Annotated in this window: 52 protein-coding genes and 1 pseudogene (1 of these 53 only partly in view); 28 read left to right on the top strand and 25 right to left on the bottom strand. The window is 65.1% G+C overall.

The window, feature by feature from the left end; all coding sequences use genetic code 11:
* On the top strand, positions 1-150 hold the 3' end of the coding sequence (locus HNP98_RS15290) for a tetratricopeptide repeat-containing sensor histidine kinase (protein WP_173811034.1). It extends 2,076 nt beyond the left edge of the window; the window shows 150 of its 2,226 coding nt (coding positions 2,077-2,226); the start codon falls outside the window, past its left edge; the stop codon is at positions 148-150.
* Positions 151-308: 158 nt separating this feature from the next.
* On the opposite strand, the gene HNP98_RS15285 is transcribed toward HNP98_RS15290, so the two are convergent.
* The gene (locus HNP98_RS15285) at positions 309-1,064 is read right to left on the bottom strand and encodes a LytR/AlgR family response regulator transcription factor (protein WP_173811033.1); all 756 of its coding nucleotides are present in this window, start codon (positions 1,062-1,064) and stop codon (positions 309-311) included.
* Between the two features lie 284 nt (positions 1,065-1,348).
* Here HNP98_RS15285 and HNP98_RS15280 point away from each other — a divergent pair, with 284 nt between their 5' ends.
* From HNP98_RS15280 to HNP98_RS15255, 6 genes are all read left to right on the top strand, one after another.
* A complete protein-coding gene (locus HNP98_RS15280; RefSeq protein ID WP_173811032.1) occupies positions 1,349-1,894 on the top strand; it encodes a hypothetical protein in 546 nt (181 codons plus the stop codon).
* A 265-nt stretch (positions 1,895-2,159) separates the two neighbouring features.
* Positions 2,160-3,152, top strand: a complete 993-nt coding sequence (locus HNP98_RS15275; protein WP_173811031.1) for a hypothetical protein — start codon at positions 2,160-2,162, stop codon at positions 3,150-3,152.
* 765 nt (positions 3,153-3,917) lie between these two features.
* Positions 3,918-4,700 (top strand): hypothetical protein, encoded by a 783-nt coding sequence (locus HNP98_RS15270; RefSeq protein WP_173811030.1) that lies wholly within the window; start codon positions 3,918-3,920, stop codon positions 4,698-4,700.
* A gap of 61 nt (positions 4,701-4,761) precedes the next feature.
* On the top strand, positions 4,762-5,793 hold the full coding sequence (locus tag HNP98_RS15265; protein ID WP_173811029.1) for a hypothetical protein: 1,032 nt from the start codon (positions 4,762-4,764) through the stop codon (positions 5,791-5,793).
* Between the two features lie 136 nt (positions 5,794-5,929).
* Positions 5,930-6,265, top strand: a complete 336-nt coding sequence (locus tag HNP98_RS15260) for a hypothetical protein (protein ID WP_173811028.1) — start codon at positions 5,930-5,932, stop codon at positions 6,263-6,265.
* A gap of 87 nt (positions 6,266-6,352) precedes the next feature.
* Positions 6,353-7,201 (top strand): hypothetical protein, encoded by an 849-nt coding sequence (locus tag HNP98_RS15255; RefSeq protein WP_173811027.1) that lies wholly within the window; start codon positions 6,353-6,355, stop codon positions 7,199-7,201.
* A 22-nt stretch (positions 7,202-7,223) separates the two neighbouring features.
* Here HNP98_RS15255 and HNP98_RS15250 read toward each other — a convergent pair whose 3' ends face one another.
* The 3 genes from HNP98_RS15250 to HNP98_RS15240 form a co-directional block, all read right to left on the bottom strand.
* Entirely contained in the window at positions 7,224-7,673 is a 450-nt protein-coding gene (locus HNP98_RS15250) for a hypothetical protein (RefSeq protein WP_173811026.1), read from the bottom strand.
* A gap of 73 nt (positions 7,674-7,746) precedes the next feature.
* A complete protein-coding gene (locus HNP98_RS15245) occupies positions 7,747-8,685 on the bottom strand; it encodes an MBL fold metallo-hydrolase (RefSeq protein ID WP_173811025.1) in 939 nt (312 codons plus the stop codon).
* 324 nt (positions 8,686-9,009) lie between these two features.
* On the bottom strand, positions 9,010-9,558 hold the full coding sequence (locus HNP98_RS15240; RefSeq protein ID WP_317171120.1) for a GNAT family N-acetyltransferase: 549 nt from the start codon (positions 9,556-9,558) through the stop codon (positions 9,010-9,012).
* Positions 9,559-9,634: 76 nt separating this feature from the next.
* Between HNP98_RS15240 and HNP98_RS15235 the strand changes: the two genes are divergently transcribed.
* Entirely contained in the window at positions 9,635-10,279 is a 645-nt protein-coding gene (locus HNP98_RS15235; protein WP_173811024.1) for a class I SAM-dependent methyltransferase, read from the top strand.
* A gap of 5 nt (positions 10,280-10,284) precedes the next feature.
* Here HNP98_RS15235 and pncA read toward each other — a convergent pair whose 3' ends face one another.
* The gene (gene pncA / locus HNP98_RS15230) at positions 10,285-10,902 is read right to left on the bottom strand and encodes a bifunctional nicotinamidase/pyrazinamidase (protein ID WP_173811023.1); all 618 of its coding nucleotides are present in this window, start codon (positions 10,900-10,902) and stop codon (positions 10,285-10,287) included.
* A gap of 119 nt (positions 10,903-11,021) precedes the next feature.
* On the opposite strand from pncA, the gene HNP98_RS15225 reads away from it, so the two are divergent.
* A complete protein-coding gene (locus tag HNP98_RS15225; protein ID WP_173811022.1) occupies positions 11,022-11,759 on the top strand; it encodes an SDR family oxidoreductase in 738 nt (245 codons plus the stop codon).
* Between the two features lie 182 nt (positions 11,760-11,941).
* On the opposite strand, the gene HNP98_RS15220 is transcribed toward HNP98_RS15225, so the two are convergent.
* The gene (locus HNP98_RS15220; RefSeq protein WP_246275155.1) at positions 11,942-12,844 is read right to left on the bottom strand and encodes a dienelactone hydrolase family protein; all 903 of its coding nucleotides are present in this window, start codon (positions 12,842-12,844) and stop codon (positions 11,942-11,944) included.
* 467 nt (positions 12,845-13,311) lie between these two features.
* On the opposite strand from HNP98_RS15220, the gene HNP98_RS15215 reads away from it, so the two are divergent.
* From HNP98_RS15215 to HNP98_RS15170, 10 genes are all read left to right on the top strand, one after another.
* On the top strand, positions 13,312-14,745 hold the full coding sequence (locus HNP98_RS15215) for an anthranilate synthase component I family protein (protein WP_173811021.1): 1,434 nt from the start codon (positions 13,312-13,314) through the stop codon (positions 14,743-14,745).
* A gap of 195 nt (positions 14,746-14,940) precedes the next feature.
* Positions 14,941-15,510: an anthranilate synthase component II gene (locus HNP98_RS15210; RefSeq protein ID WP_173811020.1), complete on the top strand. Its 570-nt coding sequence runs from the start codon at positions 14,941-14,943 to the stop codon at positions 15,508-15,510.
* Positions 15,511-15,631: 121 nt separating this feature from the next.
* A complete protein-coding gene (gene trpD / locus HNP98_RS15205; RefSeq protein ID WP_173811019.1) occupies positions 15,632-16,627 on the top strand; it encodes an anthranilate phosphoribosyltransferase in 996 nt (331 codons plus the stop codon).
* Between the two features lie 129 nt (positions 16,628-16,756).
* Entirely contained in the window at positions 16,757-17,593 is an 837-nt protein-coding gene (gene trpC / locus HNP98_RS15200; protein WP_173811018.1) for an indole-3-glycerol phosphate synthase TrpC, read from the top strand.
* 18 nt (positions 17,594-17,611) lie between these two features.
* The gene (locus HNP98_RS15195) at positions 17,612-18,304 is read left to right on the top strand and encodes a phosphoribosylanthranilate isomerase (protein WP_173811017.1); all 693 of its coding nucleotides are present in this window, start codon (positions 17,612-17,614) and stop codon (positions 18,302-18,304) included.
* 48 nt (positions 18,305-18,352) lie between these two features.
* Positions 18,353-19,561 (top strand): tryptophan synthase subunit beta, encoded by a 1,209-nt coding sequence (trpB, locus tag HNP98_RS15190; protein WP_173811016.1) that lies wholly within the window; start codon positions 18,353-18,355, stop codon positions 19,559-19,561.
* Between the two features lie 159 nt (positions 19,562-19,720).
* Positions 19,721-20,497: a tryptophan synthase subunit alpha gene (gene trpA / locus HNP98_RS15185; RefSeq protein WP_173811015.1), complete on the top strand. Its 777-nt coding sequence runs from the start codon at positions 19,721-19,723 to the stop codon at positions 20,495-20,497.
* 17 nt (positions 20,498-20,514) lie between these two features.
* A complete protein-coding gene (aroF, locus tag HNP98_RS15180; RefSeq protein WP_173811014.1) occupies positions 20,515-21,519 on the top strand; it encodes a 3-deoxy-7-phosphoheptulonate synthase in 1,005 nt (334 codons plus the stop codon).
* A gap of 285 nt (positions 21,520-21,804) precedes the next feature.
* On the top strand, positions 21,805-22,542 hold the full coding sequence (locus HNP98_RS15175; RefSeq protein ID WP_173811013.1) for a phenylalanine-4-hydroxylase: 738 nt from the start codon (positions 21,805-21,807) through the stop codon (positions 22,540-22,542).
* A gap of 142 nt (positions 22,543-22,684) precedes the next feature.
* Entirely contained in the window at positions 22,685-23,095 is a 411-nt protein-coding gene (locus tag HNP98_RS15170; protein WP_173811012.1) for a hypothetical protein, read from the top strand.
* Between the two features lie 170 nt (positions 23,096-23,265).
* Here HNP98_RS15170 and HNP98_RS15165 read toward each other — a convergent pair whose 3' ends face one another.
* The 8 genes from HNP98_RS15165 to HNP98_RS15130 all read right to left on the bottom strand — a co-directional run bounded on the left by HNP98_RS15165 (position 23,266) and on the right by HNP98_RS15130 (position 30,945).
* Complete coding sequence (locus HNP98_RS15165) at positions 23,266-24,594, bottom strand: ABC1 kinase family protein (protein ID WP_173811011.1); 1,329 nt, start codon at positions 24,592-24,594, stop codon at positions 23,266-23,268.
* Positions 24,595-24,766: 172 nt separating this feature from the next.
* Positions 24,767-25,396: a TetR/AcrR family transcriptional regulator gene (locus tag HNP98_RS15160; RefSeq protein ID WP_173811010.1), complete on the bottom strand. Its 630-nt coding sequence runs from the start codon at positions 25,394-25,396 to the stop codon at positions 24,767-24,769.
* Positions 25,397-25,566: 170 nt separating this feature from the next.
* A complete protein-coding gene (locus HNP98_RS15155) occupies positions 25,567-26,583 on the bottom strand; it encodes an acyltransferase family protein (protein ID WP_173811009.1) in 1,017 nt (338 codons plus the stop codon).
* A gap of 462 nt (positions 26,584-27,045) precedes the next feature.
* Positions 27,046-27,216 (bottom strand): hypothetical protein, encoded by a 171-nt coding sequence (locus HNP98_RS15150; protein WP_173811008.1) that lies wholly within the window; start codon positions 27,214-27,216, stop codon positions 27,046-27,048.
* A gap of 86 nt (positions 27,217-27,302) precedes the next feature.
* Positions 27,303-28,652: a cryptochrome/photolyase family protein gene (locus tag HNP98_RS15145; protein WP_173811007.1), complete on the bottom strand. Its 1,350-nt coding sequence runs from the start codon at positions 28,650-28,652 to the stop codon at positions 27,303-27,305.
* A 246-nt stretch (positions 28,653-28,898) separates the two neighbouring features.
* Complete coding sequence (locus HNP98_RS15140) at positions 28,899-29,615, bottom strand: SDR family NAD(P)-dependent oxidoreductase (RefSeq protein WP_173811006.1); 717 nt, start codon at positions 29,613-29,615, stop codon at positions 28,899-28,901.
* Between the two features lie 87 nt (positions 29,616-29,702).
* The gene (locus HNP98_RS15135; protein ID WP_173811005.1) at positions 29,703-30,299 is read right to left on the bottom strand and encodes a hypothetical protein; all 597 of its coding nucleotides are present in this window, start codon (positions 30,297-30,299) and stop codon (positions 29,703-29,705) included.
* Between the two features lie 40 nt (positions 30,300-30,339).
* Positions 30,340-30,945 carry a hypothetical protein gene (locus HNP98_RS15130; RefSeq protein ID WP_173811004.1) on the bottom strand — a complete coding sequence of 202 codons (606 nt, stop codon included), beginning with the start codon at positions 30,943-30,945 and terminating at the stop codon, positions 30,340-30,342.
* Positions 30,946-31,247: 302 nt separating this feature from the next.
* On the opposite strand from HNP98_RS15130, the gene HNP98_RS15125 reads away from it, so the two are divergent.
* The 4 genes from HNP98_RS15125 (at position 31,248) to HNP98_RS15110 (ending at position 38,050) form a co-directional block, all read left to right on the top strand.
* The gene (locus tag HNP98_RS15125; RefSeq protein WP_173811003.1) at positions 31,248-34,694 is read left to right on the top strand and encodes a pyruvate carboxylase; all 3,447 of its coding nucleotides are present in this window, start codon (positions 31,248-31,250) and stop codon (positions 34,692-34,694) included.
* An 8-nt stretch (positions 34,695-34,702) separates the two neighbouring features.
* Entirely contained in the window at positions 34,703-36,043 is a 1,341-nt protein-coding gene (locus tag HNP98_RS22370) for a M20/M25/M40 family metallo-hydrolase (RefSeq protein ID WP_173811002.1), read from the top strand.
* A 99-nt stretch (positions 36,044-36,142) separates the two neighbouring features.
* Entirely contained in the window at positions 36,143-36,835 is a 693-nt protein-coding gene (locus tag HNP98_RS15115; RefSeq protein ID WP_173811001.1) for a hypothetical protein, read from the top strand.
* Between the two features lie 144 nt (positions 36,836-36,979).
* Positions 36,980-38,050 carry an alpha/beta hydrolase family protein gene (locus HNP98_RS15110; protein ID WP_173811000.1) on the top strand — a complete coding sequence of 357 codons (1,071 nt, stop codon included), beginning with the start codon at positions 36,980-36,982 and terminating at the stop codon, positions 38,048-38,050.
* Between the two features lie 317 nt (positions 38,051-38,367).
* Here the strand turns inward: HNP98_RS15110 and HNP98_RS15105 are convergent, their stop codons facing one another.
* Entirely contained in the window at positions 38,368-39,204 is an 837-nt protein-coding gene (locus tag HNP98_RS15105) for a transporter (RefSeq protein ID WP_173810999.1), read from the bottom strand.
* 100 nt (positions 39,205-39,304) lie between these two features.
* Between HNP98_RS15105 and HNP98_RS15100 the strand changes: the two genes are divergently transcribed.
* Both HNP98_RS15100 and HNP98_RS15095 read left to right on the top strand, forming a co-directional pair.
* Positions 39,305-40,228, top strand: a complete 924-nt coding sequence (locus HNP98_RS15100; RefSeq protein WP_246275154.1) for an alpha/beta hydrolase — start codon at positions 39,305-39,307, stop codon at positions 40,226-40,228.
* A gap of 50 nt (positions 40,229-40,278) precedes the next feature.
* Complete coding sequence (locus HNP98_RS15095; RefSeq protein ID WP_173810998.1) at positions 40,279-41,481, top strand: hypothetical protein; 1,203 nt, start codon at positions 40,279-40,281, stop codon at positions 41,479-41,481.
* A 150-nt stretch (positions 41,482-41,631) separates the two neighbouring features.
* On the opposite strand, the gene HNP98_RS15090 is transcribed toward HNP98_RS15095, so the two are convergent.
* Genes HNP98_RS15090 through HNP98_RS15080 form a run of 3 tightly spaced genes read right to left on the bottom strand, consistent with a single transcriptional unit; the run spans position 41,632 to position 46,090 of the window.
* Entirely contained in the window at positions 41,632-45,009 is a 3,378-nt protein-coding gene (locus HNP98_RS15090; protein ID WP_173810997.1) for a UvrD-helicase domain-containing protein, read from the bottom strand.
* A 21-nt stretch (positions 45,010-45,030) separates the two neighbouring features.
* Entirely contained in the window at positions 45,031-45,648 is a 618-nt protein-coding gene (locus HNP98_RS15085; RefSeq protein WP_173810996.1) for a porin family protein, read from the bottom strand.
* A gap of 10 nt (positions 45,649-45,658) precedes the next feature.
* The gene (locus tag HNP98_RS15080; RefSeq protein ID WP_173810995.1) at positions 45,659-46,090 is read right to left on the bottom strand and encodes an acyl-CoA thioesterase; all 432 of its coding nucleotides are present in this window, start codon (positions 46,088-46,090) and stop codon (positions 45,659-45,661) included.
* A 150-nt stretch (positions 46,091-46,240) separates the two neighbouring features.
* Between HNP98_RS15080 and HNP98_RS15075 the strand changes: the two genes are divergently transcribed.
* On the top strand, positions 46,241-46,435 hold the full coding sequence (locus HNP98_RS15075; RefSeq protein ID WP_068239330.1) for a cold-shock protein: 195 nt from the start codon (positions 46,241-46,243) through the stop codon (positions 46,433-46,435).
* Between the two features lie 349 nt (positions 46,436-46,784).
* Positions 46,785-48,824 carry a DEAD/DEAH box helicase gene (locus HNP98_RS15070; RefSeq protein WP_217425793.1) on the top strand — a complete coding sequence of 680 codons (2,040 nt, stop codon included), beginning with the start codon at positions 46,785-46,787 and terminating at the stop codon, positions 48,822-48,824.
* A 174-nt stretch (positions 48,825-48,998) separates the two neighbouring features.
* Here HNP98_RS15070 and HNP98_RS15065 read toward each other — a convergent pair whose 3' ends face one another.
* The 3 genes from HNP98_RS15065 to HNP98_RS15055 all read right to left on the bottom strand — a co-directional run bounded on the left by HNP98_RS15065 (position 48,999) and on the right by HNP98_RS15055 (position 51,907).
* On the bottom strand, positions 48,999-49,451 hold the full coding sequence (locus HNP98_RS15065; protein WP_173810994.1) for a PA2169 family four-helix-bundle protein: 453 nt from the start codon (positions 49,449-49,451) through the stop codon (positions 48,999-49,001).
* A gap of 184 nt (positions 49,452-49,635) precedes the next feature.
* A complete protein-coding gene (locus tag HNP98_RS15060; protein ID WP_317171119.1) occupies positions 49,636-50,910 on the bottom strand; it encodes a BaiN/RdsA family NAD(P)/FAD-dependent oxidoreductase in 1,275 nt (424 codons plus the stop codon).
* Between the two features lie 136 nt (positions 50,911-51,046).
* Positions 51,047-51,907, bottom strand: a complete 861-nt coding sequence (locus HNP98_RS15055; protein ID WP_173810993.1) for an NAD(P)-binding domain-containing protein — start codon at positions 51,905-51,907, stop codon at positions 51,047-51,049.
* Between the two features lie 167 nt (positions 51,908-52,074).
* Here HNP98_RS15055 and HNP98_RS15050 point away from each other — a divergent pair, with 167 nt between their 5' ends.
* Positions 52,075-52,941 carry an SDR family oxidoreductase gene (locus HNP98_RS15050; RefSeq protein ID WP_173810992.1) on the top strand — a complete coding sequence of 289 codons (867 nt, stop codon included), beginning with the start codon at positions 52,075-52,077 and terminating at the stop codon, positions 52,939-52,941.
* A 161-nt stretch (positions 52,942-53,102) separates the two neighbouring features.
* Here HNP98_RS15050 and HNP98_RS15045 read toward each other — a convergent pair whose 3' ends face one another.
* From HNP98_RS15045 to HNP98_RS15030, 4 genes and pseudogenes are all read right to left on the bottom strand, one after another.
* On the bottom strand, positions 53,103-53,918 hold the full coding sequence (locus HNP98_RS15045) for a LysM peptidoglycan-binding domain-containing protein (protein WP_173810991.1): 816 nt from the start codon (positions 53,916-53,918) through the stop codon (positions 53,103-53,105).
* 105 nt (positions 53,919-54,023) lie between these two features.
* A complete protein-coding gene (locus HNP98_RS15040) occupies positions 54,024-54,323 on the bottom strand; it encodes a hypothetical protein (RefSeq protein ID WP_173810990.1) in 300 nt (99 codons plus the stop codon).
* 222 nt (positions 54,324-54,545) lie between these two features.
* A pseudogene (locus HNP98_RS22265) lies at positions 54,546-54,899 on the bottom strand (YkvA family protein); the annotation flags it as partial.
* 71 nt (positions 54,900-54,970) lie between these two features.
* Positions 54,971-56,170 carry a hypothetical protein gene (locus tag HNP98_RS15030; RefSeq protein WP_173810989.1) on the bottom strand — a complete coding sequence of 400 codons (1,200 nt, stop codon included), beginning with the start codon at positions 56,168-56,170 and terminating at the stop codon, positions 54,971-54,973.
* Positions 56,171-56,334: the final 164 nt, after the last annotated feature.

The raw sequence follows: 56,334 nt of genomic DNA, 5'->3' as shown, positions 1-56,334 counted from the left end.
CGCGACTACGCCCGCCGCAGCGGCGGCGAGCTGGAAGTGGCCAGCGCCGGCCCCGGCCAGGGCACCACGTTTTACCTGTCGCTGCCCGCCGCCGAGGCAGAGCTGATTGAAGCCAACGAGCCGAAAACGAACAAGGCCCTGGTGAAATAAAGAGCGAGCCATTCATTAGCTGTTAGCTTTTGGCTGTTAGCTGTTAGCTTTCCTTTTGACCGAGCCCCGCCGATTGACCGAGCCCCGCTGGGCTGATAACCTGCTGCTTGCAAGAACGAAAGCTAACAGCTAACAGCCAGCAGCTAACAGCCAGATACTTACTGGCCCGTTGGGTGGCGGCTCACCAGGCGCTGCTGCACCACCTGGGCCAGCACGGCGTCGCGGAAGGTGTGGCCCAGGGGCACGGCCCCGGCCGGGCCGAGGCACACCTCGTCGGCGGTGACGGCCGTGATGCGCGCGGCGTTGGCCAGGAACGAGCGGTGGGTGCGCACGAACTGGTCGGCGGGCAGCTGCGCTTCGAGGTGCTTGAGGCTGACGAGGGTGACGTGGACGGTTCCGCTCGCGAGGTGCACCTTCACGAAGTCGCCCATGGCCTCGGCGTAAGCCACGTCGGCGTAGCCCAGGCGCAGGAACTGCTGCGCGGTGCGGATAAAAAACGTGCCGTCGGGCCCCGGGGCGGGCGGGGCGCTGGGCGCGTCGGCGGGGCGCAGGCGCAGGGCCTTGTCGATGGCCCGCAGGAAGCGCGGAAACGCCAGCGGCTTCACCAGAAAATCCACCGCGTCCAGCTCGTAGGTGGGCAGGGCGTACTCGGGGTGGGAGGTGAGGAACACCACCAGCGGCGGCTGGCGCAGGCCGCGCACCAGCTCCAGGCCGCTGAGGCCGGGCAGCTCGATGTCGGTGAGCAGCAGGTCGGTGGGGTGGCGGCCCAGGTGCTCGAAGGCCGCCACCGGCTCGCCGAAAGTGCCGGCCAGGGCCAGGGCCGGCACCCGGCGCACGAAGCTGGCCACGAGGTCGCAGCACAGGGGGTCGTCGTCGAGCACGACGCAGCGCAGGGGGGGAGGGGCAGCGGGCATGGCAGTGAAAAAAGGCCCCGCAAGCCGCTTGCCGGGCCGGCACCGGCGGCAAGCAAGTAGACCCGGGGGCAGGTTGCCCGGGCAAGGTAAAGCCGGCCGGCCCGGTTTGGTACCCCCGCGCCGCGGCCCCGTCGACCCAGCCGGGGGTTGGTCGACTTTTGGGCGGGTCTGCTCGACTTTTTGCCCCGGCCCGGGCGGGGCGGGGCTACATTTCGACATCCCGCCGGCCTGCTTGGATCGGCGTAAATAAATCCCTTATCCCACCCATTTTCAGTTCATTGCCCATGCCTACGCTTAAGCCCGCCCTTCTCGTGCTCGCGCTGCTCCTTACCGGGGCCCTCCACGCCGCCGCCCAGTGCCGCGACCCCTGGGTAAGCCAGGCCATTCAGCAGGTGTACGGCCGCAAGCCCGTGGGCCAGGGCGAAGCCTGCGACTGCAACATTCGCCTCTACAACAGCGGCGCCTGGGGCAGCTACAACGAGCTGGTGGGCTACGTGCAGCAGCTGCGCCAAAGCGGCCTGCAATTCGGCTACGCCCCGCTTGGCAGCAACTCGGTGCTGGCCGTGGCGCAGGGCAAGCAGGTGCTCGCCGTGGCCGTGTTCGACGCCAGCGGCAACCTGGTGGCCTCGGGCGGGGGCAACCTGGTGGCTTCGGGCGGCGGCAACCTGGTGGCTTCGGGCGGGGGCAACCTGATTTCGCAGGACGGCGGGGGCTTCACGGGCCTGACCAAAAACACGGCGGGCTTCGCCTTCGGCAGCAACTACGGCACGCTGGGCGCGGGCCAGCGCCGCCTGCCCACCAGCGGCAAGGGGGCCCTGGTAATACACTAAACGCCGGGCACAGATGCTGCTGCGTGCGGCCTTCGGAAAATTGATTGTTGGCACGGTGGCCGGCGGCACGTGGCTGCTGTGGGTGGGCCTGGTGCTGGCGCTGGCCGCTGGTTTTTGAGGCAAGGTTCAGCACCCGTGCCTCGCCCAAAGCTGCGCCAAGCACTTGGTTATCATTTGTTCATTGATTAGCACCAGCTGGTCAGGCGCCTGCTTTTGGCTGCGTGCTCAACCGGCTTTTCCCAACCCGTTTTACTGCGTTCCGCACATGGCTGTTCCGACTACTTTTCGTAAATGGTGGGGCCTCGGCCTGGCTGTGCTCCTGGGCGGCCCGGCCCACGCCCAGCCGGCCTACAGCGGCCCGCCCGCCACGGCCTGGATGCAAAAAGCCCAAAAGCTGCAAGCCAGCGGCGACCGGGCCGGGGCCGCGGCCGCCTACGCGCAAGCCTACGCCGCCTACACGAGCGTGGACGACTCGGACGGCATGAAGGCGGCGCTGGCGGGCAAAGCAGCGGCCGGCGCCGGTGCACCAGCGGCGCCGGCGCCGGGGCCGGGGCGGGGCGCGGGGTCGGTGGCGGCCCCGCGCCCCGCCCCGGCCCCGGCGGCCGGCCCCGCGCCGGTGGCGGGCCACCTGGAAGGCAACAAGCCGGTAGGCCTGTTCTTCGTTACAAAGTCGGTGCTGGGCAATTTCCGCACCCTGTCGTACTACTTCAGCCCCGAGGGCGTGGCCTACGAAAACCCGGTGGGCCTGAGCCCCGCCGAGCTGGCCGCCACCCCCGAAAAAAGCAAGGGCCGCTACACCGTGGCCGGCAAAGCCCTGAGCATCGCCTGGACCGGCTACCCCCAGCCCGAAACGGCCGCCATGAACAGGCTCGGCGGCGGCTTTAGCTGGAGCGGGGGCAGCATCTTTTCGGCGGTGGGGCCCTTCAAAGGCCCCGGCCAGCTGCTGGGCACCTTCGAGGGCGGCACCAGCACCTACGCCTCGGCCGTGGGGCAGTCCGTGGTGTCGAGCACCCTCACCTTTCGGGCCGACGGCACCTACACCAGCAGCGGCGTGGCCACCGTGACCACGGCCACGGCGCGCGGCGTGGCCGAAACCGGGGGCTCGTCGCAGCAAGCGGGCCATTGGAAGCTCGACGGCTGGTACCTCACCCTCACCGACGCCCAGGGCCACACGGCCCGCGACGTCGCCTACCCCGTGGGCACCGACGCCAAAGTGACCCTTTTCCAGTTCAACGGAATGGCTTATGAGCGAAAATAGCCCCTCCCCCCGGCCGGCCCCACCGCCCATAAAAACCGCCCCTAAGCCGCTCAGCTACTGGCTGTTTATGCTGCTGAAACTGGCCGTGCTGGGGGCGGGCGCTTACGTCCTGTTCATGCTGGCCCTCATGGTCCTCTTCAGTTTGGGCTCTCCCCCTCCGCGCAACGGGCCTCTCCGGGAAATGGAAACTGAGCGGCAGCAGCGGAGCCACGCGTCCCCTGGCGAGCCGGGCCCCGCCACCCGCCCTTACCGACCATAAAAAGCCAGCGTTTCGGCGGGCCGGCGCCCGGCTGCGGGCCGCCGCTGGCCCGCAGCCGCGCTTCCAGTTCAACGGCCTCGCCTACGCGCGGCAGTAGACCGGCTAACCCGGCCGCGGTCGGTGCGCTTTGCGAAGTAGTAAACAACTGATTTTTAACCACTGAGATGAAAAGAGTGCTGGTGTGGCTCGTGGCCTTCGCGGGCCCGGTGGTCGTGGGGTTTTTTGCCCTGTTCGTGGTTCTCAGCCCCGGCTTCACCCAAAATTCCCGGAAAAAGCGGAAACGCGCGGAAGACCGGGCGCAGTCGTCCCAGGATTCGGCCTGGTTTGCAGCCCAATCCCGCCAGCAAAAAGACAGCGCGCGGAAAGCCGCCGGGCTCGCTCCAAACCCCGGGCCCTCTCCAAGCGGCGAGCAGCCCCGGCCGGGCGGCGGGCTCCGGTGGGGCCCGGGACCTGCCCGGCCAACCCCGGTTCCTTTTTAATCCACCCAACCTTCTCAACCTAAAGCCATGAAAACTGACGATTTACCCGAATATTCGGCCATGCGCTACGACTGGCTGGTGCCGGTGTGCCTGGTGCTGGCGCTGCTGGCCAGCTGCGGGGGCAGCAGCGCGGGCGGCGGCCCCGGGGGGCCGCCCGCCGGCAGCACGGCCGGCGGCAAGCCCGTGGGGGTGTTTTTCTTTATGGACGTCTTCAACAACCAGCACGTGTACTGCTTCACGCCGGCCGGGCAGGTGTACGTGGACCCGGCCGACTTCTCGGCGGCGGCCCTGGCGGCCCTGCCCCCCGGCCAGCGGGGCACCTGCGCGGTGAGCGGCCCGACGATGACCATCAAGTGGGCCGACGGCAGCACCAAAACGGGCAATTACCGCGCCGACCCCACCGGCTTTGGCTGCGAGGGCTCGTTCATGTGCGTGGCCCCGCTGGCCGGGGCCCGGCAGCTGGCCGGCGCCTTCGAGGGCCGCAACGCGGCCGTGCGCGTCGATGCCAATTCGCTGGCGGTGTACCGCACGCTCCACTTCCTCCCCGACGGCACCTTCACCCGCGACAGCTACGCCGCCGCGCACCTCAACACCGACCCCACCGACCGAGCCGACCTGGCCACCGACGCCGCCTCGGCGGCCCCCCGGCAGGCCGGCCGCTGGAAGCTCGACGGCTGGTACCTGACCCTGACCGACGCCCAGGGCACGGTGCGCGCCCCGGCTTTCCGCACGGACTGGGACGAAAAAACGGACCAGACGAAGGGCTTCTGCTTCAACGGCACCTCCTACAAAAGCACCGGCGCGCAGTAAGGCCCGCGCGGCTGGCCCACGTTCATTTCTTTGCGCCACCCCTTCTAACGTTTCCTTCGCCATGCCCCATCTTCGACGCGCCTGTTCTTGCACCGCTCTGCTGGTGAGTATGTTGGGCGCGGGCCGGGCCCCCGGCCAGCCGGGGCCCACCGGGGCGGCCCTCTTCCGGCAGGGCCAGCAGCTGGAGGCCGCCGGCAACAAGGCCGCCGCGGCCACGGCCTACCAGCAGGCCTACGCCGCCTACACGAGCGTGGACGACTCGGACGGCGTGATCAAAGCCCTGGCGCGGAAGAAGGCCCTGGCGGGCGCGGGGCCCGCCGCCGCCGGGGCCCCGCCGGCCCCCGCGCTTCGGCCGACGCCCGCGCCGGCGCTGCCGCTGGCGGGCAGCATGGCCGGGGGCCGGCCGGTGGGCCTGTTTTTCATGTCGCGCTACCTGATGGCGCTGCACTCGCTGGAAAAAGCGACCCACTACTTCACGCCGGCCGGCCGGGTGTTCGTGGACCCCACCGGGTTTTCGGCGGGCGAGCTGGCGGCGCTGCTGCCCGGCGCGCGGGGCACCCACAGCTTCGCCGGCAACAAGATGGCCGTGCGCTGGGCCAGTAACCAGACCGGGGACGGCCCCGTGGAGCCGCAGGCCACCACCTTCGCCCGGGACATGGGCCTGTTTTTGGCCGTGCGGCCATTCGCCGGCGGGCAGGCGCTGCTGGGCTCTTTCGAAGGCGGCAGCTCGGCGAGCCTGGGCAGCGGCACCACGGCCGTGGCCAGCGACCTGGCCTTCCGCCCCGGCGGCACCTACAGCCGCAGCAGCGCCCTCGGCAGCACCGGCGACGGGAGCACGGCCCGCGCCGGGGCCAGCAGCGCGGGCACGGGCCGCTGGCAGCTCAGCGGCCGGCTGCTCACCCCCACCGATGGCCAGGGCGCGGCGACGCGCGGCGTGGCCTACCCCATCGAAACCGACGACAAAACCGGCCAGCTGGTGCGCTTCTACTTCGGGGGGATTGGCCTACAAGCGGCGGTAGCCCGGCGGGCCGGCCGTACCGGTTGCCCTTGGGCCACCACGGCGCGGCCGGGCTACGGGCCATCGTTCCGGTAGGCAACGGCTTCTTCACCAACAAATTAATTTGTTTAGGAAGTCTGAAGATTCAAAGTTGCACGTCGTGCTGAGCCCGTCGAAGCATCTCTCCTGCGGTAGTACTCAAACAATTCTCCAACCTTCTTCCCCCATTTTTATGGAAACGCCCTGCCCATCTTCCGCTGCCCACACGCCGCCCGCGGCTGGCCCGGCCGCTGCTCCGGCCACCCGCCCGGCCCCCACCGCCCCGGGGCCGCCCGCCGGTGGGTTTGCCCGCGGCGCGGGGGGCCTCCTGCTGGCCGTGCTGGCGGGCCTGGGCCTGCTGGCCGGCGCGCTGCTGCTGGCCGCCGCCAGTCCGGGGGGCCGGCCGCTGCTGCTGGGGTCGGCGCTCTACCTGGGCTATTTCTTTTGGGCCCGCGGAACGCTGAAAGTGGAAACCAAAGTGCTCACGGGCATCGAAGCCGACCGCGACAACGCCCGCAACGGCGACTAACCGGCCCGGCCGCTGAAGAACTGGTTTTCGTGGCCTGCCGGTGAACGACCCCGCCCGTATTTTCCCACCCCTTTAATTCCGAGCTTCATGGACACCGTTCCGACTGCCGCCCCCGGGTTCCCGCCGGCGGGGGCCGCCGCTGCGCCCCCCGCCCCGCCGGCCGGGCCCACCTGCGAAGCCTTCGCCGTCAAGGTGGGCTACATCTGGCTGATGGTGCTGGCCCCGGTGGCCGGCCTCGTCCTGGCGCTGCTGAACCTGACCGCGGCCCCCAGCGCCCAGGGGCTGGTGCCGGCGGCGGCCCTGCTGGCGCTGGGCTACTGGGCCTGGCAGCGCGGCTACCGGGCCGTGCAGCTGGAGCTGCGGCCCGACGCCCTGCGCGTCCGGCCGGCGGCCCCCGGCCGCCCGGCCCAGGACGTGCCCCTGCCGCGCATCGCCAACTACCTGCGGCCCCAAGAATCGTACTACCAGATACTGGAGCTGACGCTGCACGGCGGCCGGCTCCGCTTCAGCAAGCGCCTGCGCACCCCCGCCGCCGGCCTCCTCACCCTCGACGACTGGGCGGAGGCGCTGGCCGCCCGGCTCGAGGAGGCCCGGCCCGCGGCCGCCGGGGCCCTGGCGGCCGCGGACGGCCCGGCCCGCGGGCTGGCCGCCGCCCGGCCCCGCGTCCTGGCGCGCACGGCGTTTGGGAAGGTGCTGGCCGGGGTGGCCACCGTCTGGGCACTGCTGGCGGCGGTGGCGCTGCTGGGCCCCGGCCCGCGCGTGCCGGGCTGGGTGTTCATGGTGCCCGCCCTCTACCTGGGCTACTTCGTCCGGGCCCGCGGCGGCGCGAAACCTGGCGTGCCGCCGCCCCAGGTCCTGGCCGGCAGCAAAGCCGACCGGGCGATTGGCAGCGAAGACCGCAACAACGACAACACCGCGTGGATGAGCAACGGTTGACGCCGCTGGGGGCACCGCGCGTTCATTTGCGGCGGGCCGGCGGGGCCCCGGCCACCAGCTCATACACGCCCCGGTTGCCGGGCGGGTAGCCGGCAATGGCAATGGTGAGGCGGCGCGTGCGGGCGTCGTAGCGGTAGGTGCCGCGCTGCACGTCGGGGCCCTTGGCGTCGGTAAAAAGGAAGCGGATGCTGTCGCCCTGCGTCGCGAAGCGCCCGTGCTGGGCAAACAGGCGCGGGCCGCTGTCGCCCATGAGCAGGCTCAGGCGCTTGTCGTAGGTGCCGTCGGGGCGCAGGGCCAGGGTGCCGCCCACGCCCGGCACCCGGGTGGGCGGGGCGTCGGTGGTGTGGTCGTACACGGTGTAGGCCGTGTAGCGGTACGTGGCAAAAAAAGCGGCGGGCGGGCCCGGGGCCGGGCCCGGCAGCAGCAGCGCGGCCAGCAAGCAGCGGGGGTAGGGCAGGGGGCAGAGGAACATAAAATGTCGGGCCGCGCACAATGGTTCGGGCGCCGCCCATTGGCAAAAATAGCGCCGGGCCCTACGCCCGGGGCTATTTGCGCTTTTTAGACGGTCGGCGCGGGCCGCGCCCGCGGCGGGCCAGCAGCCACGCCGCGCCGGCCAGCAGCAGGCCCGCGCCGAAGGCCGCGGCCTGGCGGGGCAGTTTATCGACGGGCTTGGGCGGCAGGTGCTCTACGCCGCTGGCATCGGTGCGGGCCGGCTCGTGCAGATAGCGGCCCTGGGCGGGCAGTTGGTAATGGGCGGCCAAGTGGTGCAAGCCTGCCGCGGCGGCGGGCCCCTGGATGACCGGGCCGTGGCCGCAGCCAATGGCGGCGGGCTCCAGAGCGGCCAGCGTTTGCACCGAGCGGTGGCACTGCGGCCAGTCGTAGTTGAAGGGCGGGCCGGCCACGCTGATTTTGGGCACGCCCACCAGCACGGCAAAAACCGATTTGTGGTCGGTGGTGGCGAAGGCGTCGCCGCCAAGCAGGGTGCGGTCGGCTTCGCGGAACAAGGCAACCTGGCCCGGGGCGTGGCCCGGCACGTGCAGCCAGCGCCAGGCGGGCAGGAAGGGCACCGCGTCGTCGGCCAGCGGCAGCTCCTGCACCACGTCGCCCAAGTCGGGCAGCTGGGTGGGGAAGAACCGGCTGGCAAAGGCCAGCGAGCCGCCCACGGTGGGGTCGCGCGGCGGGTACAGGGCCCGGGCCGTCACGTAGGGCAATTCCAGCGGGTGCACCAGCACGGGCACGTGCCAGCCCGTGGCCAGCGCCCGGGCCGAGCCCAGGTGGTCGAGGTGGCCGTGGGTGAGGACAATGGCCTGGGGCGTTGCCCCTGGCCCGTACAGCTCCTCGGCAGCGGCGCGGATGGTTTTTTCGCTGCCGGGCAGGCCGGTGTCCACCAACACCCACTCGCCGGGCGTGCCGGCATCAATAAAATACACGTTCACAAAGCGCTGAATGCGCAGCTGGGTGACGCCGGGGGCTACCGTATCCATAAAGTAATTTGCAGCAGTGGGTGAAGGAACGAATGGGCATACGGTGGCCCCGGCGGGCGGGGTACAACAGCGGCACCTCTCGGGCAGCCTCCAGGTAAACGGCTAGAATTAAAAATTTAACTATCAGGCAATTAATACATAATTATTAATTTAATAACGTGTTTGTGTAATGTATAAAACCGTGGATGCCAGATGAGCAAGACGGTTTTTCTACTTGTTTTTAATTCAGGAATAAATCTCCATTAAGGGCGGGGCGCTCGTCTGAAACCGGCGCTGGAACGTGCAGGGAAACCGGCCCTTTACCCGCCCACCCGCGCCGCCTGCCTATGCGGGTGGGGGCACCGCTTTTTCCAGCACCACCAGCTCCAGCGGCTGGCGGGGCCGGCCGAAGCGGGCGGTGGCGGGAAACGGCTCGGTGGCCCCGGTGCGCCCGTAGCCGCGCCGCTCGTACCAGGCCAGCAGCTCGGGGCGGGCCGCCAGCACGGTCATTTTCAGGTGCGAGCAGCCTTGCTGCCGGGCCCGGGCTTCGGCGGCGGCCAGCAGGTGCCGGCCCAGGCCGTGGGCCTGGGCCGCCGGGGCCACGGCCAGCGTGCCGAGGTAGAGGCGGCCGGCCTGCGCCTGCAAATAGACGCAGCCCAGCAGCTGCCCGGCGGCTCCCACGGCCAGCACGAAGCCCCCGCCCGGGGCCCCCAGCAGCTCGTGCAGCGCCGCCGCGTCGATGCGCGGGCCGTCGAGCAGGTCGGCCTCGGTGGTCCAGCCCCGGCGCGAAGCCTCGCCGCGGTAGGCATCGTTGACGAGGGCGGCCAGGGCGGGCACGTCGGCGGCGGTGGCGGGGCGGAGGGTGAAGGGCGGGGCGGGGGTGGCGGGTGGCACGGCGCAAAAGTAGCCGCCGCGCCGCGCAACCCCCGGGCCCCCCGGCGGGTTTAGCCGCCAGCCATTGTCCATTCCCATGAGCCCCGAAAATCCGCATTCTTTCCCCCCCGAAGCCTTCCGGCGGCAGGACGAAACCCCCGATGCCCACTTCTACCAGGCCCCGCGCTTCGTCACGCACATCGACGCCGGGGCCGTGGCGGCCGTCACGCAGCTGTACCGCGAGTATTTTCCGGCCGGCGGGGCCCTGCTCGATTTGATGAGCAGCTGGGTGAGCCACCTGCCCGCCGACGTGCCCTACCGCCGCGTGGTGGGCCTGGGCATGAACGCCGCCGAGCTGCGGGCCAACCCCCGCCTCACGGCCCACCTGGTGCAGGACCTCAACCAGCAGCCCGCCCTGCCCTTCGCCGACGACGAATTCGACGGGGCCGCGATTTGCGTGTCCGTCGATTACCTCACCCAGCCCGTGGCCGTGCTGCGCGAGCTGGCCCGGGTGCTGCGCCCCGGGGCCCCGCTGGTCATCACCTTCTCCAACCGCTGCTTCCCCAGCAAGGCCATTGCCGCCTGGCAGGCCCTCGACGACCGCGGCCACCTGGCCCTGGTGCGCCAATTCCTGCTGGCCGCCGGCGGCTGGGAGGGCATCGAGCTGCTTGACCGCAGCCCCCGCACCGGCGACCCGCTGTTTGCGGTGGTGGCCCGGGCGGAAGAAATAATTAAAAATTAACCCCCTCAGCTCTCCCGCAAGCCGCCGTGGCTGGCCTGTACCAGGCCGCCCAGCGCCAGCAAATCGGCCTGCGCCGCGGCCCACCCTTCGGCCGAGATGGCGCGGGTGGCGTCTTCAAGCACCACGGCCTCAAAGCCTTCGGCCAAGGCGTCTTTGGCGGTGAAATAGACGCAGTAGTCGGCGGCCAGCCCGGCGATGTACACGCGCGTGATGCCCCGGCCGCGCAGGTAGGCCCCCAGGCCGGTGGCCTTGCGGTGGCCGTTGTCGAAAAAGGCGCTGTACGAGTCGATGGCCGGGTCGGTGCCCTTGCGAAAGATGGCTTCCACCCGGTCGGTGTTCAGAGCCGGGTGCAATTCGGCCCCCGGCGTGCCCTGCACGCAGTGGTCGGGCCAGAGCATCTGGGGCCGGCCCAGCCACTCGATTTCGGTGAAGGCCGCGTGGCCCGGGTGGGCGCTGGCGAAGCTGCGGTGCCCGGCCGGGTGCCAGTCCTGCGACGCCACCACCAGCTCAAACTTGGATTGCAACGCATTGAGCTGCGCGAGGATGGCGTCGCCCCCGGGCACGGCCAGCGCCCCGCCGGGCACGAAATCGTTTTGCACGTCAATCAGCAGCAGGGCGTTCATGGGCGGAAATCAAAAAGGGCGTTTCGGGGCCGAAAAATAGGGCCCCGGCGGCAAAACCCGGCCGTGGGGCCCGCTGTTGGCGTAAGTCAAAACCGCACCTTCGCCCCAATTTTCCCCTCATGAACCTTTCCCACAACACCGTCCTCATCACCGGCGGGGCCTCCGGCATCGGCCTGGCCCTGGCCGTTCGCTTTTTACAGGCCGGCAGCACCGTCATCGTCTGCGGCCGCCGGGCCGACAAGCTCGCCGAGGCCCAGCAGCAGCACCCCGGCCTGCACACCCGCGTGGCCGACGTGGCCGACCCCGCCGAGCGCGAAGCTTTGGTAGCCTGGGCCACGGCCGAATTCCCGGCCCTCAACGTGCTGGTGAACAACGCCGGCATCCAAAACCGCCTGTCCCTCACCGACGAAACCGTGGCCTGGGAAACCCGCCGCCAGGAAATCGCCATCAACTTCGACGCGCCCATCCACCTAGCCACGCTGCTCGTGCCGCACCTGCGCCGGCAGCCCGGCGCGGCGGTCATCAACGTCACCTCGGGCCTGGCTTTCGCGCCGATGGCGATGATGCCGGTGTACTGCGCCACCAAGGCCGCGCTGCACTCGCTCACCCTCACGCTACGGCACGAGCTGGCGGCCGTGGGCGTGCAGGTGCTCGAAATCGTGCCGCCGGCCGTGAACACCGACCTCGGGGGCCCCGGCCTGCACACCTTCGGCGAGCCCCTCGACGCCTTCGCCGATGCCGTGATGGCCCGCCTGGCGGCCGGCGAGCAGGAGGTCGGTTACGGCTCTTCGGAACAGTCGCGCCTCGCGTCGCGGGCCGAGCTGGATACCGTTTTTCAGCGCATGAACAACCGGTAATTTCCGGGGCCCTAAAAAGTAAAAAAAGGCCGCCTGGAGTAATCCAGGCGGCCTTTTTTAATAAAGAAGCTATTTCAAAGATTCCTGGAGTGTCATGCTTCGGCTGCGCGGACGCCAGATAAGCATGACGTTCTGGGGGTGTTTCCAGTCAATTCTTAAACAGCTTCGCAATCTCAAAATAATTATGCCTTCTTCATCGCTTTAGCGGCGGCGAACTTGGTTTTCAAGTAGGCCAGGGCGAGCTTGTGGGCGTCGGCCGCATCGTCCTGCTTGAACTTGGGGTTCGAGGGGTTGGCAAAGGCGTGGTCGGCGTCGTAGCTCTTCACGGTCACCTTTTTGCCGGCGGCGGCCATGTCCTTTTGGAACTGGGCCACCACTTCGGGGTTGATCCACTTGTCTTGCGTAGCGAAAATGCCCAGCACGTCAGTGTTCAGCGACTTAAGGCGCTCCACGTTCTTCTCGGGCATGCCGTAGTACATCACGCAGCCCACCGTTTGCTTGCCGCCCAGCAAGGCTTCCTGCAAGCTCCAGCCGCCGCCGAAGCACCAGCCGATGGAGGCAAAGGCCGCCTTGGGGCCCGCGTAGGCTTCGGCCCCCTTGAGGATGGCGGTGGCGCGCTCGGTTTTCACGGCGGCCATGTACTGGCCGGCCTCGGCCTGGGTGGTGGCGATTTTGCCGTCGTAGAGGTCCACGGCGATGACGTTCACGTCGGGCAGCTCCTGGGCGTACTCGGCGGCTTCCTTCTTGATGTAGTCGTTCAGGCCCCAGTACTCGTGAATCACGAACAGGTACTTGGCGCTGGGCTTGGCGCTCTTGATTTCGAAGCCGTGGCCGGGCGTGCCGTCCGACGTTTTGAACTCGATGGTTTCGCCTGCGCCGGCGTAGGTGTAGGGCAGGGGCGTCTCGTGGCTGTTTACGAATTCTTCGCTGGAGGCCAGCATGGCGAAGGTTTCGGTGGCGGCCACCGGCTTGGCGCAGCAGCTGGCCATGGGGGCCATCGGGGCCAGTTTCTGGGCCTTCTGGGCCAGGGCCGGGGTGGCCAGCAGGGCCAGGGCCGCGCCCGAGGCGAGGAAAAATTGCTTCATGGGTGTTGAGAATTAGGGAAAAATTTGGATTGGCTCAACAAGTAGCAGGGGTGGGCAAATGTTTGAGAGCAGAGGAAATGCCCAAGGGCCGGCAGCTGGCCTTTGCGTCAGCGGCCCACTACTCGTTGCTCTCCCGGCCCGGGGCGTTGCCACCGGCCGTGCGGCGGCTAGCGGGCGGCTGGCGCAAAGCCGGTAGCCCGGCGTGTGGCCCCGGCATTTGGTAAATAAAAAACCGCTGCTACCTTTGCCCCGTCGCCAGCAACCGCTGGGGGCCCTGATCTGACTATGACCGCACAATTTACCGCAAAAGCCTGGTGGTGGCCGCTCCGTACTTCCGGACCGGACAGCCAGTGTGCGCGGTAAAGTCAGTGCTTGATTTTACTACATCCCACGAAGAGCCCGGCCGCCCAGCCGGGCTTTTTGCATATCCGGCCGGGGCCCCAACCACCCACCTTTGCCTCCCTTTCATGCCCGCCCAACCCCACCAGCTCCGCACCCGCCACCGCCGCCTGCTCGCCGATACCGTGACGCCCGTGGGCCTGTACCTGCGCCTGCGCGACCACTACGCCAACTGCCTGCTGCTGGAAAGCGCCGACTACCACGGCCAGCAAAACGCCTTCAGCTACCTCGTGTGCGAGCCGCTGGCCACCTTCGAGCTGCGCCGCGGCGGCGTGCTGCACCAGGCCCTGCCCGGGGCCCCGGCCACCACCGAAACCCTGGCCGAGCCCCGCGACGCCCTGGCCCGGCTGCGCGACTTCGCCGCCGCCTTCGCGCCCGACGCCGGGGCCCCCGCGTTCCCGTTTATCAGCACCGGCCTGTTCGGCTACCTGGGCTACGAGGCCGTGCAGGCCTTCGAGGACGTGACGCTGAACCCGGACAAGATTCCGGCCGGCGACATTCCGCCTATGCGCTACGGCGTGTACCGCTACGTCATCGCCTTCAACCACTTCCGGCAGGAGCTGCACATTTTCGAGCACAGCACCGACGGCGCCGAAGCGGCCCCCGACGGGCTGGACCGCCTCGAAAACCTGGTGCGCAACCCCGGCGTGCCGGCCTTCGATTTCTCCCTGAGTGGGGAAGAAAGCAGCAACCAGACCGACGCCGAGTTTCTGGTGCGGCTGGCGCAGGGCCAGGCCCACTGCCACCGCGGCGACGTGTTCCAGATTGTGGTGTCGCGGCGCTTCCAGCAGGGTTTTACCGGCGACGAGTTTAACGTGTACCGGGCCCTGCGCTCCATCAACCCCTCGCCGTACCTGTTCTACTTCGACTACGGCGACTACAAAATCTTCGGCTCCTCGCCCGAGGCGCAGCTGCGCGTGCAGGGCCCCGAGGCCAGCCTGTACCCCATCGCCGGCACCTACCGCCGCACGGGAGATGACGCCGCCGACACCGCCGCCGCCCAGCGCCTGGCCGCCGACCCCAAGGAAAACGCCGAGCACGTGATGCTCGTGGACCTGGCCCGCAACGACCTGGCCCGCCACGGCACCGACGTGGCCGTGCGCACGCTGCGCGAAATCCAGTTCTACTCGCACGTCATCCACCTCGTCAGCCACGTCACGGCCCAGCTGCTGCCCGGCACCGACACGCTGCAAGTGGTGGCCGACACCTTCCCGGCCGGCACGCTCTCCGGGGCCCCCAAGCACCGCGCCGTGCAGCTCATCGATGGCCTGGAGCCCACCGCCCGCGGCTACTACGGCGGGGCCCTGGGCCACCTTGGCTTCGACGGCAGCTTCAACCATGCCATCATGATCCGCTCCTTTCTCAGCCACGCCAACCAGCTCTACTTCCAGGCCGGTGCCGGCGTAGTAGCCGCGTCGGATATGAACTCGGAATTGAACGAAGTGCACCACAAATTAGGGGCCCTGCGCCAGGCGCTGAAGGCCGCGGCGGAGGTTCGGTAATTTGAACGTCCAGCGAGGCGCCTCCCCCCGGCCCCCTCTCCGAAAAGGAGTGGGGGAGACGGACGGTTCGCAAACGCAGATAAGCTAAATCGTTGAACGCACCCCCTCTCCTTTTCGGAGAGGGGGCCGGCCCCAAGGGGGTCCCGTGAGGCGCCCCGCTGAACGATGAAAATACAATAGATAATTAAAACTGACATGAAGATTCTCGTTCTCGACAACTACGACTCCTTCACCTATAACCTCGTGCAGCTGTTGCGAGAGCTGGGCCACGGGGCCGACACCACCGTTATCCGTAACGACAAGCTGGCCCTGGAAGCCGTGGACGCCTACGACGCCGTGCTGCTCTCGCCGGGCCCCGGCGTGCCGGCCGAGGCGGGGCTGATGCCGCAAATCATTGCGAAATACGCGCCCACCAAGCGCATCCTGGGCGTGTGCCTGGGCCACCAGGGCCTGGCCGAGAGCTTCGGCGCGGCGCTGTATAACCTGCCGGCGGTGGTGCACGGCGTGGCTACGGCCGCCGACGTGACGGTGGCCGACGAGAAGCTATTCCGGGGCCTGCCGCCGCGCTTCCAGGTGGGGCGCTACCACTCGTGGGCTGTGCGCCCCGAAACCATGCCCGCCGAATTGGAAGTAACGGCCCTCGACGCGGGCGGCGAAGTAATGGCCCTGCGCCACCGCCGCTACGACGTGCGCGGCGTGCAGTTCCACCCCGAAAGCATCCTCACCGAGCACGGCCCCGCCATGCTGAAGAACTGGCTGAGCTAGCGCTGTAGCGCGGACTTTGTAGTCCGCGGCTCTCGCTTCGTCCTACCGATTACCGTGCCGCGACGCGGACTACAAAGTCCGCGCTACAGCGCCAGCGCCAATTCGTTACTTATCCGCAGTTGTGAAAGACATCCTCACCAAACTATTTGACCAGCAGCCTCTGACGCAGGCCGAGGCCCACGCCGCCATGCGCCAGCTGGGCGAGGGCGGGGCCAACCCGGCCGAAACGGCGGCCTTCCTGGCCGTGTACCGGATGCGGCCCATCACGGTGGCCGAGTTGGGCGGCTTCCGCCAGGCACTGCTGGAGCTGTGCCGCGACCCCGAGCTGGGTACCCACGAGCTGGTGGACATTGTGGGCACCGGCGGCGACGGCAAAAACACGTTTAATATCTCCACGCTGGCCAGCTTCGTGGTGGCCGGGGCGGGGGTGAAGGTGGCCAAGCACGGCAATTTCGGCGTGTCGTCGGTCAGCGGCTCGTCAAACGTGCTGGCGCACTTCGGCGTCGATTTTGAGGACCGGCCCGGGCGGCTGCGGCGGCAGCTCGACGAGGCCGGCATCTGCTTTCTGCACGCCCAGACCTACCACCCGGCCATGCGCCACGCCGGCCCGGTGCGCCGCGAGCTCGGGCTGCGCACGTTCTTCAACATCCTGGGGCCCCTGGTGAACCCCGCCCGGCCCAACGCGCAGGTGCTGGGCGTATTCAGCCTCGAATTGCAGCGCGTGTACCACTACCTGTTGCAGCCCACTGGCACCCGCTACGCCGTGGTGCACGCCCTGGACGGCTACGACGAGCTTTCCCTCACCGACGCGGCCAAAGTGGTGACCGGCTACGAGGGCGAGCAGCTGCTGACGCCCGCCGGCCTGGGCCTGCACGCCGCCACCCTGGCCGACCTCGCCGGGGGGCCCACGGTGGCCGCCGCCGCCGCCGTGTTCGAGCATATTCTGGATGGCCAGGCCACGCCCGTGCAGCGCGACGTGGTGACGGCCAACGCCGCCCTGGCCCTGCGTTGCGCCCGCCCCGGCCTGGCCTGGCCCGAGGCCTTGGACCAGGCCCGCGAATCGCTCGACTCCGGGGCCGCCCGCGGGGCTTTTGCCCGGATGCTGGCGGCGCAATAGGCCCAAACATTGGTGGGCCCCTAAGGCTTGTTTCTGATAATACCCTTAATTTAAACGAGTGGAATGTTCGGCATGGCTGCTGATGGGCCCCGCAACTGATAACTACTCACTGATAACTGTTTACTGAAAATGAGTACCCCCACCATTCTGGAACGCATCGTGGCCCACAAGCGCGGCGAAGTGGCCGAGCGCCGCGAGCTGCGCCCGCTGAAGTTCCTCGAAACCAGTCTTTATAACCAGGCGCAGCCGCTTTCGCTGCGGCACTATTTGCAGCGGCCGGGCAGCAGCGGCCTCATCGCCGAGTTCAAGCGGAAGTCGCCCTCGCAGGGCTGGATCAACCGCTACGCGCCGGTGGAGCGCACTACGCTGGGCTACATGCAGGCCGGCGCGGCGGGCCTGTCGATACTCACGGACGGCGAGTTTTTCGGCGGCAGTAACGAGGACCTGACCACGGCCCGCCGCTTCAATTTCTGCCCCATTCTGCGCAAAGATTTCGTGGTGGACGAGTACCAGATTCACGAAGCCCGCAGCGTGGGCGCCGACGTGGTGCTGCTCATCGCGGCCGTGCTCGCGCCCGCCGAAATCCTGACGCTGGGCCGCCTCGCCAAAAGCCTGGGCCTGGAGGTGCTGCTGGAAGTGCACGACGGCGACGAGCTGGCCCGCAGCCTGCACCCCGACGCCGTGGACCTGGTGGGCGTCAACAACCGCAACCTGCACGACTTCACCCTGAACCTGGACACCTCGCTTAGCCTCGCCGAGGCCATTCCGGCCGGGTTTGTGAAGGTGTCGGAGAGCGGCATCAGCCAGGCTAAGTCCATCGTGCAGCTGCGCGGCGCGGGCTACCAGGGCTTTTTGCTGGGCGAAACCTTCATGCGCCACAGCCGGCCCGAGCGGGCTTGCGCCGCCCTGGTGCAGGAGCTGGCCGCCTTGGCCGGGGCCCCCGCACCAGCCCCGGTGCTGGTCTAACTTGTTATCCTTCAGCTCATGCAAACTTCCGCACCTTCGCAGTCAGCCGCGCCGTCCGACCTGCCTTCGCGCCTGTTGGTGAAGGTGTGCGGCATGCGCGAAGCCGCCAGCCTAACCGCCGTGGCCGACCTGGAGCCCGACTTCTTGGGGTTCATCTTCGCGCCGGCCTCGCCGCGCTACGTGGGCGATGTGCTCACCCCCGACTTGTTGCAGGGCCTGCCCGACCGCGTGCAGCGCGTGGGGGTGTTCGTGGATGCGCCCACCGCGCAGGTGCAGGCCACCGCGTGCCGCTTCGGCCTGAATTTCGTGCAGCTGCACGGCCACGAAACCCCCGCGCAGTGCGCCGAGCTGCGGGCGACTGGCCTGCGGGTCATCAAGGCGTTCGGGGTGGGGGAGGGCTTTGATTTTGACGCGCTGGGGCCCTACGTGCTGCACTGCGACTACTTTCTCTTCGATGCCCAGGGCCCCGCGCCGGGCGGCAACGGCCGGGTGTTCGACTGGCGCGTGCTGGAAAATTACCCCTGGCCCGTGCCCTACCTGCTGGCCGGCGGCCTGCGCCCCGAGCACGCGGCCGTGGTCCGCAACCTGCAACTGCCCGGCCTGGTGGGCATCGACCTGAACAGCGGCCTCGAAATTGCCCCCGGCGTGAAAGACCCCGCCCGGGTGGCCGCGTTTCTCGATGGGCTGGGCCGGCCCGGGGCCGCCGCGTAGATCCGTAATTACCCGTAACTAAATGAGCGAATTACCGCTTTTTCTGCCATGACTCCTGCTGCTATCACTTCTTACCGAACCCCCACAGCCCGCGGCTACTACGGCGAGTTCGGCGGCGCTTTTGTGCCCGAAATGCTGTTCCCGAACGTGGAAGAGCTGCGCACCCAATACGAGGAAATCCTGGCCTCCGCGAGCTTCCGCACCGAGTACGAGCAGCTGCTGCGCGACTACGTGGGCCGCCCCACGCCGCTATTCGAGGCCAAGCGGCTGTCGGCCAAGTACAACACCCGCATCTTCCTCAAGCGCGAGGACCTGTGCCACACCGGGGCCCACAAAATCAACAACACCGTGGGCCAGATTCTGCTGGCCCAGCGCCTGGGCAAAACGCGCATTATCGCCGAAACCGGGGCCGGCCAGCACGGCGTGGCCACCGCCACCGTGTGCGCCCTGATGAGCCTGCCCTGCGTGGTGTACATGGGTGCGGTAGACATTGAGCGCCAAGCCCCTAACGTGGCCCGCATGCGCCTGCTCGGGGCCGAGGTGCGCACCGCCGTCAGCGGCAGCCAAACCCTGAAGGACGCCACCAACGAGGCCATCCGCGACTGGCTCGCCAACCCCCTCGACACGCACTACATCATCGGCTCGGTGGTGGGGCCCCACCCGTACCCCGACCTGGTGGCGCGCCTGCAAGCCGTTATCAGCGAGGAAATGCGTAAGCAATTGCTGGAGAAAACCGGCTCTGAGTTGCCTGATTACGTGGTGGCTTGCGTGGGCGGCGGCTCCAACGCGGCCGGCGCGTTCTACCACTTCCTCGACGAGCCCAGCGTGCAGCTGGTGGCCGTGGAGGCGGCCGGCCACGGCATCCACTCGGGGCACTCGGCGGCCACGTCGGTGCTGGGCACGCCGGGCATCATCCACGGCAGCCGCACGCTGCTGATGCAGGACGCCGACGGCCAGATTACGGAGCCCTACTCCATCAGCGCGGGCCTCGACTACCCCGGCATTGGGCCCCTGCACGCCTGGCTGGGCACCACCGGCCGCGCCCGCTTCATCGCCATCACCGACGATGAGGCCTTGGCCGGCGTGCGCGAATGTTCCCGCCTCGAAGGCATCATCCCGGCCCTGGAAACGGCCCACGCCCTGGCCGCCCTCGGCCAGCTCGGCGCGGGCCCCGACGATGTGGTGGTGGTCAACCTCTCCGGCCGCGGCGACAAGGACCTGGAGACCTACATGAAAAACTTCGACAAGCTGGTGTAGCGCAAGGTTTCCAGCGCGAGGTTTCGCAAGGTTAAAATAGGTTTCGCTAAACGAAACGACGCGGTCGGCCGAGTCAGTGAAACCTATTTTAACCTTGCGAAACCTCGCGCTGGAAGCCAACCCGCGAAACCTATTTTAACCTCGCAAAACCTTGCGCGAATGAACCGCATCCAAACCGCCTTCGAGCAGAAGCAAAACCTGCTCAATATTTACTTCACCGCCGGCTACCCGGCCCTGGCCGATACCATGCCCATGGCCCAGGCCCTGGTGGCTGCCGGCGCCGACATGCTGGAAATCGGCATCCCGTTTTCCGACCCGATGGCCGACGGGCCGGTCATTCAGCACAGCAGTACGCTGGCGCTGGCCAACGGCATGAACATGCGCACGCTGTTTGGCCAGCTGGGGCCCCTGCGCGCCGCCCTGCCCGACACGCCGGTGCTGCTCATGGGCTACCTCAACCCGGTGCTGCAATTCGGCATTGAGAACTTCTGCCGCGAGGCCGCCGCGGCGGGCGTGGACGGCGTGATTCTGCCCGACCTGCCAGTGGCTGAGTACGAAGAAATGTACGCCGATACCTTCCGCCAGCACGGCCTGCGGCCGGTGTTCCTCATCACGCCCCAGACAAGCGAGGCCCGCATCCGCCACCTCGACAGCATCAGCGAAGCCTTTCTGTACCTGGTGTCGGGCCCCGGCATCACCGGCAACACCGGCCCGGCCGACACCACCGTGCAGGACGACTACTTCCGGCGCATCGAAGCCATGGGCCTGAAAACGCCGCGCCTCATTGGCTTCGGCATTGCCGACAAAGCCTCGTACCAGCGCGCCTGCGCCCACGCCGACGGCGCCATCATCGGCTCGGCCCTCATCAAGGCCCTCGAAGGGGCCCCGGACGCGCCGGCCGCGGCGGCCGCTTTCGTCGCCAGCATCAAGAATTAAGCTCCCAACCCACCCGTATGATTCTCCAACTCGAACCCCAGGCTTCCGTGCCCGCCCTGGCGGCGCACCTAGCCGAGCAGGGCTACAAAACCACCGACGTTACGACCCAGCACGCGCATTACCTGGTGGCCATTGGGAAGAAGGATTTCGACATCCGCACTATCGGCCAGCTGCCCGGCGTGCGCGACGTGCACCAAGTATCAGACGATTACCAGCTCGTGAGCCGCAAGTGGCGCGTCAAGCCCACGGTCATCGACCTGGGCGACGGCGTGACCATCGGCGAAGGCAGCCTGGCGCTGTGCGCCGGCCCGTGCAGCATCGAGAGTGAGGCGCAGATGGAAAAGGTGATGGACCACCTGCTCGAAAACGGCGTGCGCCTGATGCGCGGCGGCGTGTTCAAGCCCCGCTCGTCGCCCTACGCATTTCGCGGTTTAGGGATGGACGGTCTTCGATTATTCCATCAATTGGCCCGGGCCCGGGGCATCAAAATTGTGACCGAAGTGATGCAGGTATCGCAGGTCGAGGAGATGCACGACTACGTGGACGTGTTCCAGGTGGGGGCCCGCAACACCCAGAACTACAACCTGCTCGACGCGCTGGGTGGCGTGGACAAGCCGGTGCTCATCAAGCGCGGTATTTCGGGCTCGATTGAGGAGCTGCTCTCGTCGGCCGAGTACGTGTTTTCGGGCGGCAACGAGAAGCTGATTCTCTGCGAGCGGGGCATCCGCACGTTCGAAACGGCCAGCCGCAACACCCTGGACCTGAACGCGGTGCCCATCCTCAAGGAAAAAACCCACCTGCCCGTGGTGGTTGACCCCAGCCACGGCATTGGCCTGCGCGACTACGTGCCCGCGATGGCCCTGGCCGCCGTGCTGGCCGGTGCCGACGGCATCCTCTATGAAGCCCACGAAACGCCCGAAACCGCTGCTTCCGACGGCCAGCAGACGCTGAACTTTGCCGAGTCGGGCCGCTTGATTCGCAACCTGCGCCGGGTGTACGCCCTGCGCGGCGAGCTAGAATAGGGCCCCGTAGGTTAGAAAAGCCGCTGGTAAAAAAAATGACTGAAAAAAGGATGGGATATTTCTAATATTCCAAAACCGTCCTTATCTTCGTTGCAGTTATGAATCTCCAAGCCGCGCAACACGTCCGCCTAATGATTAATTGCCCTAAGCAGGGCAGCGTCGGGCCACGCGCGGTACTAGGAAAGCACGAAGTATGAAACCTACTTCCTCTCGCTAGAAACCACCAAAAGCCCGATTCCTTCAGGAAGTCGGGCTTTTTTTCGCTCTCCCACCAAGTGTTCCGCTATGTTAACGCAATCCCGCGCCCCCCGCTATTCTCCCCAGGACCAGCTGGTTTGGAAGGTGTTGTTTGACCGCCAAACGGCCCTGCTGCACCGGCGGGCCGTGCCCGCGTTTGGCGCGGCCGTGGCGCAGCTCGGCCTGTGCCGCGGGGCCATCCCCGACTTGGGCGTGCTGAGCGCCGAGGTATTCCGCCTCAGCGGGTGGCGGCTGGTGCCGGTGGGGCAGCCGCTAGGGCCCGAAGCCTTCCTGGTGCGCCTGGCGGAGAGGGAGTTTCCGGTGATGACGCGCATCCGGCCCATGCGCGACTTTGATTTCAGCCCCGAGCCGGACTTGTTCCACGACCTGTTCGGGCACGTGCCCATGCTGCTCGACGCGCAGTTTGCCGAGTTCCTGCACGCGGTGGGCTTGGCCGCGCAGGCCCTGGCCCCGGGCGACGACGACGCCCGGCGGGAATTGTGGGCCTTGTACTTCTTCACGGCCGAGTTTGGACTGGTGCTGCACGACGGCAAGCCGCACTTATACGGGGCCGGTTTGCTTTCGTCGGCCGGCGAAATTCACCACTGCGTGAATGAGGCCACCCCGCGCCCCATGTTTGACCTTGACACCGTGCGCCACACGCCGGTGCTCGGCACCCGCTTTCAAGACCAGTACTTCGTGCTGCCCGCCTGGGAAGAACTGGCCGACTGCGCCGCCGAGCTGGCCGGCGTGCTGGTGCCCGTGCCGCACCGGAACACTGCCTAGGGATTCTTATTAAATTCAACACAGCTGCCTTGGGCCGTCTCAAACCATGGTTTGGGACGGCCCAAGGCATGGAACGGTGCGCAAACCAAGGGGCCAGCCGCGACTTTTGGGGCATCGTTTCATCAACCCCAACCCCTTAGTCATGAACAACTTCCCCCGTTTTGTGCCGTCTGCGCACCCGTGCGCCCTGGCCTTTTCGCTGTTGCCATTGTTGGCCCTGGCCGGTACCATTCATTCTAATTTGTTTATTGAGTCGGGCAAACAATTTATTTTGGGCGGCGACCAGCGCGGCGCGTTCAAGGTAGCTGCCAAAAACACCGGTGCCGTGCCCGTCGAAATCCGCGAGCGGCCCAAGGGCGGCGGTACGTTTGGTAAAGTCACCTTAGCCCCCAGCCAGTCGGGCGTGCTGCAATTCGCCGCCGGCTCTACGGCTGTGCTGCTCAACCCCAGCGCTGCCACGGCCAACCTCGACCTCACCATCACCGGCGATGCCAAGCTGGGCATGACCTACGAGCCGGTGCAGGAATACGGCAGGCCAGCGCCGAAGCAATAGGTACTACGACGTGAAAGACCACGTGCGCTGACCTTGCGCAAGGCGTCATTTCCGCGCCAGTCAATCAGCGTTTTAAGCGTGGCGATGTTTTCTGGGGAAATTCCATGAGGGACCATGCCAGCCAAGGACTGCTTGGCGCACAACGGGCAACAGCGCAGCTTCACGGGAACTTACGAGTGCAAAATGTGCTGCTTCCCCTCGGTTGCTACCTCGGCCCCCAGTTCTGTGAGCAGGGCAAATAGGCCTACGTAAGTGCGGTTGAGGTAGATGAAGTGAGCCGAGCCGCGGGGCTCGCGCTGCTGGCGCAGCTCGGGGTCGGCCATTAGGTCGTCGCCCAAGGCGTAAAGGGCGGCCATATAGGCCGGGTCGCCGAAGTCGAATACGGGCTGGCGGAAGGGGCGACCCACCAGCTCCAGCGAGGCGCGCAGCGTGCGCAGGTACAGGGCCTGCATGGGGGCGGGGTCGCTGTCCCGCAGCACGTTGGCTTCGGTGAGCAGGGCCTGCAGGCGCGCTTCGTCGACGAAGGTTTCGGGGGCCAGCAGGGTAGTGAACTGGTGGTACACGTCGGCGGGCACTTCTTTCACACAGCCGAAATCGAGCACGCCCAGCGTACCCCCGTCTTCGTCGCGCATCAGGAAGTTGCCGGGGTGCGGGTCGGCGTGCACCTGGCGCAGCTCGTTGAGCTGGAACTGGTAGAAATCCCACAGGGCTTGGCCGAGTTGGTTGCGCACGGCCTGGCTGGGGCCCGTAGCCAGAAACTCTTTGAGGTGCTGGCCGGGCAACCAGTCCATGGTGAGGATGCGCGGGCTCGACAACTCGGGGTAATAACGCGGGAATTGCAGGTACGCCAGGTGGGCGCAGCGGGCCGCAATTTCCTGGCCCCGGCGCAGCTCCAGGGCGTAGTCGGTTTCTTCAATTAGGCGCGCTTCTACCTCCTCCAGGTACGGGCGGACCTGGGTTTCGTTCAGGCCCATCACGCGCAGGGCAATGGGCTTCACTAGGTTGATGTCGGACTTGATGCTGGCGGCCACGCCGGGGTACTGCACCTTCACTGCTAGGTCGCGGCCGTCTTTGCGGGCAAAGTGCACTTGGCCAATGCTGGCGGCCTGCCGCGCCGCCGGCTCAAATTCGTCGAACACCTGGAACGGCGACTTCCCGAATGCGTCCCGAAAAGCTTTGGTAACCAAGGGCCCCGAGAGCGGCGGCGTCTGGTACTGGGCCTGGGCAAACTGGTCGGAATAGGCCGTGGGCAGCATATTCTTTTCCATCGCCAGCATCTGAGCCACCTTCAGCACGGAGCCTTTCATCTCACTCAGGGCCCCGTACAGCTCGGCCGCGTTGGCGGTGTGCAAGTCTTCCATCGACGACTCCGCGCCGACGGCTCGTTTGGCGTAATGCTTCACGTAATTGGCCCCCACGTTCAGGCCGGTGCGGGCAAAGCGGGCGGCGCGCGCCACCTTGGTAGTGGGCAGGGAAGTAAGCGGCTGGTCGGCGGACATTGATTCTGTTAATTAATAACCGAAATTGTAATTAATTAAAAGGCCGTCATGCTGAGCTGGTCGAAGCGCCTTTTCCGCAGCGGTAATTGGTTACCTGCGCAGTAGAGGTGCTTCGACCAGCTCAGCATGACGGCCTTTTAGTTATCTACCAAATAAGATTTGCTTGAATTAATTAGCGCCGCACCAAAAACCGTACAAAATCAACGGCTGAATCCAAGGTGTTTCGGCCCACTAAATCGAAGCTCAGGGTGACGGCTTTTTCCACGGCGGCGTCGGTGCGCTCGAAGTTCACCGAGTCGTCTTTGGCGAAGAAGCTGAGCACAAACAGCACCTGCTGCCAGAAAAAGCGCGGGTAGCCGTCCTGCACGATGGGACGGTTGGCGATTTCGCCGCTCACGCGGCCATCGGTCAGCAAATCGGATACGAAGCGCTCGAAGTCTTGGCGAAAATCGTCGAGCACGCGGGGCGAGAGGCCGGGCATGCGGTGCAGCGAGCGGCGCAGGCTCATGAGGGCGTAAGAGCGGTTTTGTTTGAGAATCTCAAGCAGCGTATAGTAGAAGGCCAGCAGCTTTTCGCGGCTGCCGTAACCCTGCCACACCGGCTCGGCGGCGGCGGTGGTGCGGGCCTGCTTGCCAAAGTCGGCCCAGAGTTCGCGGTCGATGGCCTCGAAATTGGGGTAGTGCTGATAAAATTCCGCCTCGGCACCGCCCAGCTGCTGGGTGAGTTTGAACACCGACGCGGGCGGGTGGCCTTCGTTGAGCACGAAGTCCAAATAAGCTTGTTTGATGCGGTCTTTTTCCATGCTATACTAACCCGTTGGGGCCCCGAACGGTTCAGCCAGGACCGACCTAAATCATGCGGACGGCCTTGCCTACCCCGGCCTGGATTGGGCGAGTAAATATTAGTAAGGCCACCCAACTGCTGTAGCGCAGAAGCTGGAACTGGCAACCCTTCGAGTGGCTCGGCCTACGGCTAGGTTAATATTACCTGCTTACTTTTCTTCTTCCGCGTCTTCAGCCAGGTCCGACGCTTGCTTTCAAAATAAGTGTCAACGTAGGTGCTGAACAGCCACGATAAAAATAAACAAACGGCGTAGTAAACCAGGATGTGAATGTACTTTTCAACCGTTGAAACATTTCTAACGGTCAGGGCATAAAGCTCAAGTAACGGCCAGTGCAGTAAGTAGATTACGTAAGACATAGACGACCAAAGGAAATCCTTTTTAGGAACATCTTTTTGGTGAATATTAATGATCATAAATGGAATGGTTAGAATCGCTAAAGTAATATCTAACGCTTCTTGATAATTAAAGATAAGAACGGTAGCGGCGCTATTAAAGAAGAAGTTTGTTCTTAAACTAGGAATTGCGTAGTTTAAGCCTAGTATGATAGAGGCAATTAATAGACAAAATAATGCAAAATTCTCAGAAGCTGATATTCGGTATAGATAGACCGCGGCTCCGATTAGGAAGAATGGAATATAAGTAATCAAAGGGGGTATTTCTTTGGCGGCACTAAAAAAGTTAGTGTAAATAAATCCCAGAATTCCTAGTGAGAGAAGTGCAATGCCGCCGCTTCGTTTCACTCCAATCAACACCAATAACGGCACAACAAGATAGTACTGAACTTCAACATCGAGCGACCAAGCTGGCACGATGAATTGGTACTGGGCATTACCCAGGCCCAATACTAAGATATTCTGAATGATAATCCTATTAAAGCCGAGCGGTACGTTCGGTACCTCGTGTAAGAAGGAGTGCGCTACTATGCTGACGATAATGGCAAACAGGAGAATTATCCAGTAAGTAGGTAATAACCGCAAAAATCTGCTTTGTAAATACACCCAATATGATTGTTCGTAGTGAGAGTACTTTTCATTGTACATTTTAAATACCCAATATCCACTTAGCATAAAAAACACATATACTACGTATTGTCCAATGATTAAGAATGATACGGAGTGAAAGACCATTACAAACGAAGCAAGCATAAGTCGGAATATGCCAGGACTAATTTTTTTAAAGAAAAGTTTATAAATAAATTGCATGATTACGTTCTGTTTTTATGCTGTTAGTTTCGGGTTAATAAGTAATTTTATGTCTAAACTAATTATTATTTAAATATTTTAAGACGTAAATTAACATAAAGCTAGATAATTTATTGTCTGTATTGAGCAAGCCCTTTATATAATAAATACGATTGCAACTTGATTCGACAAGACTGGGTCAAAAGTAATACATTGCATCTTTAAATTATAGCAATTTGCTATACTAATGCCCGCTTTATGGTTTTAGTGATATAAACCAAGCCTTCTATAAGCAAGTTGTTCTATCAGCCTGATCCTAATAATGGCTGCAAATCTCATTGAGGGCTTGGGTACTAAGAAAGAAACGGGCGGCGAAGTTGAGGATATTGCGGCCCAAAAAGTCGAAGATCAGGATGACGGCTTATTTCACACCGGCTCGGCGGCGGCGGTGGTGCGGGCTTGCTTGCCAAAGTCGGCCCAGAGTTCGCGGTCGATGGCCTCGAAATTGGGGTAGTGCTGGTAAAATTCCGCCTCGGCACCGCCCAGCTGCTGGGTGAGTTTGAACACCGACGCGGGCGGGTGGCCTTCGTTGGGCACGAAGGCCAAATAAGCTTGTTTGACGCGGTTTCCCCCCATGGCCTGACAACCATTACCGGGACCCTGAACGGTTCGGTTGAAGCTGATTAAGCGCCCACGATTTTGCCGTCGCCGCTGGCTGCAATGCGCGCCGCCCGGATGGCTTCCACGGCGCGGTCGCGGCCAAATCTGTGGTCCACGATGGGGGCCGGGTAAGTAGCGGTGCCCACTTCGGGCACCCAGCGCTTCACGTACTTCAGCTCCGGGTCTACCTGTTCGAGCTGGCTGTCGGGGCTGTACACTCGGAACCAAGGGGCCGAGACGGCCCCGGTGCCCGCCATCCACTGCCAGTTGCCCACATTGTTGGCCAGTTCGTAGTCGAGCAGCTTGTCAGCGAAATATTTTTCGCCCCAGCGCCAGTCGATGAACAGCTGCTTGACCAGGAAGCCGGCCACGGTCATGCGCACGCGGTTGGGCAGGTAGCCGGTGGCGTTCAGCTCGCGCATGCCTGCATCTACAAGCGGGTAGCCGGTGCGGCCCGCGCACCAGGCCCGGAACTCGTCCTCATTATTGCGGTAGGGTACAGCCCGCATCTTAGGGTCGTAGGCTTCAGTGGCAGTGTTGGGGTAGTGCCAAAGCAGCATCATGAAGAAGTCGCGCCAGCTGATTTCAGCGAGTAGCTTCGGGTTCAGGGCTTTGGCCTGGCGCATGGCCTGGCGCACGCTCACGGTGCCGAAGCGCAGTTGCACCGAGAGGCGCGTGGTGCCGTTTTGCAGAGCGGGCGTGTTGCGGGTTTGGTGGTAGTGGCGCACGACTTCTTCGGCTGGTAAATCTGTGGTGGGCACATACTGCTCTTTGCGCTCGAAGCCCATGCCGGCCAGCGTGGGGCGCGGGCTGGGCTGGTCGGGGTCCAGGCGCTGCAAATGCGCCTGAGTAAAGGCCTCGGCCGAACCATAGGGTAGCAGTAATTCATCAGTTAGCCGGGCCAGGAAGGTCTTGTGGTAGGCCCCGAATACCTTGGGCACCGTGCCCGACTTAGTCATGATGTCGTCCTTAGCAAAGATTACCTGGTCCTTGTAAAGCAGAAAGTCCACGCCGCGACGGCGCAGCAGGTCCCCCACCTTGGCGTCGCGCTTCGTGGCGTAAGGCTCGTAGTCTTCATTGGTATGCACGGCAACCACGTCGAATTCCTGCACCAGTTGTTCCAGCACGTCAACTGGCCGGCCGTAGCGGGCCAAGAAGGTACCCCCAGCCGCTTCGGTTTCCCGCGCCAGGCGCTCCACCTGGTCGAAGATGTAAGTAAGCCGGGCATCGGCCTTGTTAGGCAAATGGTCGAGGATGTCGCGGTCGTAAATAAAGAGCGGCACCACCGGCAGGCCGCTGGCCAGGGCCTCCGCCAGGCCCACGTTGTCGTGGATGCGCAAATCGCGCCGGTGCCAGAACAGGCAGATTTTCATTGCTTAGGTGCCAATTTTTAGTTGTTTGCTGAATCTGTTTGGGAAGCTGCTAAAATAAAGTTAGAACGTCATGCTGAGCGAAACGAAGCGAAGCCGAAGCATCTCTCCCGCTCACCAACATTGCTTATTGCCGCAGTAGAGATGCTTCGGCTTCGCTTCGTTTCGCTCAGCATGACGTAAAACGGCTTCCTAAACAACTTCGCTGTCGGTTGCACATCAGTTAATATTTTGCTGATAGCTAAGGGACTATTTCAATTTGCTCATGCCGCCGTCCACAGCCAGTACCTGGCCGGTCATGAAGCTGCTGTGGTCGGACAACAGAAACGAGGCGGAGTAGGCCAGGTCTTCGGGCTGGCCGATGCGCTGCAAGGGGTGGCGCTTGGCCCCGGCCTCGGCCTTTTCGGGCGTGCTGAGCAGCGTAGCGGCTAGGGGCGTGTTGGTGAGCGAGGGCGCGATGCAGTTCACGCGCACATTGCTGGCGGCGTACTCGGCGGCCAGGGCCCGGGTGAGGCCCTCCACGGCGGCCTTGGCCGTGGCGATGCTGGCGTGGAAGCTCATGCCCGTGTCGGCCGCCACGGTGCTGAACAGCACCACCGAGGCGCCGCCGTCGGCCTTTTTCAGGCGCTTCATGGTGGCTTGCAGCACCCGCACGGCCCCGAGCACGTTCAGGTCGAAATCGGCCTGGAAGTCTTCGGCCGGGATGCGCTCGAAGGGGCGCAGCTTGATGCTGCCGGGGCAATATACCACGCCGTGCAGGGCCTCGGGCAGGTGGTCGAAGGCGGGGCCCACGGGCTGGGTCGCGTCGTAGGCGAAGTAATTGGTGTTCAGGGCCGCCAGCTCGGGCGAGAGGTGGCGCGAGGCCGTGTGCAGGTGGGCCCCCAGGCCGCTGAGCAGCTTGGCTGTGGCCAGGCCGATGCCGGAGGAAGCGCCGACGATGAGGAGTTGTTTTTGGTCGAAATTCATGAAAAAGTAAGCAGGGTGGGTGTTTTACGCAACTAGCTAACCCCGCTGCCAATGGCATGTTTATTTACCGATTACCGGGCCGGGAACTCACGGGTCCAGAATTAAATCGAAGCGGCCGTCGGTGAGGGCCACCGGTTGGGCGACGCCCGGCGCGGCGGCCGTGAGCGCAAACGTGCCTTGCAGGTGGCGGGTGGCCGCATCCCAGCCCGTAACGACGACCTGCGAGGGGCCTGGCGGCGCAGGGTAGTAAGTTAGCGCGGCTGGGGTGGCCGGCGAATTGTTTTGGGTACTGCTCTCCTGGTACGACGTGCCGCCCCGCGTCAGGGGGTAAGTACCCGGCCCGTGGAACGAACTGAGCGCCAGGTATAGCACGTGGTAACTGAGGCCTGCATCCTGCGCAGTAAGGTAGTCGGTGGCCCGCAGGCTCACACCGCCGCTGCGTAGCTGGCCCACCACGGCGCGGGTGTCGCCGCCAAAGATGCCCGCCAAGATGGTGCCCAAATTGTTGGAATTGTTGGCCACCGTGGGCCGGCCGTTGGCGTAGTACGCCAGCGTGTTGCTGCCGTTTACTGGGCCGCTGGGCAGGGCTGGCTCTACTTCTTCCGCCGTGAGCGAGCAGGCGGCGAGGAGCGGTAGCAGGGCGGCAGCCAGCAAGCGGCAGTAGGGAGAAGGATAACGGTTCATGGGCGAAAAAAGGAAATGATGACGCACGGCCGGGGTCCGCTTACCGGGCCCGGTGCAGCGGGCCCCCGAGTCGGTCGGCCCACAGCGTGAGCAACACGCAGTACACCGAATGCTCGGGGTTGAAGTGGGCCTGGCCGGCCAGGCCCAGGCGTAGGCCGCGCAGGGGCGGGGCCCGGAACCCGATTTCTACCGGCAGGCCCAGGGCCTGGTAGCTGCGGTAGGCGTAGTAATAGGTGGCATCGCTCGACGCCAGGCCGTTGGACAAGGTCGAGTAGCGGTACTCGCCCAGCTGGCGGCCCGCCACGTAGGCCACGCCTGCCGCGCCGTAGAGCAGGCTGCGGCCCACGGGCAGGCCATAGCCGGCCAGCGCCGCTATTTCCGTTTGGCGCGAGCTGGTGTTCAAGTGGTCTACCTGGCCCACGCCGGGCCCCGAGCTGGGCCCCCACCACTTGTAACGGGCACGGCCCAGTAGCAGCAAGTGCCCGGCGGTTTGATAATCACCGTGCAGCTCTAGGCCGTTGCCGAAGCCCAGGCCGCCGCCCCAGGTGTTGGCCGGGGCCCCGGCGGGCGTCTGAGCCAGGGTCAGGCTTGGCAAGAGGCAAGCTGTTAACGCTTTGAAGATGGTGCGCGATGCATACATGAGCATGTGGGGGCTGGGTTGGCTGACAAAAGCAAATGAAGTCTGCCCGTAAGACCCATGCAACCCAAAAAGTGGTTATATAGGACCCTAGTTTTGAGGTTTAATATTCTTAAATATTTAATGATCAAATTTTTAAGTACGATAAATGGGATATTTAAATCTCTTGCAGATGTGCGCGAAGTGGCGTTTAGGCTAAGGATTGCTTCGCCTCATTCGCTGGTGGCCGGCATGCAACAAAACCGCGAAGAATTAGCACGGGCGGGACCCCGGGCGTAGCTTAGCCGCCGGCTAGTCAACCGCCTTGCTTCATGAAAATCACCAAGCTGCTTGTCGCCAACCGGGGCGAAATTGCCATCCGCGTGCTGCGTGCCGCCACCGAGCTGAACATCCCCACGGTGGCCGTGTACACCCACGAAGACCGCTACTCGCAGCACCGCTATAAGGCCGACGAGGCCTACCAGATCGGCGGCGACGACGAGCCGCTCAAGCCCTACCTCGACATCGAGGGGCTGCTGCGGGTGGCCCGGGCCAACGGGGCCAACGCCATCCACCCCGGCTACGGCTTCCTGAGCGAAAACGCCACCCTGGCCTGCCGCTGCCGCGAGGAGGGCATCATTTTCGTGGGGCCCCGGCCCGAGGTGATGGAGGCGCTCGGCGACAAGGTGCGGGCCAAGGAGGTGGCCGTGCAGTGCCAGGTGCCCCAGATTGAGAGCAGCGAAAAGGAGCTGAACGACTTCGAAACCGCCAAAAGCGAGGCCCAGCGCATCGGCTACCCCGTGATGCTGAAGGCGGCCAGCGGCGGCGGCGGCCGCGGCATGCGCGTGATTCGCGACGACGAGCAGCTGGAGAAAGGGTTTTTTGAGGCCCGCAACGAGGCCCTGAACGCCTTTGGCGACGACACGGTGTTTCTGGAGAAGTTCGTGGAGCGGCCCAAGCACATCGAGGTGCAGCTCGTGGGCGACCAGCACGGCCACCTCGTGCACCTGTATGAGCGCGACTGCTCGGTGCAGCGCCGCTTCCAGAAGGTGGTGGAAGTGGCCCCCGCCCTGAACCTGCCCGAGCACCAGCGCCACCTCTTATACGAGTACGCGCTGCGCATCGGGCGGGCCGTGGGCTACGACAACGTGGGCACGGTGGAGTTCCTCGTGAACCCCGAGCAGGACCGCATCTACTTCATCGAGGTGAACCCCCGCATTCAGGTGGAACACACGGTGACCGAGATGATTACGGGCATCGACCTGATCAAAACCCAGCTCTTCATTGCCGCCGGCTACCCGCTCGAATCGCCCGAAATCGGGCTGGGGCCCGACGTGGTGGTGCCGCGCAACGGTTGCGCCATCCAGTGCCGCGTGACGACCGAAGACCCGGCCAACGACTTCAAGCCCGACTACGGCACCATCGTGGCCTACCGCTCGGCGGGCGGCTTCGGGGTGCGCCTCGACGAGGGCTCGGTGTACCCGGGGGCCGTGGTGTCGCCGTTTTTCGATTCGCTGCTGGTGAAGGTGTCCACGCACTCGGCCACGCTGGCCGGGGCAGCCCTGAAGATGCTGCGCACGCTGGAAGAATTCCGGGTGCGCGGGGTGCGCACCAACATCCAGTTTCTGCAAAACATCGTGGCCGACCCCGATTTCCAGGCCGGCCGCGCCACCGTTGATTTCATCAAGGACCACCCCGACCTGTTCAAGTTCGAAACCCGGCTCGACCGGGCCACGCGCCTGCTCAACTTCATCGGCGACGTGGTGGTGAACGGCAACGCCGACGTGCCCGCTGCGGTGCGCGAGGCCCCGCGCCCCGCGCTGCGCCGCCCCCGCCTGCCGCACTTCGACGCCGACGCCACGCCCGCGCCCGGTACCAAGCAGAAGCTCGACGAGCTGGGCCCCGAGAAATTCGCGGAATGGCTGCGCGCCGAGCCGCTGGTGCATTATACCGACACCACCCTGCGCGACGCCCACCAGAGCCTGCTGGCCACCCGCATGCGCACCTACGACATGCTGAGGGTGGCCCGCGCCTACGCCCAGCGCCACCCCCAGACCTTCTCGCTGGAGGTGTGGGGCGGCGCCACTTACGACGTGGCCCTGCGCTTTTTGCACGAAGACCCCTGGGCCCGCCTGGCCCGCCTGCGCGAGGCCGTGCCCAACATCCTGCTGCAAATGCTGATTCGCGGGGCCAACGGCGTGGGCTACAAGGCCTACCCGGACAACCTGACCGAGAAATTCGTGCAGGTGGCGGCCGAAACCGGCGTGGACGTGTTCCGCATTTTCGACTCGCTGAACTGGATGAAGGGCATGGAATCGTGCATCAATTTCGTGCGCAAAACCGACCGCCTGGCCGAAGCCGCCATCTGCTACACCGGCGACATTATGGACCCGAAGCGGACCAAGTACACGCTGGATTATTACCTCAAGCTGGCCAAGCAGCTGGAAGACGCCGGGGCCCACATCCTCTGCATGAAGGATATGGCGGGGTTGCTGAAGCCCTACGCCGCCACCGAGCTCATTGCCGGCCTGCGCGACACCGTGAAGCTGCCCATCCACCTGCACACCCACGACACCAGCAGCCTGCAGGCCGCCACCCACCTCAAGGCCGTGGAAGCGGGCGTGAACGTGATTGACGTGGCGATGGGGGCCCTGTCCGGCCTCACCTCGCAGCCCAACTTCAACTCGGCGGTGGAGATGCTGCGCCACACGCCCCGCCACCGCGAGTTCGACCAGGCCTCGCTCAACGAGTTCAGCAACTACTGGGAGGCCGTGCGCGAGCATTACTACCCCTTCGAGTCGGGCCTGAAAGCGGGCACCTCGGAGGTGTTCCAGCACGAAATTCCGGGCGGGCAGTACTCGAATTTGCGGCCCCAGGCGGCGGCCCTGGGCCTGGCCGATAAGTTCGAGGAAGTGAAGCAGCGCTTCGCCGACGTGAACCAGATGTTTGGCGACATCGTGAAGGTGACGCCCAGCAGCAAAGTGGTGGGCGACATGGCCTTGTTCATGGTGAGCAACAACCTGAGCCCGGCCGACGTGCTGGAGAAAGGCGAAACCCTGAGCTTCCCCGAGTCGGTGCGCGAGCTGTTCCGCGGCGACATTGGGCAGCCCGAGGGCGGCTGGCCCGCCGAATTGCAAAAGCTGGTGCTGCGCAACGAAACGCCCTTCACCGACCGGCCCAACGACCACCTGGCGCCCATTGATTTCGATAAGGAGTGGGCGGCGTTTCAGGAAACGCACCCCGGTGGCAAGTTCACCCACCTGCTCTCCAGCCTGCTCTACCCCAAGGTGTTCGCCGATTACTGGGCCCACCGGGAGCAGTACGGCGACGTGAGCCGGGTGCCCACGCCGGTGTTTTTCTACGGCCTGGAGCTGGGCGAGGAAACCATCGTGGAAATTGCCCGCGGCAAGTCGGTGCTCGTGAGCGTGCAGTCCATCGGGCCCGTGAACGAGGAGGGCACGCGCACGCTCTTCTTCGTCCTCAACGGCCAGACCCGCAACCTGGAAGTGCGCGACCGGGCCGTGGCCGTCACCAAAGTCAGTAATAAGAAGGCCGACAAGGGCAACCCCCACCAGATTGCCGCGCCGCTGCAAGGCATGCTCAGCAAAGTGCTGGTGGAGGCCGGGGCCGCCGTGCCGCGCAACACGCCGCTGTTCGTCATCGAGGCCATGAAGATGGAAACCACCATCACGGCCCCCCACGACCTCACCGTGGCCAGCATCGACCTGCCCGCGGGCACCCGCGTATCCGCCGACGACCTGGTGCTGACCCTTAGCTAAATTCTCCCGTGAAGCACCTTTTCCTGGCCGGTTGCCTGCTGGCGGCCCTGCCATTGGCCGCCCAAACCAACGTAAAAATCAAAACCAAGGCCAAGGCCCCGGCGGCTGCGGCCCCGCAGGTTTCGGCCGCCACGGTGGCGCGGGTGGAGCAAACCCTGGCCGCCGACGACATGCAGGGCCGCGGCACCGGCCAGCCCGGCGGCCTGCGGGCGGCGCGGTTCCTGGCCGGCGAGTTTGCCCGCATCGGCTTGCGGCCGCTGCCCGGGCTCAGCAGCTTCGAGCAAACGTTCACGGTTTACAAAAGCCAGCCCGGCCCCGTGGCCGCCGTGCTGAACGGCCAGCCCGTGGCGGCCAGCCAGGTGATAATGGCCTCGGGCGCGCCCGCCCTCAGCTGGACCAGCGAAGACGCCCAGCCCGTGGCCATTGTGCGCGTGGCGGCGGGCGAAAAGGCCCGGCTGGGGCCCCTGCTGCACCCCACGGCCAACACGCTGGTGGTGGTGGACACCACCCACGCCAAAGAGTTCGCGCAGCTGGCCAACTACCTGCGCCAGGGCACCATGAGCCCCGGGCCGCCCCCGCCTTTCGCCACGGTGGTGGTGCTGGCCAATGTGCCCGAAAAGTTCACCTACCGCATCAGCGCCAGCACCGCGCTGCGGCCCCTGGAGCTGCGCAACGTGGTGGGCCTGCTGCCCGGCCACGACCCGCGGCGCAGCCGGGAAAACGTTGTTTTCTCGGGCCACTACGACCACCTGGGCATCGTGAAGCCCTCCGCCGCCGGCGACTCCATTGCCAACGGGGCCGACGACGACGCCAGCGGCACCACCGCCGTCGTGGCCCTGGCCGAATACTTTAAGCAGAAGAACGACAACGCCCGGCCGCTCTTCTTCGTGGCGTTTGCGGCCGAGGAAGTGGGTGGGTTTGGCTCGCAATACTTCTCGAAGCAGCTCGACCCGCAGCAAGTGGTGGCCATGTTCAACATCGAGATGATTGGCAAGGAGGCCAAGTTTGGGCCCAAAACCGCGTTCATCACCGGCTACGAAAAATCGGACTTTGGCTCGTTGCTACGGGAAAACCTGAAGGGCACCGAGTTCCGGTTTGAGCCCGACCCGTACCCCGACCAAAACCTGTTTTACCGCTCCGACAATGCCACCCTGGCTCGGCTGGGCGTGCCGGCCCACACCATCAGCACCGACCAGATTCCGACCGACAAGCTCTACCACAGCGTGGGCGACGAAGTGGGCAGCCTGGACGTGAATAACATGACGGCCGTTGTTTCGGCCATTGCCCGCAGCGCCCGCGGCATCGTGGCGGGCACGCAGACCCCCACCCGCGTGGCCCTCGAGAAATAACCGCGGGCCCCCGACCGGCGCGGCGGGAACGGGCCGGGAGCCGGTGCGCCGTGCCGTGGTAGTAACTTTAGGCACTTTCCTCACTATTTATTCTGCGTAATGAAACAGTTGACGTTGCTGCTGCCGCTGCTGGGCCTGCCGCTGCTGGCCACCGCCCAAACCGACGACCAGACCCGCCAGATGACGAACATATTCAACAGCGGCTTCAGCCCCGTGGTCCGCAGCGGCTTTGAAGTACAGGGCAGCCCCTTGCTGCTGGCCGCCTGGACGCCCGCCGCGCTGCTGCTAACGGGCAGCACCAAGCCGGTAGCGGCCCCCGTGAAGTACGACCTGGTGCGCCAGGAGCTGCGGGTGCGCCGCCCCACCGGCGACTCGGTGGCCGTGACGGCCGCGCAAGTGCAGGAATTCACGCTGGCAGCCGGCAGCCCGGCGCGGCGCTTCGTGCGCCTGGCCGGGCCCGGGGCCCCCGCCGGCTTTGCCGAAGCCCTCACGCCCGGCCCCCACTTACAACTGCTCAAATACTACGAGAAAGTAGTGGAGACAGCGGCGGCCAGTGGCTCGGGCTACGCCAGCACCGCCACCACGAGTGCCTACGCCGACCACACCAAGTACTACCTAAAAGGCCCCGACGGGAAGCTCGCCGAAGTGCGCCCCAAGCGTGCCAGCCTGCAAGAAGCCCTGGCCGCCTACCCCGCCGCCCTCGCCGCCCTCAAAGCCCGCAAAGGCAGCCTCGGCAACGAAGCCGAGCTGCGCGACGCCGTGGCGGCCCTGGACCCCCTGGTGGCAAAGTAGGGCCCCGGGGCGCTGGCACGGCGCTGCGCACCAACCGGGGAATGGCCTGGCCGCTCAAGGCACAACGGCCGCAAGGCAGCCTTTGCGTTGGCTCCGCGTTTTTAGGGCACGCTGCTGGTAGCAGACGATCAGCTTTGCCTGCCCATGTTCCTCCGATTAATTTCTGGTCCGCCGCGCTTGTTGGTGCTGCTCCTGCTGTTTTTTTCGGCTCACGCCGTGCGAGCCGACGCCGATGCCGACCTTGCGGCCAAGCTGGGCTTCAAATTGATTCGCCTCGCCCAGCGGGGCGAAACCACGTCGTTTCTGGTGGCCGGCACGCCCGCGCAGCTGCGCCAGCGCAAGCCCGTGGTGGTGCTGTGCCAGGGCTCGGAAGTGCGGCCGTTGATTGCCGTGGACGACAAAGGGCCGTTTTTTATTGGCTGGCCGGGCGATTTAAAATCCTACCAGGACCGCTACCACTTCGTCATCGTCGGCAAGCCGGGCCTGCCCCTGGTGGCCCCCGTGGCCGCCCTCACGCCGGCAATGGATTACGCGGACCCCGCGACTGGCCGGGCGCCGCTGGCCTGGCTGGCGCACGACACCCCCCAGCAGTACGCCGCCACGGCCGAAGCCGTGCTGCGCTACCTGCGCCGGCAGCCGTGGGTGGACCCCCACAACACGGCCGTGGTGGGCGTGTCGCAGGGCTACCACACGGCGGTGTGGCTGGCGAAGCGGGACTGCCACGTGACGCACGCGGCCCTGCTCGCCTCCAATCCCTACAGCCGCCTGCACCAGTACGTAGCCGAAGTCCGGGCCGAGCAGTACCGCGGCACCCTTGCCCCGGCCCGGGCCCAAAGCCAGGTCGATTCGCTTTACCTGCAATACCGCGCCCTGGTGGCGGGCACCGAAGCCGCCGCCCGGCCGTGGAACGGCGACTTCTGGCGCAACTGGGTGTCGGTAACCAAGTACGCCGCCATCGACGCCATGCTGCGGCTGCGCATCCCCCTGTTCGTGGGCTACGGCACGGCCGACATTGGCTCGGCCCTGAACGACATCCTGCCCTTTGAGTTTGACCGGCGCGGCAAAACCAACCTCACGCTGCACGCCTACCCCGGCCTCGACCACCACTTCACCCTACCGCTCCCCGCCAAAGACGGCCACCCGCAGGCGCCCGAGTGGCACGGCGACGAGGTTTTTAAAGACGTGATGGCGTGGCTGGCAACCCCAGCCCACTAGCCGGCTGGCCACCAAGAAATAGGGGTTTTTCTAGTAGGCGGTTAGCCGGTAGGATTGTTCCCAAATAAAAATCGCACAAAATAAAAAGTGTCATGCAGAGCGCAGCGAAGCATGACGCTCTTTCGCTTAATTCAGGAGCAAGTCTGAGAAGCTGTTGAGTGAATAAAAACGGTCGTGCTGAGCTTGCCGAAGCATCCCTGCCGCAGCAGCAATCAGGCATTAGTGAGTGGGAGGCAGGCTTCGACAAGCTCAGCATGACCGCCGAAAGAGCGCTAAGGTTAGTTCAAACAGCTTCTAAGTAACCGAAAAGCCGGCCCTCACCGCCCCAGCCGCGCGGCCACGCCGGCCCCCACCGTGGTGCTGCCCGCGGCGGGGCCCCCCAGCACGCGCCCGGTGTTCACGTCGAGGCGCAGCCGGGGCTGGGGCCGCCAGTAGAGGCCGGCCGTGGCGCCGGTGTTCCAGTCGGTGCGGCCGGCGGTGTAGGCCTCCGCGAAAAAGCCGGCGCGGGGGCCCAGCGGGCCGTTCAGGGCCAGGGTGCCCAGGAACTGGCCGCGCTCGGTGTCGGCCAGCGTGAGGCCCGGCTGGCCGAAGCCCAGGTTGGCTTCCAGGCCGAAGCGCTGGCCCAGCTGCTCGCTCACGAGCAGGCGGGCCGCCGGGGCCCAGTGGGCCTGCTGCTGCGGTTGCGCCCCGGTGCCGGGCACGGCGGTTTCGGCCAGCAGGGCCACCTGGGTGCGGGTGTCGTAGTTGGGCGAGAGCATGAGCTTGGTGCCCACCACCAGCGGGGCCCAGCCGCCCGGCGCAGCGGCCGGGGCCCCCTCGGGGCCGGCGGGCAACGCGCGTGCGCCGGCCCCCTGGTACGGCTGGCTCACGCGCAGCTCCATGCCGTTGAAAAAGCCGATGCGCAGCGTGGGCGTGCTCAGCCAGCCGGCGGCCCCGGCGGGGCGCGGGGCCAGGCGCAGGGCCCCGGCTTCGAACTGGAGCTGGCCGGGTTGCAGCACCTGGGCGGTGACCGTCTGGCCCGGCCGGTCGGCGCGCAGGTTGCGCACGAAGGGCGCGTCCAGGTTGGGGTTGTTTTCTGCCGGCGTGTTTTGGGCCAGGGTGCGGCCGGCGCTGCCCAGCAGGGCGGCGAGGGCCCACAGAGTGGTCTTGCGCATGGCCCCTGAGACCCGGCGCTGCCCCGAATGGTTCCGGGGGCCCGGCAACCCGGCCGGTTCGGCTTGCGTAGCCGGCCCAATCCATTGGCTACCTTTCGGCATGAAACCTCCCTTCTGGCTCCTCGCTTCCGTCCTCATGAGCTTACCCCTGGCCCCGCTGCTGGCCCAGCCGGTGCTGCCGCTCTACACCGGCTCCATCCCCAACTCCATTCCCACCGCCACGCAGGAAAAGTCAACGCCCGAAAACGGCAACGTTCACGTCACCAACGTGGTGCAGCCGTCGCTCACGGTGTACGTGCCGCCCATTGGCACCGCCAACGGCACGTCCATCATCGTGTGCCCCGGCGGCAGTTACGCCTTCCTGTCGATGACCAACGAGGGCACGGAAGTCGCCCAGCGCCTCACCGGCATGGGCATCACGGTGTTCATTTTGAAGTACCGCCTGCCCAACGACGCCCTGCAACCCGACAAAAGCATTGCCCCGCTGCTCGACGCCCAGCAGGCCCTGCGCCTCGTGCGCCAGCAGGCCCCCAAGTACAACCTCAACCCCGAGCGCATCGGCCTGATGGGCTTTTCGGCCGGCGGCCACCTGGCGGCCACGGCCGGCACCCAGTTTGCCCACCCCGTGGGCCCCAACCCCGGCCCGGCCTCGGTGCGCCCGGCCTTCCTGATGCTGATTTACCCGGTCATCAGCTTTGCCGACAGCATCGGCCACGCCAACTCGCGCGTGAACCTGCTGGGCAACAACCCCCCGGCGGCCCAGCGGGTGCAGTATTCGGCCGACCGCCAGGTGACGGCCCAAACGCCGCCCACGTTCCTGGTGCACGCCCAGGACGACCCCCTGGTGAAGGTGCAAAACAGCCTGGCTTTTTACGAGGCCTGCCTGCACCACGGCGTGCCCGCCGAAGTGCACCTGTTTGCCAAGGGCGGCCACGGCTTCGGCCTGCACAACGCCAGCACCACCGACGACTGGTCGGAACGCCTGCGCGAGTGGCTGGCGGCCAACGGCTGGCTGACCCGCTAACGGCCGCCGCCGGCCGTTTTCGTGCGGAAACGGCCGGTTAGCTGTTTCCTTTGCGGAAGTTTTTTCTGCTGCTCCGGGCCCTGCCTATGCGTCTTTATTTTTACGCGCTTTTTAGCTGCCTGGGCTTTGCTGGCTGCGAGCAGCACCTGTACCGCCGCGACGAAGGCCGCCCCGCGCGGGTAGCCCCGGCCGGCCCCCTGCCCGGGCCGCCGCTCGCCGCCCCGGTTCCGCCGCGGCCGGCCCTCGCGGTGCCGGGCATTGCCCTGGTCATCAACGGCCAGCCCCACCGCCTGCTGGTGCAGGCCCGCAACGACTCGGCGCGGCCGCTGAGCACGGTGGCGTACTTTGCCGATGACGACCGGGCCCGGCAGCACCCTACGCTGGTGCGGGGCTTCGACGGCCGCTTCACGTTTACGCTGCGCGACGCGGCCGGCCAGCAGGTGTTCCAGCGCCAGCTGCGCAAGGCCGACTTTGCCAAGGTGGGCACGGCCGACATCGTGGTGGAAAGCGCCGTGGCCCCGCCCGCCTTCCTCGGCTACTCGGCCGCGCTGGGGGCCCTGGTGTTCACCGTCGATTTCGCGGTGCCCGACAGCGACGACGGCTTCCAGGCCGTGCTGCTGCTGAACCTGAAGGGCCAGGTGGTGCGCCTGAGCCCGGGCCGCGGCCTGAGCGGCGGGCCCGACTGCGACCCCGCCCTGGCCCACGACGGCCGCGCCATGCTCACCAACGCCGAAATCATCCGCCCCGGCCTGCCGCCCCTGCGCCTGGCCCGCCCCGGGGCCGACCTGGCCGGCGCGTTTTTTCTGACCGACACCACGGTGCTGGCCGTGTACGACCCCGGCAAAAACCGCCCCGTGCGCCTGCCCGACGGCCTGCTCAGCTACGAGCGTCGCGCCACGCCCCAGCAGCTCCAGGCCCCCAACGCCTTCGTGGTAAGCGTGGCCAACGGCCAGGTCCTCAGCAAGTTCCACTACCACGGCTACTACGAAGGCATGGGCTACAGCGTGCCCCACCACTGCCTGCCCGCCACCCGCACCTGCTACTTGCTCGACGAAAAGCGGGGCCTCTACCTGCTGCCCGCGGCCGCGCCGGGCCCCCCGGCCGTCATGAGATTCGCCGAGATGCCCCGGTTCGTGGCCCCCCAGTGGGCCCAGGAAGTGCGGTTCGAAATGCAGGGCGAAGACGCCCAGTTCGCCTTCTACGCCGACACCCTCCACCCGCGCCGCATCCGCTACCAGCGCCTGCAGGACTGAGCAGCGAGCAACTTGAGGCCCCGGGCCGTCGTGCTGAACGCAGTGAAGCATCTCCCCGCTGAGCAAATCAATCGTTTAACGACGCAGTAGAGATGCTTCGACAAGCTCAGCACGACGGCCCAGGGCCCCAAATTGCCCGCGGATCGCTGCCTAAACCGTCACCACTTCGCCGGTCTGGAAATAATAGATGATGCCCTGCACCTCTTCGTAGCCCAGCTGCTCGAACAGTGCGGCGTAGTGGCGCATGGGCTTGCGGTGGGCCTCCTGGGGCGGCGGCAGCCGGAAGTCGAGCAGCGTTACGCGGCGGCCCGTGCGGTCCAGCACCACCCGGTCGGGCTTGTAGGGCCGCAGGTGCACGCCGCCAATCAATATTTCGCGCTCCGTTTCCACGCTCAGGTGCGGGGCGAAGTAAGGGGCCAGGCGCGGGTCCGCCACGATGCGCGTCAGGCTGCCGGTCATCTCCTCGCGCTCCTTGGCGCTGATGATGCCCTCGGCCACGAGCTGCCCCGCCACCCGGGGCACGTCGGTGGCCGTCAGCAGGCGGCGCAGGCCGTAGTGCAGCTTGCGGTTCCACTCGCCCAGGCGCTGCTGCTCATCAAAGTCGAACACCGTGGCGGCGTGGCGGCGCAGCCGCAGGCGCTCTTCCCAGGGCGCGGCGGTGAGGTTGGTCAGGGCGTAAGTGCCGGCCGCTGCGGACTGGTTAGCAGGCTTTGGGGCGGCCAACGCGCCCCGCGACAGCACGAACGCCACCTGCTCGTCCTGCCACTCGCCCCGGCCCTGCAAGTAGCCGTGCAGCAAGTCGGCCACGGTACGGGCAGCGGCCGCCGGGGCCCCCGGCTCATCGTCGGCCTTGGCTGCTTTCCTGGCCTCGGGCCGTTTGCTGAGCACGTACAGCCGGTGCCGGGGCCGGGTGAAGGCCACATACAGCGTATTCAGCCCTTCCAAAAAGGTCTTTTCGCGCTCGTCGGTGTACTGCCCGGCCAGCGCCGTTTGCTGCAAGGTGGCATTCAGGCCCACCACTGCCACGTCGGGCAGCGAGGGCAGGGGCTTCTCATCGGCGGCCAGGTGGCCCCAGAGCAGGGTGTTGCGGTGCGGCTCCAGGCTCCAATCGGCAAATGGCACGATGACCACGCCGTAGGCCAGGCCCTTGGCCTTGTGCACGGTGGTGATGGTGATGGCCGCCCGCCCACCCGGCGCGTTGATGCTCACGCGGCCCTTGCGGGCCTCCCAGTCGGCCAGGAAGTTGCCCAGGTTATTGCCGTGCCGCAGGCTAAAATCCAGCGTCAGGTCCAGGAACCGGAACAGGTAGTCGCTCTCGCCGTTGCGCCCCAGCAGCCCAAACAAATCAATGAGCCGCTCCGACAGCTCGTACAGGCCCAGGTTGCCGGTTTCGTCTTCCCGCACGTCGTAGCCCAGGGCCCGCAGCTCGTCAAAAAACGGCTTGGCGTGTTTCTCGTTGGCAACGTCGGCCAGGTGGCGCACGCGGGCCGGCGTGGGGGCCTCGTGCCGCACCACCTTGTCCACGAGCAGCAGCGCCTCGGCCCGCGCCAGCGTGTCGGCCGGCTGGTGCAGCACCCGGAAGATGCTGATGAGCAGGTTCACCACCTCCGCAAACTCCAGCGCCAGCGAGTCGGCCGAAATAATGGCGTAGCCCCGCTCTTTCAGGAACTTGGCCATGATTTTGCTGGCCTGGCGCGTGCGGCACAGCACCGCCACGTCGGCCAGGGCGTAGCCGTCGGCCAGGGCCTGCTCCACCAGGGCCAGGGCCAGGTAGCAGGTGCTTTCTTCGTAGGTGAGCGCGGCCCCGGGCGCGTAGCCGGCCAGCGCCGCGCCGGTGTACCGGCCGGCCGGCGCGTCGTAGGCCTGGGCCGGCGCGTCCTTCTGGGTAAATAATAATTCCACGTGCCCGGCCGGACCCGCGGCGGCCCCGGCCGGCACATCCTGCCCAAAGTGCGCGTCGTAGATGCCCTGCACCAGCGGCAAATCGGCGTGCCGCCCGCTGGCCGCCGCGAAAAACGAATTATTAAATTCAATGATTTCCCGCGCCGAGCGGTAGTTGGTTTGCAGCGCTTCGGCCTTCAGCGCCGGCCCCACGGTTTCGTAGCGCAGGCGCAGCAATTCGCGCATTTCCGGCTCGCGGGCCCGCGCCGCCAGGGCCTCGGTATTGCCTTGGTGCAGGCGCAAAATCTGCTCCATCTCGCCGCCGCGCCAGCGGTAGATGGCCTGTTTGGCATCGCCCACCGCTAGGCTGTCGAAGCCGTTGGCCAGCGTGTTTTCCACCAGCGGCAGCAAATTATTCCACTGCAAAACCGACGTGTCCTGGAACTCGTCGATTAATAAATGCTCGTATTTCTCACCCAGCCGCTCGTACAGAAACGGCACCGGCTCGGTGAGCACGATGCTGGCAATACGGCGGTTGAATTCCGAAATCAGCACCACGTTCCGCTCGCGGCTAATCTGCTCTACCAATTTATTTAATTCGCTCAGCAGCGAGGCGTGAAATAAATACGGCTGCATGGCCGTGAGTAAGATATAATTTGGCAAAAACTTCTCGCGCAGCGTATCCAGCGTGGCCACCAGCTGCCGCAGCGGCTCCTTCACGGCATCGACGCGGGCGCGGTCGGCGGCGGTTTTTATTTTGCCGCTGTACCACTTGTCGTCGGCCAGCGTGGCCTGTACGTAGCTGTTGGGCCCCGCGCCGGCCGCCAGCAGCTCGGTCCCTTTTTGCACGTAGCCAAAAATGCCGCGCTTGCCCTGGAAGAAGTCGGCTTCCTGGGCCCCGGCCGCGTCCAGCACGGCTCCGGCGGCTTCCTGGGCCTGCGTGAAAGCCGCCTCAATGGCTGCCCGCTGCGCCCGGATGTCCCGGTCCAGCCGCCGGAAATCGGCCAAATCGAGCTTGCCCAGCTCCGCCACCGCCTCCTGTACCGTCTCGTTGAACAGCGCCCGGCCGAAGGTGGCCAGCTCCTCGGGCAGGCGGCTCCAGCTCTTGCCCTCGTCGGCGCGGCCCAGGGCGTAGTCGGCCAGCGTGGCCGAGAGCAGCCGGGTGTCGGTGTCGCGGTTCACCTTGTCGAGCAGCGCGGCCACGGCGCTTTGCAGCACGCTGTCCGTGTCCAGCTCCACTTCGAAGCTGGCCGGCAGCTCCAATTCCCGCGTGAAAGCCGTCACGATGCGCTGCACAAACGCATCGATGGTGCTCACGGCAAAATCGGCGTAGTGGTAGAGCACCAGCCGAAACGTGGCCGTGGCCCGCCGCCGCACCGCGTCGGGGCCCACGCCCAGCGCGGCGGCCACGTCGGCCAGCAGCGCGTCGGGCGGGCCCCCGGCCTCGGGGTAGGCGAAGCGCCGCAGCGCCCCCACGATGCGCGTTTTCATCTCGCCCGCCGCGTCGTTGGTGAACGTAATGGCGAGGATGCGCTTGAAATACGCCGGGTCATCGGTACCCAGCGCAAGGGTCAGGTATTCCTTCGTTAATTGGTACGTTTTCCCCGAGCCGGCCGAAGAAGAGTAAATGCGGAAAGAAGGTGCCATGAGCGCCGGAAAACTAATTATTTAAAACCGGAAGTTGGTAGTAAGCTGCACCGACTCAAATTCAAACTCTGTCACAGCCGACCGTTGCCCGATGCCGATGTGGTTCAAGCCGAACAGGTAGCGGCCCGCCAGACTCAAATTTCTCATCACGTAAAATTCCAGTCCCGCCGTTGCGCCAACACTGCGTTCCTCCGTATCGTGTGTTATGTCCTCGGAACTGCCGTTAACCCGTTGAGTGGCGCGAATCAACAAATCAAACTGAGGCCCCGCCATAATTTCAAGGCGCGGCGTCAGGCTGTATTTCAACAGCACCGGCAACGACAGGTAACCGAACGAGTATTCCGTCCCGGAAGTGTTGTTTTTTCCACCCATCAGCGAGTACAAGTATTCGGGTTGCAGGAAGAGCCTTTTGCCAATCGGGACTTGCAACAAGAAGCCGGTTACGAATCCCGGCTTCCAGGCGGTTTCTACCGGTGCCGCCGGTGCGGGAATGCCGCGGTTGAAATCAGTATTTGAGGAATTAAAACCAGCTTTAATGCCGAAGCTGATTTTATGAGTTGGTGCATGAACCGCCGGGTTTTGTGCACGTGCTTCAACAGTTAAATACAGCGCGGAAAATAATAATAGTAAATGCTTCATGCCAACGGCCCTAATTGATAGGATTCTGTAGCCACCCCACCATTTCCTCCGTTACCCGCACGGGCCGGCCGCTCTGGGGGTCGAGCAGCACCCAGGTGGTTTCGGCCTCGCACAGCAGCACGGCATCGGCGGCGCGGCTGAGGCGGGTGTGGCGCACCGAGGTGGCCCCGCTGGTTTCGCCCACCCAGGTGGTGGCCCGCAGGGCATCGCCGGCGAAGGCCGGGCGGTGGTAGCGGATGCGGTGCTCGCGCACCACCCACACGTACTGGCCCTGCTGCGCGGGCGGGCAGATGGCCAGCCAGTGGGCTCCGGCCACGTCCTGCACCCAGCGCACGTACTCCACGTTGTTGGCGTGGCCCAGGGCGTCGATAGCGGCGGCGGGTACCGTGAAATCGTGGGTGAACCGGAACGCGGGCGTTTCGGAAGCAAGCGGAATACTCATGGGGCTAGGGGGAGGGACGGGGCAAAGGTCGGCAGCGACGGAAAAATCCGGCGGCCTTGCGCAATTGAAAAGTATGCTTATCTTTGACGCAACCTAAGACATCAAGCCACGGTGGCCCAAACGCTTAGCGAAACTCCACAACCCACCACCATGCCCACCGGAACGGTAAAATTCTTTAATGACACCAAAGGCTTTGGTTTCATCAAAAACGACGAAACTGGCGAAGACATCTTCGTTCACATCAGCGACCTCCAAGTTAGCTCGATCCGCGAAAACGACAAAGTACAATACGAAGTAGCCCAAGGCAAAAAAGGCCCGAACGCTGTGAAAGTTTCGCTGGTTTAGTACCAGCTCCTGCTTTGCGACAAGAAAGCCCGCCTTTGGTGGGCTTTTTTTTGTGCCCGGACCCTTGGGCTGCGGGCCCGCGCCGCCGGGCGGAGGCCCGCAGCCCAAGGGTCCGCGGCGCAACTATTCTGCTTGCCGTAGCTTTTACCGCAAATTTTCCGTATCTTTGCACCCGCATTTGAGAATGGCCTCATGTTCGCACCCGCCAGGAGTTGGCGTTAACGCGTTGGCCGCGTAGTTTTTCCGGTAGTTTTTTCCCGCCTGTTTGTTGAAGGTAGAAGGAGGGGAAACGTCGCTGTATCGGCTGTTTTCAGAGCGTAGTCTCTTTTCCCCATTCTATTTCCAACTTATGGAACCCGAAAAAACCCAAGAAGCCGCCGCGGAGAAAAACGTGGTGCGATTTGATGAGCTGAACCTCTCCGCCGAGGTGCAGCGTGCCATCACCGAGATGGGCTACGAGGAAGCCTCGGCCATTCAGGCCGCCGCCATCCCCGCGCTGCTCGCCGGCAAAGACGTAATCGGCCAGGCCCAAACGGGCACCGGCAAAACCGCCGCTTTCTCGATTCCCGCCATCGAGGGCGTCGACGGCGACTCGCGCGACGTGCAGGTGCTCGTGCTCTGCCCTACCCGCGAACTCGCGGTGCAGGTGTCGGGCGAAATCCAGAAGCTCGGCAAGTACAAGCGCGGCCTGGCCGTGGTGCCGATTTACGGCGGCAGCAGCTACGACCGCCAGTTCCGGGCCCTGGAACGCGGCGTGCAAATCGTGATTGGTACCCCCGGCCGCGTGATGGACCACATCGAGCGCGGCACGCTGAAGCTCGACAAGACCACCAAAATCATCCTCGACGAAGCCGACGAGATGCTCGACATGGGCTTCCGCGAAGACATCGAATTCGTGCTCAGCAAAATGCCCCAGGACCGCCAGACGGTGTTTTTCTCGGCCACGATGAGCAAGCCCATCATGGAGCTGACCAAGAAGTACCAGCGCGACCCGCAGGTAGTAAAGGTCAACCACCAAACGATGACGGTGACCAACATCGAGCAGAGCTACTTCGAGGTGCGGGGCCCCCAGAAAAAGGACGTGCTCACGCGCATCCTCGACATGTACAACCTAAAATCGACCATCGTTTTCGCCAACACGAAGCGCATGGTGGACGAGATTGTGGCCGATTTGCAAGCCAAGGGCTACTTTGCCGAGGGCCTGCACGGCGACATGGGCCAGCAGCAGCGCCAGAACACGCTCGATAAATTCCGCAAAAACACCCTCGAAGTGCTGGTGGCCACCGACGTGGCCGCCCGCGGCATCGACGTGGACGACGTGGAGGCCGTGTTCAACTACGACCTGCCCGCCGACGAAGAATACTACGTGCACCGCATCGGCCGCACGGGCCGCGCCGGCAAGTCGGGCAAGGCCTTCACCTTCGTGAGCGGCCGCGACATCTACAAGCTGCGCGACATCATGCGCTTCACCAAGGCCCAGATTAAGCTGGAGCAGGTGCCGTCGTTCGCCGACGTGTCGGAAGTGAAAACCACCCTCTTCCTGAACCAAATCAAGGAGATTGTGGAGAAGGGCAACCTGGAGAAGTACGTGGGCCGCGTGCAGCGCCTGCTCGACCAGACCGAGGACATCACCTCGCTCGACATCGCCGCCGCGCTACTGAAGATGACCATGAAGGAAGACAAGCGGGCCGAGCAAAGCCTCGACGCCAGCCGCACGGCCGGCGTGGTGCGCACCGGCTTCACCCGCCTGTTCATCTCGATGGGCAAGAAAGACCGGATTCACCCCCGCGACATCGTGGACCTGATTTCGGAGAGCACCAACCTGCAAGGCGGCAAAGTGGGCGACATCGCCCTCTATGATAAGTTCAGCTTCGTGGAAGTGCCCAGCGAGTTTGCCGATGAGATTGTGGGCCAGCTCGGCCGCAGCAGCATCCAGGGCCAGCCGGTGAGCTTCAGCATCGCCACGCCCGTGCAGGACGCGGCCGCTAAGGAAGAAGGCAATACCCGCGGCCCCGGCAGCTTCGGTGGTGGCGAGCGCCGCGGTGGCTTCGGTGGCGGCGAGCGCCGCGAAGGCGGCTTTGGCGGCAACCGCGGCGGGGGCAGCTTCGGCGGCAACCGCAGCGGCGGCGGTAGCAGCTATGGCGACCGCCGCGAGGGCGGCTCGGGCGGCGGCTACAAAGGCAACCGCGACGGGGGCAGCGGCTACGGCAGCCGCCCCGCCTACGGCGACCGGCCGGCTTACGGCGACCGGCCCAAACCCTACGGCAACCGCGGCGCGGCCGGCGACCGGCCCGCCTATGGCAGCAAGCCGTACGGCAACAAAGGCGGCTTTGGGGGCACCCGCGACAACGAGGCCCGCCCGCCCCGCACGGAAAACTTTGACGAGTAGGAAATCCGGCAGGCCCCGTGCTACCGTAGGTTGTTCGGGTTGGTTGAAAGGCCGCCTGCTGGTTCTATTAGCGTGACATATTAGTCGTTATAACCCAATAAAAAAAGCCGCTCGACCGAGCGGCTTTTTTTATTGGGTTTTGGCTGGTCCCACCAAAGGCGGGGCGGCCAGTGGCTACTTGGCCGAATCGCGCAGCGACTTGATTTTATCGTGGGCATCGTGGATGCCCTGGGCTTGCTTTTCGAGCACCGCTTTCAGGGCGCTGGGCAGGTCCTGGGCCTTAAGGGCAGTGTCGTAGGCTTTTTTGGCGTAGTCTTCGCCTCGCTCGCACTCGTTGAGAACAGCCTTGTTGTCTTTGCTGGTCAGGGCCGCTTTCAGGTCAATCCAGGCGCGGTGCACGGTGCCAGTCACAGACGAGCCTTCGTTGGTTTTGGGGTGCAGGTCCAGCTTGAACATCTGGTCCTCTATCTCGGTGATGTAGCCAGCGCGTTGAACGGCAAAATGCTTGAAGGTATCTTTCAGCGAGGCGTCCTCTACGTCGGTCATGGCATCGGCGTAGCCTTTCTGGCCGTCTTTCAGGGTCTCAACCAACTCGTTGAGCAGGGCTTGGGTGGCTTTAGCTTCCATTTTAATACAAAGATTGGGTGAAAAATAACCCTCTTGTTTACTTGGCCCGCCAGCGGAAGGTTACAGTGCCGCCCTTCGATGACAGATTCTAGGTTATGAAGCATAAATTAATTCAGGGCCTGGTGCAGCCGGCTGCGCCATTGCACTCCCCGCGCAACCGCTAACGCGGCGAACGGCTCGGAAATTAATTTGATTCCTCGCCGAAACTTGCCATGGCCTGCCCGGCCAGAAAGCCGGTCGTCCAGGCAGCCTGGAAGTTGAAGCCGCCCGTCACGCCGTCGATGTCGAGCACCTCGCCGGCAAAGTAGAGGCCGGGCACGCGGCGGCTTTCCATCGTCGCTAAGTCAATATCGGTCAGCGCGATGCCGCCGCAGGTCACGAACTCGTCTTTGTGCGTGGTTTTGCCCCGCACGGCCAGCGGGGTGCGCAGCAGCAGCTCCAGCAGGCGGTTTTGGGCCTTGGCGGGCACGTCGCTCCAGCGCAGGTCGGGGCCGATGCCGGCCTGCTCGGCCAGGGTGCGCCACAGGCGCTGGGGCAGGCCCAGCTGCGGGTTGGCGGCCACGCCCTTGCGGCCGTTGTCCTGCCGGAACTGGTGCAGCCAGGGCCGCAGGGTGTCGTCGGTGTGGTCGGGCAGCCAGCTGATGAGCGCCGTGCCGGTGTAGGCCAGCTCGCTCAGGCGGCGGGCCCCCCAGGCCGAGAGCTTGAGCACGGCCGGCCCGCTCACGCCCCAGTGCGTGACGAGCAGGGGCCCTTCGTAGGCCAGCTTTTCGCCGGCCAGCGTCACGCGGGCGCGGGCCACGCTCACGCCGGGCAGCTCGCGCAGGGGCGAGTCGGGCACGTTGAAGGTGAACAGCGACGGCACGGGCTCGGCCAGGGCGTGGCCCAGGGGGCGCAGCCAGTCGTACTGGGCGCTTTTGGGCTGGCCGCCGGTGGCCACCAGCAGGCGGGCCACGGCCAGCGCGGGGGCCGGCCGCCCGGTTCCGGCCAGCCGGAGCTGAAAGCCGCCGGGCTGTGGCGTTATTTCCTCGACATTAGCGTTGGTGAACACCTGCACGCCGGTCCGGCGGGCCGCGTCTTCCAGGGCCCGGGCCACGGTTTCGCTGCTGTCGGTGACGGGGAACATCCGGCCGTCGGCCTCGGTCTTGAGGGCCACGCCGCGCCGGGCAAACCACGCCACGGTGTCGGGCACGCCAAACGTTTGAAAGGCCGCTTTGAGGGGCTTGCCGCCGCGCGGGTAGTGGGCCACGAGCTGGGCGGCCGACTCGCAGGCGTGCGTCACGTTGCAGCGGCCGCCGCCCGACACGCGCACCTTGCCCAGCAGCTTGCCGGTTTTTTCCAGCAGCAGCACCCGCAGGCCGGGGTTGGCCTCGGCGCAGGCAATGGCCCCAAAAAAGCCGGCCGCGCCGCCGCCCAGCACGGCCACGGTAGGGGCATTGGCAGAGGAAGAAGAACTGTTCACGCCGCAAATTTACGGCCTGGCGCGGGGCCACCGCTACATAATCAGCCATTAGCTATTAGCTGCTAGCCATTAGCTTGTTTTTTGACTGCCAAGGAGCTATGGCATAGAAAATGTCTGTTTAGTGGTGGCCTAATGCTTAGCAGTGCGGCAGGGCGGCCAGCACATCGTCGTGCCGAAACTCGTAGGGCACGGTGCGGCGCAGCAGGCTGCTGTCGATGCTTTTGCCGGTGGGGCCGGTTTCGGGGCGGAACGTGGGCGGTTCCAGGCCGAGGTAGCGGGCGGCCGCGGGGTAAAAGTCGCGCCGGAGCGGGTGCTCGGCCGCGGCCACGTTGAAGGTGTGGCCCCAGGCCCCGTGCCGGATGATGGCCCCGAGCACGCCCACGGCGTCGGTGAGGTGCAGCAGGTTGACGGGCGCGTTGCCCTGGGCCAGGGCCTGGCGGCCGGCCAGAAAGCGCCCGGGGGCCCGGCCCGGCCCGATGAGGCCGCCCAGGCGCACCACGGTGCTCTGCCACTGGCCGTAGCGGGGCACGAAATGCCCTTCGGCCCGCAGCACGTCCGACGCCGCGTCGCGGTTGCTCAGGGCGTCGGCCTCGCGCATGGCCCGCGGCTCGTCGGGGTACACGCTGGTGGAGCTGACGAATAGCACGTGCCCGATGCCGGCGGCCGCCACGGCGCGGTGCACGGGGCGCAGCAGGGTGGGGTAGGTGCCGGCGGCGGTGGCCCGGGGCGGCACGTTCAGCACCAGCACGCTGGCGGCTTTGAGCAAGTTGAGCAGCACACCGTCGGCGGGCGGGCCGAAATCGGTGCCGAGCTGGAGCAGGTGGGGCCGCACGCCCAGCTCGGTAAGGGCTTCGACCTGCGCCGGGGTAGTGGTGGTGCCCAGCACGGGGTGCCCGGCGGCCAGCAGGTGCCGGGCCAGGGCCGTGCCCAACCAGCCGCACCCCAGGATGGCCACGGTGGGCAGCGAAAACGACGGATCGTCGGAAACCGGTTCCATATGCGAAAGATTAGGCAAAAGCTCAACACTAAAAAGCAAAGCTGCGAAGGAAACCACCCTTAATATATGACTCCGCTAATAAAACTTTTCAGGCCCCCGCCAAAGCCGGGGCCCGGTGTACCTTCGGGCGGCCAATTCCCCACTCATTCCCGGTTGAATTTATGACTATGCCCTTTGCGCAACCCATGCTTCGCGACCACGCGCTGGCCGGCAAAACCATCATCGTGACCGGCGGCGGCACCGGCCTGGGCCGCGCCATGACCACCTATTTCCTCCAGCTGGGGGCCAACGTCACCATCACCAGCCGCAAAATAGACGTGCTCGAAGCCACCGCGGCCGAGCTGCGCACCCAAACCGGCGGCCGGGTGCTGGCCGTGGCCTGCGACGTGCGCAAATACGACGAAGTGGAGAATATGCTCGACGCCACCATCGCCGAGTTTGGGGGCGTGGACGTGCTCCTGAACAACGCGGCCGGCAATTTCATTTCGCCCACCGAGCGCCTGAGCCACAAGGCGTTCGACGTGATTGTGGACATTGTGCTGCGCGGCTCCTATAACTGCACCCTGGCCGTGGGCAAGCGCTGGATTGCCGACAAAAAGCCCGGCGTCATCCTCAACATCGTCACGACTTATGCTTCGGTGGGCTCGGCCTTCGTGGTGCCCTCGGCCGCTGCCAAAGCCGGCGTGCTGGCCATTACCCGCTCGCTGGCCGTGGAGTGGGCCAAATACGGCATCCGCAGCAACGCCATTGCCCCGGGGCCCTTCCCCACGGAAGGCGCGTGGAGCCGCCTTTTTCCCGAGCCGCTGGCCAGCCGGCTCGACCCGGCCGCCAGCGTGCCCCTCAAGCGCGTGGGCCAGTACCAGGAACTGGCCAACCTGGCCGCCTACCTGGTGTCGGATTTCTCGGCCTACGTCAACGGCGAAGTCGTCACCATCGACGGCGGCGAATGGCTCAACGGGGCCGGTGAATTCAACAAGCTCGGGATGCTCACGCCGGAAATGTGGGACCAAATTGAAAAAACCATGCGCCGCTGAATCGCACATTTAACGGATTTTTGGGGCCCCGCCCCTAACGAGTCAATAACCGAAAAACAGCAAAAAAGGCGGTCCGCTTGGGTCGCCTTTTTCATTTATCGATTGCCTATTGGCGCTGGACCGTCAGGGGCGGAACTACAAAAAATCCGTTAAATGTGCGATTATAGCTTGTACCCTGGGAAGCCTTTGGTGAACTCCTCTGGGGGGATGGGTTGGTTGACGACCATGTTGTAAAACTCGAACTTCTCGAACAGGCCCCGGTCGTCGCGTACGTCCACCACGATGGGGAGGTAAGTTTTAACATCGACGCAGAGGGTGACGCGGCGGCCGTAGCCGTTGGGCACCTGCAACACCTTGCCCTCGGGCAGGGCGTCGCCGGGGCCCAGGTTGTTGCGCTCCAGGATGCGGTATTCGCCGCAGCCGAACCGCTCGGCCACGGTGGTCACGGTTTCGTTTTTGCCGGCGCGGTAGGCCACGTAGCGAAACTGCGGGAAGTCGGAGCGCAGGACGTAGCACGGGTGGGCCAGCACGGCGGTGTCGCCGGTGTAGCGAAACGTGCGGCTAAAGGTGGCGTCCTGGCGCAGGGAGGTGGTGCGCAGCAAGTCGGCAATGGTGCCGAAGCCGGCTTGCAGCACGGTGTGGTGCTGGCCTTTGCGCATCAGGGCCCCCTGCGGGTTGAGGCTGAGCGTGACGTACGGGAAGCTGGCCGGGTACACCCAGGCATCGCCGCCGTTCTGGCCCGTCGCCCACAGCACTTCCACGTTTTTATTGTCTTTCAAGTACACCCGAAACGGGCTGAAAGACAGTTTCATGTTGCTGCTGGAAGGCTTCACGGCGTTGCCGATGCGCTCCTGCGCCCGGGCCGAGCACCGGAGGTAGCGCAGGCCTTCGATGGCCGTGCTCAGGCGAGCCACCAGCTGCTCGGTGGTGATGGCCGGCGCGGCGGCCGGCCGGCCGGCGGCCAGCAGCAGCCCCATTGTGCCAAAAAAAATACCCAAAAAGGCAAAGCGGCGAACCAACGACAAACGCATTAAAGCAGAAAAGAAGGGGAACCGACGAATCGATTGCCCGGGTAACGAACCTTAGTTCAGACTGATGGGAGGAAAGCGGGAGGCCACGGTGTCGAAGATGAACAGCTCGTCAATCTCGATGCCGCTGAAGTAGCGGTACAGCGGAAACTGCTCCACTACCGTCCGCACGGCCCCCGCGTCTTCGCCGTTGATGGTGACCCACCCCCGGCGGCGGTCGGCGCTGATGGCATACGTTTCGATGACTTTTTCTGTCAACAGGCGGTTGATGTGCGAACGGTGCCGGGGGATGAGGGCTAGAAAATCTTCTTCGTAAGTATCGGGCAGCGTAATGGTAACGACGAACGTGGGCATGGCGGGTGAAAACGCGGCCCGGGGTAGGGCAAGCAGCGTTGCGGTAAAGTTACGGCCCGGCCGGGCCTACGAGTGGCCCAGCTCGGCTACGCTGGGCAGGGTTGCGTCGCCCCGCGCCGGGGCCGCGGCTTCGTCCGGGGCGCCGGGGGCAGCACTGGCCTGGGCCCGCTCCCAGTCGCGGAACTTGGTTATCTCGCCCTGAAACTTGCCCACGAACCAGCTAATCAGACTCAGGTCGTCGAGGAAACCGATGACGGGGATGAAATCGGGAATTAAATCAATCGGCGACAGCACGTACAGCAGCACCGCCAAACCGGAAACAATGGTGGTGGTCGAAATCTGGCGGTAGTCGCCGCTGGCGTAGCGGCGCACGAGCCGCACCAGCGCCAGGGCCACGTCGAAAAGCTGCTGAAACTTATTGTCCTTGCGCTGCTCGTCGGCCAGTTTGGTGGCCACCTCGTTCAGCACCGCCACCACCTTGAACGGACGGCCCAACAGGGCGGTGGCCCGGGCCACAAACACGTTAAAAACGGCATTCTTGGAGATGCGAAGGCCTTTTTCGGCGAGGCTGGACATGGATGAGCGGTTGGTGAGGCAGCGCACCCGATACGCGCAACCGTGCCCGGATGTTATGCCGCCGTGCCTTGCTACGCGCCGTCTCGCTCGAACAGGGGCGTGGTGCCGCCCACCCAGTCTTTGTCCTTGTTGAAATCGACGCCAATCATGGCCCCGCGGCTCAGGCGGGCCAGGCCGGTAAGCAGGCGCGGGCGGGCTTCGCCGCGCTGCCACACGTAGAGCAGGCGGATTTCGCACTTCACCAGCCCGTCGGGGGCCTGCACCACGGGGGCGTAGGCCACCTTGTGCTGCAACAGGTAATGCGCCTTGTCGGGCAGCGCGTCCAGGTCGGCGGCCGTGAAGTCGAGCTTTACGCCGGCCCCGGCAAACGAGTACAGCGGCTTCAGCACGTAGTTTTCCAGGTCGGCCGGGTACGTTTGCAGGTCGCTCACGTAGTGGCTCGGCGGCACGAAGGGCCCCCGCAGCAACGGCAGCGTGAACTTGCTGACGCGGAAAAACCAGTTGGGGTGGCCCACCCATTCCACGTCCACGTCGTCGGTCAAATTAAACTCGGGTTTCAGCTCCGGGTAACGCGCCAACTCATCGAAAATAATGCGGTTATAAATGCGCTTAATTTGAATCTCGCGGCCGTCCTTCTCGTAAAATAATTGCCGCCCCTTTTTGCGGACGTCCATTAGGTTGACCACTTCGATGCCCCACGCTTTTTTGGACAGCGCAAAGTCGATGCGGGTCTTTTGCCGCTCCGGGAATAATTCCAGCAGCACCACGTGCTCGGCGGCTTCGTTGCCCAGAATCAATTGCCGCATCTGGGCGTGGTAAGCCGCGGCGTCGGGCACGGCCAGGAACGGCGACACACCGTCGGCAATGGGGTAGTGCTGCTGGAAAACCCCCGGCAGCCACGCCTGAAACGCGTAGAGCGATGGAAATCCTTGCAATTCAATTAGCTGCGGCTCCAGCTCGCCCTGCGCGTCGCGGCACACGGCAAAGTCGAACGTCAAAAACTCGGGCCGCCCGTCCTCATTCGGCACCCGCTGGTGCGGCGGAATGGCCGCTTCGGTAAGGGCTTTGAAGTCGGGCCGGGCAATGACATCGATGAGGTTTTCGCCGGCGGCGATTAGTTTTTCACGCAATCCGGCCGGTACGAACACCGGCGTTTCGGCCACTCGGAAATCGAGCTGGCCGGGCAGCTGGTGGTCGATGTCGGCCATCATTTCCCGGTATTTTTCCGGCGAAAACGCAGCGTTGAAAACCTGGCGGTAAGCGGGAATCATAAGCAGGAGTTAGGCTATTAATTTATTAGTTGTCAGGTGCTCGTTGTCAGTCGTTAATATTTTAAAATGGTAGTGGATTAATTCAGGGTGGCGGTTGTAGATTGGTTTATGGTTTACACCCAGCATTATTGCGCCAAGTGCGCCAGTGACCAAATCCGCCGCAA

Origin of the sequence: Hymenobacter caeli (assembly GCF_013294115.1) — a bacterium.
In the GTDB taxonomy this organism is placed as follows: Bacteria; Bacteroidota; Bacteroidia; order Cytophagales; family Hymenobacteraceae; genus Hymenobacter; species Hymenobacter caeli.
This window is presented reverse-complemented; position numbering and strand designations above follow the sequence as displayed.

Coding starts and splice junctions, on each gene's coding strand:
- HNP98_RS15135 (WP_173811005.1), bottom strand. CDS start 30,299: ATGAACCGTTATCCTTCTCCCTACTGCCGCTTGCTGGCTGCCGCCCTG.
- HNP98_RS15155 (WP_173811009.1), bottom strand. CDS start 26,583: ATGCTTGCTTCGTTTGTAATGGTCTTTCACTCCGTATCATTCTTAATC.
- HNP98_RS15130 (WP_173811004.1), bottom strand. CDS start 30,945: ATGCTCATGTATGCATCGCGCACCATCTTCAAAGCGTTAACAGCTTGC.
- HNP98_RS15245 (WP_173811025.1), bottom strand. CDS start 8,685: ATGGATACGGTAGCCCCCGGCGTCACCCAGCTGCGCATTCAGCGCTTT.
- HNP98_RS15070 (WP_217425793.1), top strand. CDS start 46,785: ATGGAACCCGAAAAAACCCAAGAAGCCGCCGCGGAGAAAAACGTGGTG.
- trpC (WP_173811018.1), top strand. CDS start 16,757: ATGAGTACCCCCACCATTCTGGAACGCATCGTGGCCCACAAGCGCGGC.
- HNP98_RS15055 (WP_173810993.1), bottom strand. CDS start 51,907: ATGGAACCGGTTTCCGACGATCCGTCGTTTTCGCTGCCCACCGTGGCC.
- HNP98_RS15160 (WP_173811010.1), bottom strand. CDS start 25,396: ATGGAAAAAGACCGCATCAAACAAGCTTATTTGGACTTCGTGCTCAAC.
- HNP98_RS15175 (WP_173811013.1), top strand. CDS start 21,805: ATGTTAACGCAATCCCGCGCCCCCCGCTATTCTCCCCAGGACCAGCTG.
- HNP98_RS15170 (WP_173811012.1), top strand. CDS start 22,685: ATGAACAACTTCCCCCGTTTTGTGCCGTCTGCGCACCCGTGCGCCCTG.
- HNP98_RS15270 (WP_173811030.1), top strand. CDS start 3,918: ATGAAAACTGACGATTTACCCGAATATTCGGCCATGCGCTACGACTGG.
- HNP98_RS15085 (WP_173810996.1), bottom strand. CDS start 45,648: ATGAAGCATTTACTATTATTATTTTCCGCGCTGTATTTAACTGTTGAA.
- HNP98_RS15065 (WP_173810994.1), bottom strand. CDS start 49,451: ATGGAAGCTAAAGCCACCCAAGCCCTGCTCAACGAGTTGGTTGAGACC.
- pncA (WP_173811023.1), bottom strand. CDS start 10,902: ATGAACGCCCTGCTGCTGATTGACGTGCAAAACGATTTCGTGCCCGGC.
- HNP98_RS15235 (WP_173811024.1), top strand. CDS start 9,635: ATGAGCCCCGAAAATCCGCATTCTTTCCCCCCCGAAGCCTTCCGGCGG.
- HNP98_RS15165 (WP_173811011.1), bottom strand. CDS start 24,594: ATGTCCGCCGACCAGCCGCTTACTTCCCTGCCCACTACCAAGGTGGCG.
- trpB (WP_173811016.1), top strand. CDS start 18,353: ATGACTCCTGCTGCTATCACTTCTTACCGAACCCCCACAGCCCGCGGC.
- aroF (WP_173811014.1), top strand. CDS start 20,515: ATGATTCTCCAACTCGAACCCCAGGCTTCCGTGCCCGCCCTGGCGGCG.
- HNP98_RS15115 (WP_173811001.1), top strand. CDS start 36,143: ATGAAACAGTTGACGTTGCTGCTGCCGCTGCTGGGCCTGCCGCTGCTG.
- HNP98_RS15255 (WP_173811027.1), top strand. CDS start 6,353: ATGGACACCGTTCCGACTGCCGCCCCCGGGTTCCCGCCGGCGGGGGCC.
- HNP98_RS15145 (WP_173811007.1), bottom strand. CDS start 28,652: ATGAAAATCTGCCTGTTCTGGCACCGGCGCGATTTGCGCATCCACGAC.
- HNP98_RS15210 (WP_173811020.1), top strand. CDS start 14,941: ATGAAGATTCTCGTTCTCGACAACTACGACTCCTTCACCTATAACCTC.
- HNP98_RS15285 (WP_173811033.1), bottom strand. CDS start 1,064: ATGCCCGCTGCCCCTCCCCCCCTGCGCTGCGTCGTGCTCGACGACGAC.
- HNP98_RS15030 (WP_173810989.1), bottom strand. CDS start 56,170: ATGATTCCCGCTTACCGCCAGGTTTTCAACGCTGCGTTTTCGCCGGAA.
- HNP98_RS15125 (WP_173811003.1), top strand. CDS start 31,248: ATGAAAATCACCAAGCTGCTTGTCGCCAACCGGGGCGAAATTGCCATC.
- HNP98_RS15040 (WP_173810990.1), bottom strand. CDS start 54,323: ATGCCCACGTTCGTCGTTACCATTACGCTGCCCGATACTTACGAAGAA.
- HNP98_RS15260 (WP_173811028.1), top strand. CDS start 5,930: ATGGAAACGCCCTGCCCATCTTCCGCTGCCCACACGCCGCCCGCGGCT.
- HNP98_RS15195 (WP_173811017.1), top strand. CDS start 17,612: ATGCAAACTTCCGCACCTTCGCAGTCAGCCGCGCCGTCCGACCTGCCT.
- HNP98_RS15050 (WP_173810992.1), top strand. CDS start 52,075: ATGCCCTTTGCGCAACCCATGCTTCGCGACCACGCGCTGGCCGGCAAA.
- HNP98_RS15280 (WP_173811032.1), top strand. CDS start 1,349: ATGCCTACGCTTAAGCCCGCCCTTCTCGTGCTCGCGCTGCTCCTTACC.
- HNP98_RS15250 (WP_173811026.1), bottom strand. CDS start 7,673: ATGTTCCTCTGCCCCCTGCCCTACCCCCGCTGCTTGCTGGCCGCGCTG.
- HNP98_RS15225 (WP_173811022.1), top strand. CDS start 11,022: ATGAACCTTTCCCACAACACCGTCCTCATCACCGGCGGGGCCTCCGGC.
- HNP98_RS15220 (WP_246275155.1), bottom strand. CDS start 12,844: ATGAAGCAATTTTTCCTCGCCTCGGGCGCGGCCCTGGCCCTGCTGGCC.
- HNP98_RS15090 (WP_173810997.1), bottom strand. CDS start 45,009: ATGGCACCTTCTTTCCGCATTTACTCTTCTTCGGCCGGCTCGGGGAAA.
- HNP98_RS15105 (WP_173810999.1), bottom strand. CDS start 39,204: ATGCGCAAGACCACTCTGTGGGCCCTCGCCGCCCTGCTGGGCAGCGCC.
- trpA (WP_173811015.1), top strand. CDS start 19,721: ATGAACCGCATCCAAACCGCCTTCGAGCAGAAGCAAAACCTGCTCAAT.
- HNP98_RS15215 (WP_173811021.1), top strand. CDS start 13,312: ATGCCCGCCCAACCCCACCAGCTCCGCACCCGCCACCGCCGCCTGCTC.
- HNP98_RS15075 (WP_068239330.1), top strand. CDS start 46,241: ATGCCCACCGGAACGGTAAAATTCTTTAATGACACCAAAGGCTTTGGT.
- HNP98_RS15140 (WP_173811006.1), bottom strand. CDS start 29,615: ATGAATTTCGACCAAAAACAACTCCTCATCGTCGGCGCTTCCTCCGGC.
- HNP98_RS15100 (WP_246275154.1), top strand. CDS start 39,305: ATGAAACCTCCCTTCTGGCTCCTCGCTTCCGTCCTCATGAGCTTACCC.
- HNP98_RS15045 (WP_173810991.1), bottom strand. CDS start 53,918: ATGGGGCTGCTGCTGGCCGCCGGCCGGCCGGCCGCCGCGCCGGCCATC.
- HNP98_RS15265 (WP_173811029.1), top strand. CDS start 4,762: ATGCCCCATCTTCGACGCGCCTGTTCTTGCACCGCTCTGCTGGTGAGT.
- HNP98_RS15110 (WP_173811000.1), top strand. CDS start 36,980: ATGTTCCTCCGATTAATTTCTGGTCCGCCGCGCTTGTTGGTGCTGCTC.
- HNP98_RS15080 (WP_173810995.1), bottom strand. CDS start 46,090: ATGAGTATTCCGCTTGCTTCCGAAACGCCCGCGTTCCGGTTCACCCAC.
- HNP98_RS15275 (WP_173811031.1), top strand. CDS start 2,160: ATGGCTGTTCCGACTACTTTTCGTAAATGGTGGGGCCTCGGCCTGGCT.